The sequence below is a fragment of the Mesorhizobium sp. SARCC-RB16n genome, assembly GCF_008520305.1.
GTDB lineage: Bacteria > Pseudomonadota > Alphaproteobacteria > Rhizobiales > Rhizobiaceae > Mesorhizobium.
On the sequence record NZ_ML703257.1, the window covers coordinates 26,831 to 82,748 of the forward strand.

The window sequence follows — 55,918 nt, forward strand, 5'->3', positions numbered from 1 at the left end:
GCTTACAGCAGGTCGGGCGAATCCTATTCGCCGCGACATGCTGTAGAGTAAGAACCGTCAGTCCTTGGCGAAGTGGATGCTGACGGTTCCGGAACCACCGAAATCGGCGACGATCGTGTCGCCGGGTCGCGCCTCGACGGGCCGCACGAAGGACCCCGAGAGAACAACCTCGCCCGCCGCGATCGATATGCCATAGCGGGCGAGCCGGTCCGCCAGCCAGGCGACGCCCATGGCCGGATGGTTGAGAACGCCGGCACCGAGCCCGGTCTCCTCGACCTCGGCATTGCGCGAGACGATGGCGCCGATCCAGCGCATGTCGGCTTCATCGGGCCGCTGCGGCCGGCCGCCGATGACGATGCCGGCATTGGCGGCATTGTCTGATATCGTATCGAAGAAGGTCCGCGCCTTCTTCGTCTCGGCATTGACCCGCTCGATGCGCGTGTCGAGGATTTCCATCGCCGGGGTGATGTAGTCGGTGGCGTTGAGCACGTCGAAGATTGTCACGCCGGGACCTTTCAGCGGCGCCTTCATGACAAAGGCGATTTCGGCCTCGACGCGCGGCTGGATGAAGCGGCCGGCGGGAATGGTCGCGCCGTCGCTGAAGAACATGTCGTCGAAGAGCACGCCCGAATCCGGCGTGTCGATGGCCAGCGCATATTGCATCGCCTTGGAGGTCAGGCCGATCTTCCAGCCTTTAGGCTTCAGCCCGGAATCGATCTTGCGCGCCACCAGCGCTGCCTGGACGCGATAGGCGTCCTCCATCGTCGCTTCGGGAAAATCGAGGCTGAGCAGCCGAATCTGGCGGCGCGCCCGCTCGGCTTCGAACAGGCGGTTGGCGGCGTCTTCGACTTGCTCCGGTGTCATGGCGTAGCCTCGTCGGCGACGCCATTTCGCAGCACACCGATACCGTCGGCTTCCACTTCGATCACGTCGCCCGGCTTAAGCCAGACCGGCGGCTCGAAACGGGCGCCGGCGCCGGTCGGCGTCCCGGTGACGATGATGTCGCCCGGCACCAGCGTGGTGAAGGTCGAGATGTAGTTGATGATCTTGCGGAAGGAAAATATCATCCGGCTGGTGCGGTCTTGCTGGCGCACCTCGCCGTTGACGCGCGTGGTCAGCGCGATGTCGGCGATCTGCGCCTCGTCTGTGAACGGCACCAGCCAAGGGCCGATCGAGCCGGTACGGTCGAAATTCTTGCCTTGCGTGACGTTGAACTTGGCATGCCGCACCCAGTCGCGGATGGTGCCCTCGTTGCACAGCGACAGCGCCGCGATATGACCGAGCGCATCGGCTTCGGCGATGCGTCGCCCGCCCTTGCCGATGACGATGACGATCTCGCCCTCGTAGTCGAGCTGTGGCGATTCCGGCGGTCGCACCAGCGGCGCGCCATGGCCGACGAAGGAACTGGCAAGGCGGATGAACAGCGAGGGGTTCGAAGGCGCTGCCTGGCCGTCCTTGTACTCCTCATTACGGTCGGGGAAATTGACGCCGACGCAGATGATCTTTCCCGGTGAGGGAATAGGGATGTCGTAGGCAATGGCGTCGAGCGGGAAATCGGCGGCGAGGGTATCCGCCTCTTCCGCCAGCCGCCGCAAGGCGCCGGCCTCGATCACCTCGCGGAGCGTCGGCCATTGGCTGTGGCGGGCGGAGAGGTCGATGACGCCCTTGCCGGTGACCGCGCCGTAGCGCGTCTTGCCGTCGACGGTGAAGGTGGCGAGCCGGGCATTCATGCGGCCACCCCGTCATCTGTGTTGTTCCATGCTGGCCAGGCCGGAGTTCTACGGGCGACACGGAACGCTGACATCAAATCAAAATCCCTAGGGCGCCACAATCGGCGATGCCGCCAGACCCGGCTGGCGCACCTCTGCACCCGCAAAAACACTGCCTTCCTCGAACCAGCTTTTCGGCGCCGGCGCGCCCCACAGTGTCTGGCGCTGCGGGTCCTTGAGGTCCCATTTGATCGGCTCGAGGTCGGGATCGACCGTCTGGTAGTCCGAGCAATAGATCTCGATGCGGTGATTGTCGGGGTCGCGGACATAGAGGAAGAACGCGTTGGAAATGCCGTGCCGGCCGGGTCCGCGCTCGATGTTCGGCAGATACCCGGTCGTCGCCATCAGGTCGAGCAGATCGATGATGTTGAGCGGCGTCGGCACCCAGAAAGCGACGTGGTGCAGGCGCGGGCCGACGCCGTTGGTGAAGGCGATGTCGTGCACGCCGCCCTTGCGGTGTGTCCACGCCGCCCACAACTTTCCGCTGCCGGCATCCTCGGTGTATTCGGTCACGCGGAAGCCGAGCTCGTTGTAGAAGGCGACGGACTCATCGACGTCAGGCGAAAAGCAATTGAAGTGGTCGATGCGCAGCGGCTTCACGCCCTTGTAGAGCGCATATTTCTGGTGGATCGGGGGCAGCCGCTCCATCGTCGCGTAGAACTCCAGCGGAATGCCGTGCGGGTCACGCGTGCGGAAGGTGCGCGACTGGTAGGGCCGTTCGACCCGTTCGACCGGCAGGCCTTTGCCCTTGAAGAAGTGCTCGGCCTTGTCGAGGTCTTCGTCGGAATACACCTTGAAGCCGAGGTCGCGCGCTTCGGCCGTGGCGGCCTTCTTCAGCACGATGCAGTGATGGCCACGCTCCTCCATGGCCCTGAGGTAGATGGCGCCCGATGTCTCGTCGGTGACCTGCAGGCCGAGCGTGTCGACATAGAAGGCGCGGGATTTCGCTAGGTCGGTCACCGCCAGTTCGACATGGCTGAGGCGCACGATGTTGAAGGCCGGGTAGAGGTTGGGCTTGGGCAAGGGCATCTGGTTTCCTCCGGTCAGCCGCCGAGTTTCTGGATCGCGTGCGCTGACGTGGCAAAGGCGATGTTCTTCGTCTCCATGTAGAAATCGAAGGAATGGTCGCCGCCATCGCGGCCGATGCCGGAGTTCTTGACGCCGCCGAACGGCGTCGGCAGATGGCGTACATTCTCCGAGTTGACCCAGATCATGCCGGCATCCAGCGCATCGGTGAAGCGGAAGGCGCGGGTGACGTCCGATGTCCAGAGATAACCGGTCAGGCCGTATTGCGTGTCGTTGGCCAGCGCCAGCGCTTCCCCCTCGTCCTCGAAGGCGATCGCGGTCAGCACCGGCCCGAAAATCTCTTCCTGGGCGATGCGCATCCTGTTGGTGGCGCCGATGAACAGCGTCGGGCTGACATAGCAGCCGCCGCCCGGGCCGGCGAACTTGCCGCCGCCGGCGGCGACCACGGCACCTTCCGATTTGCCGATCTCGATATAGGACAGCACCTTTTCCTCATGCACCGGATGGATCAGCGGCCCGACCACGGTTCTCGGATCGAGCGGATGGCCTATTCTGATGCTCTTGGCCTTCTCCGCCACCAGCTCGGTGAACCGGTCATAGACCGAGGCTTCCACCAGCAGCCGCGACGATGAGGTGCAGCGTTCGCCGTTGAGCGAGTAGATCATGAACACCGCCGCATCCGCCGCGCGTTCCAGGTCGGCGTCGGCGAAGACGATCACCGGGTTCTTGCCGCCGAGCTCGAAATGCACGCGCTTCAGTGTGTCGGCGCCCTGTTTCATGATCATCGAGCCGGTGCGGCTTTCGCCGACGAAGCCGATCGCCTTGATATCGGGATGCTCGGTCAGCGCCTTGCCGGCATGTTCGCCCAAGCCGTTGACCAGGTTCCACACACCCTTCGGCAGGCCGGCCTCCTCGGCGATCTCGACCAGCAGCCGCGCGCTCAGCGGCGAGAATTCAGCCGGCTTATGAACCACGGTGCAGCCCGCGGCCAGCGCCGGCGCGATCTTCCAGGTCGACAGCATGAACGGCGTGTTCCAGGGCGTGATGATGCCGACTGGCCCGATCGGCACACGCGTCGTCATGTTGACCTGGCTCGTGGTCCGCAGCGTCTCGCCGTCGCGCGCTTCCGGCGCGCGGTCGGCGAAGAAGCGGAAGTTTTCGGCGCCGCGCAATGCGGCCTTGGCCATGAACTTCAGCGCCTGGCCGGTGTCCATGCACTCGACGAAGGCGATCTCCTCGGCGCGCGCCTCGATCGCATCGGCGATTTTGTGCAGCAGCTTCCTGCGCGCCTCGCCCGGCATGGCGGCCCAGGCCGGGAATGCCGCCTTGGCCGCCTTGGCCGCTCGGTCGATGTCGGCGGTGCTGCCGCGCGCGACCCTGGCCAGCGGCTGCAGATCGACCGGTGACAGCGTCTCGAAAGTCGAGCCGTCGGCGGCAAGCACCGCTTCGCCGCCAATCTGGTTCAGCACGCCATCACGCTTGAAGCGGGCGAGGTAGGCTTCCGCCTTTTTCAGATTGCCTTCGAGGTCGGACATGTCGGTCTTCCGTCACTTGCCGCGCAGCCGCGGGTGGATTGCATTCTTCTTCCAGCTCAGCACCGGATCGATCTCCCTGATCTCCAGCGACAGGGCGAAATGCGGGTTCTCGAACAGCGTGGCCAGGTATTGGCTCACCGCAGTGAATACGGCCTCGCCGGTTTGTTTCTTGTCCTCGGCGCTGCGGCCGGTACCGATGCGAAACGACATATCGAGAAAGGCGTTTTCCGGCAGGCGATCGGCAATGGCGTAGGCGTCAGCGCGAAAAGCCCGCACCCGCACCGCGCCGGTTTCGAACAGCCCGGTGTCGAGCACCGTGCGCAACACCAGCGCGCACAATTCATTCATGTCGACCTTGGCATCGAGATTGGCCGAATACTCGATGGAGAAGTGCGGCACCGCGTTTCGTTCCTGTTTATCGCATTGTTGTAGTTAACGCGTTAATTACACGACGTACCCCCAAAGTCAAGTCTTGCATTGGGCTGGAGGCGACGATACGGGATGGAAAGGTCGGGTTTTGACATTGGCCCATGTGGGGTCAAGACTCGCTGACCACCGCATTATTGGGGGCGCTGCTTCTTGCTGCCGGAAAACACTCGTCGCTCCTTGCCGATGGCGCTGCTTCATGCCCGTGAAGCGGTAATGGGACGGTTTCGCCCGATGCTTGCCGCGCATGATGTGACCGAACAGCAATGGCGCGTGCTGCGCGTGCTGAGCGAAGCCGGCCCGGTCGAGGCGACCGAGCTTGCCGATCGCGCCTCGGTGCTGCCGCCCAGCCTGACCCGCATCATCAAGGCGCTCGAGGGGCGGAAGTTCATCACCCGCAACAAGGCGGAAGGCGACGGCCGCCGCGTCGTGCTGACCATCGCGCCGGCGGGCTCCGCGTTGATCGATGCGCTGTCGCCCGAGAGGCGTGTCATCTACGACGACATCGAGAAGCGCTTCGGCCACGAGCGGCTGGAGCAATTGCTCGATCTCCTGGAGAGCCTGATCGACGGCGAGAGCTGAGCACTCGGCGGCCAGGGCCGTTCGCTACGGCTCAGCCGCCAAAACTGCCTAGCCGCGTTGGCTGCGTATAATTGCGGTCGACATAGAGCAGCGCCGAGCCGCCGCTGCCGTGCCGCACATCGATGACGCGGCCGATCATGACATTGTGCGTGCCGACGAGGTGCACGGTCTCGATCTCGCAATCGAAGTTGACGATCGCGTCCGACAATGCCGGCGTGCCCGAGGCCAGTGTCTGCCAGCGCGCAGCCTCGTAACGGGCTTCCATGTCCCTGGTCGCGCCGGCGAACTTTCCGGCCAGATGCAGGTGGTCATGCGTCAGCACGTTGACGCAAAAGCGGCGGTTGGCGAGGAACATCGCCGCCTGCGTCGAACGCCCGTTCATGCACACCAGCAGCGTCGGCGGCTCGTCTGAGACGCTGCACATGGCGGTGGCGGTGAAGCCGCCGCGTCCCGCCGGCCCATCGGTGGTGATGATGTTGACCGGCGCGCAGACCCTTGCCATGGCGTCGCGGAAATCGGTCTTCGAAATCTGCGCGGCCATGGCCGTCACCCAGCCGTCGAGCCGAGTGGCGGCAGCCACGTGTCGCCTGTCCAGCCATGCTCGTCATAGTCGGCCATGCAGGTGTCGACCAACTCTTCCATCGCCTTCAGCCTGCCGCCGCGCTCGGCGCCCTTCAGCACCTGCAGCCGCACCTCTTCCGGCGCGCCGGCATAGTTGAGCTCATAGAGCGCGTGGCGGCCGCCGAACTCGGTGCCGGTCGCGTCCCACAACAGCTTCATGATCTTGATGCGCTCGATATGGCCCATGTCGTTGGAGCCGCGCACATATTGGGCGAGGTATTTGTCGATCTCGGGGTTGTTGAAGTCGCGCACCGAAGACGGCAGATAGATCAGCCCCGAGGCGATCACCCGGCGCACCGTATCGATGACGCGCGGATAGGCCTCCGACATGAAGGTGCGGTAGGCCAGTGCCGCGTCGAGATTGGGCAGCACCGCGCCGTTCGCCCACGGGATCGGGTTGTAGGCCATGGCATTGGAGAAACTCCAGAACATGTGCCTGAGCGCGATCACTTCGCCCAGTGCCGCCTGGTTGCCGCGAAAGGCGTCGCCACCGGTGGCGCGCAGCGCCTTGGCCAGCAGCCCGGCAAGGAAGTCGAGCTTGACGGCGAAGCGCGTGCAGCCCTGGAAACAATAGCCATGCATGAATCCCGATGCCGGATGGAAGGACAGGATTTTCTGCGCGTCGCGCAGCACCAGCACGTCCTCCCAGGGGATGAAGACGTTGTCGAGCACCAGGATCGCGTCGTTCTCGTCGAAGCGCGACGACAAGGGATAGTCGAAGGGTGCCGCCACCGTATTGGCCGTCTGCTCATAGGAGACGCGGCAGAACATCTTTATCCCTGGCGCGTTCATCGGCACGATGAACATCACCGACAGCGATGGATCCTCGGTGACCGTCGCGGAGCCCTGTGCCAGGAAATTGTAATGCGTCAACGCTGAGGACGTCGCCACCACCTTGGCGCCGGACACGAAGATGCCGGCATCCGTCTCCTTGGTGATGTGGACGAAGACGTCCTTCACCTGTTCGGCCGGCTTGTGGCGGTCGATCGGCGGGTTGACGATGGCGTGGTTCATGAACAGCACCGCTTCTTGGGCACGTTTGTGCCAGGCCAGCGCATTGTCCTTGAACGGTCCGTACCAGTCGGCATTGGCGCCAAGCGTGTTCATCAGCGCCGCCTTGTAGTCGGGCGTGCGCCCCATCCAGCCGTAGGACATGCGCGACCACTCGGCGATCGCCGTCTGCTGGGCCGCGAGTTCGCCGGAGGATTTGGCGACGCGGAAATATTTGTGGGTGTAGCCGCCCGACCCGGTGTCGGTCGGCGATGTCAGCGTCTCACGACGCTTGCCGTCATGCAGCGCATCGTACAGCCGCGCCAGCGACCGCGCCGAATTGCGCATGGCGGGGTGCGCGGTGACGTCGACTATGCGTTCGCCGTTGATATAGACCTCGCGTCCGTCGCGTAGGCTCTCCAGATATTCGGCCCCGGTAAACGGGCGCGCTTTGTCCGCGCGAAAATCTTCTGACCGCATGATGCTCCTCCACTGGTACCGCGACACTAGCGCCTCCGCAGGGGATCGGGTATGGACGGAACGGCAAAACCGATTGGACTTTTTCCGGCACCATGAGCCAGAATTCCATTCCCGATTTCTTCGTCTACGGCGAACCCGTTCGGCCGCTCGATGTCGGCTTCCTGCATGTCGAGACAGTGCTTGCACGCAGCAACATTCACCTTGGCCAGGTTGCCGCGCACAAACATCCGCAGATGGGTCAGATCACCTACTGGACCGGCGGCTCCGGCACCTATCGCATCGAGGACAGATCCTGGGACTTTTCGGCGCCTGCCGTCAGTTTCGTGCCGAGCACTATCGTGCATGGTTTTTCGATCGGGCCAGGCACCGACGCCATCGTGGTCTCGGTCGCCGACGATGCGCTCGCCACGCTTGCCGGCCACAGCCTGCTGCCGCTGGACCGGCCTGTCTTCGCCGACGGCCTCCCGCAACACGCCGCATGGCGGAGACTGGCAACGGTGCTGGACATGATCGCCGCCGAATACGCCGAGGCGCAGGCGGGCAGCGACAGGGTCCTGCCGGCGCTGATCGCCGTCGCACTTTCCCACATCGCGCGTCTCGCGCCTGCAAGAGTTGCCGCCACAGCGTCTTCCGATGCGACGCTGGCCTTTGGCTTGCGCCGGCTTGTCGATGCCCATTTCCGCGAAAACTGGCCGGTCGACCGCTACGTCGAAGCCCTCGCCACGACGCCGCATTTGCTCGACAAGGCCGCCCACGCGGTGTTGGGCAGCGGCGTCAAGCGGGTGGTCGGCGACCGCCGGCTGCTGGAGGCCAAGCGGCTGCTGCTGTTCACCGTGCGCACGGTCGAGGACATCGCCTACGAAATCGGCTTCGACGACCCGGCCTATTTCTCACGCTTCTTCCGCGAGCGGATAGGCGAGGCCCCAGCCGCCTGGCGGCGGAGGCAGTTGCGGAACGGGTGATCACCGGATGCGGCCTTGCAGCCCGCATCCGGTCGGGTTAGCGCCCCTGCTGCTGGCGCGCTTCCCTTTTCTTGCGCCATGGCGCGTTCGCCTCCCAGTCGCCGGCCATGATGCAGCCATAAGGCAGCACTTCGTCGACGATCTCCGCCAGGCCGAAATGCTCGATCTGGCGGCGCATCGATGCCGCGTTCTTGTAGGCGCTCGGCAGCTCCGAAATATCCGTCACGCCGGAGAAGAAACGGGCATCGATGCCCTTCGTCTCCTGCGCGAAGATATCGGCGACGCTGCGTCCCGCCTGCATGCGCTTGTGCTGGGTGCGCGAGAAATTGCGCCCGGCGCCGTGCGGCGAGAAGCCAAGTCCATGCGCCGCGTTCTTGCCGCGCGCGATCAGCACCGGCTCCGCCATGTTGAGCGGGATCAGCGTCAGATCGGTGGCGTCGTCGGCCCAGTTGTCGAACGCCGGTGTGGCGCCCTTGCCGTGGTAGAACAACCCATCCGAGCGGCGGAAGACGAAGTTGTGCTCGTTCCAGAACCGGTCCGACACCTTCGCCGCCAGACGCTCAGCCGCCATATCGTGGATGAGCATATGGTTGCCCTTGGTCCATTCGCGGATCGTCTGCAGGGCGTCCCAATACTCATCGCCTTCCCGCGTGTCGGCAGGAATCCAGGCGTTCTGCGGCAAGGTTTCCGGCGACAGCGTCTTGCGCACGCCCTCGGCGATCCTCATCCCCTTGCTATAGAGCCGCGCGCCAGGCGAGCGCGAGCCGTGATGGGTGACCAGCGCCGTCTCGCCGCTCGACTTCAGCGTGCCGACATAGGCGAAATGGTTGCCGTCGCCCTGCGTGCCGAAATGCTCGATCGCGGCACTGGTCAGGTCACGCAGCAAGGGGTTGGCCTCGAAACGCTCGAAGACCTCCTTGGCCGGTCGGATCTGCTGGCCGCGCGGACGCCCGCCCGGTCCGAAATGGGTGACCCCATGCACGGCATCGAGCAGCGCTGCCGGCGCTACGCCGGCAAATACCGAGATCGCCATCGAGCAGCAGATGTCGGCCGAATGCATGCCGGGATGGATGCCTTCGGACACGGCGACGCCGCCGACCGGAATGGTGCCCGACGGCCCCGCCGGGCAGGCGTCCGGCATGATGGCGCCGGCACGGACCACCGGCGTGCGCATCAATTCGGTCATGCTGCGCGCGACCGCTTCGACATTGGCAGCCTCATCGGGCGTTTCGGCCTCAATGTTGAGGTGCAGCGGCATTGAGGAAGCCGCATGCCGCGGCATGGCCGGCGGCGGCGCGAAACCGCGCGCGGCCTCCAGCGCATCGCCATGCGACCCGCCGCCCTCCAGCACCGCATTGGCGGCGGCCAGCGCCTTGCCGAACCACTTGCCCTGCGGCATGCCGGCGTCGATCAAATCCTGTCCACTCAAAATCTCGGTCATGTCCTTCACTTTCGATACAGCACTGCACGTTGCGGACGGACGACAAGGGAATGCGAAACATTTTTCCGCCACTTCGCGAGATGCGAAGGAGGGACACGAACCCTCACGCCTTTCGGCACCCGCTCCCTTGCTTGACGCAATTGGAGCGAGCTGCGTCTACCTGTAGTCTCGCAGGCATTCGTCCTTATTCGGTCTGGCGACAAGTGTCGGCAAGACAAACTGAGCTACTTTCCGTCCGGTGGGATGGAAGGGATGGCTTGAACATCCGACCTTCCGCCGCTTTCGCCGCGGATGCTCTATCCTGTAGTCCTGCCTGCATTCGCCATTCATTCTCTTCTCTGCGGCGGGCGACAAGTCGAAGCGAGAAACCGATCGATCAACCGATCGACGGGGCGGATTCGAACCGCCAGTGACCCATGTATTCCCGCAGGCATTCGCCCATTCAATCGGCTGGCGACAAGGATCGGCAAGACGGTGACTGCGCCACCTCGCTCCGAGGAGCGAGAGAGTGATTTGAACACCCGACCTCCCGTCCTTCGACGGGCGCGCTACCTGTAGTCCTGCCTGCATTCGCCATTCTGTTCGCTCGCCGCGGCGACAAGGGATGATGAAACCCGGGAGTCCCGCTCGTGCCAGAGAGCGCCGCCAAGGTGAGGAGTCGAACCTCACGGAGCATCCCATTCTTTGGAGCTGTAGTTCCATCCGGCATTCGCCGCGGCTTTGTTCGGGTGTGACGACAAGATTCTATGAAAACTGCCTTTCTGCTCTGCCGACTGAGCTACGGAGCCGATTGGCAGCCCCGGCGGGACTCGAACCTGCGACCCGAAAGTTAGGATGTAGTTCCACAGGCATTCGTCACGCCGTCTGTTCAGTTCCTTTCCTATTCAGTTGCGGCCGAAACCGCGTAAAGCCCGTCGGGCATGACGACAAGGTTTGATGAAACGTCCCGCTCTATCCGCTGAGCTACGGGTCCATAGTGGCGGACCCGACGGGATTCGAACCCGCGACCTGGAGGTGAACAGCCTGTAGTTCCATCGGCATTCGTCATGCCCCGTTTTTGTTTCGGTAGTCCCGGCGGACGCGCCGCCGGGACCGTTTTCAGAGTTCGATCGCCTCGATCGTGCGCACCCAATGGTCCGGGTCGCCGCTCGAGAACAGCATCGTCCCGACCACGTCGAAGACGCGGTCGGAGAAGCCACCGACATTCAGGATGTCGGCCTGCGACTTGGCCTGCCCTTGGGCCTGCGTCGTCGTGTACGGCTGGATGTCGATGCAGACCAGCTTGGCTGCCGGGTTCAACCCCTTCAACTTCTGCCATTCCTGCATCGTCCCCGTCCCCTGATGCGCATGCGCCGAGGCATCCACCCAGGACTGGTTGTCCGACACGAACACGACAAGGTCGACCTTGGCCTTCTCGCGCACCAGCTGTGCCAGCGGAGCCGAACAGTTGGTTCCGCCACCACCGATGGCGGCAAGCTTGGCGGCGTTGGTCATCACTGTATCGCGAGCGTTGAGGCGGATATCCACCACATTGTTCTCGAACGGCAGCACCCTGGCCGTCGCGTTGCGCCGCAGCATCGCGGCGGCCACCAGGGCAGCCACATCGATGCAGCGCACGGCCGACGTCGCGCCCTTGCGGTAGCCGGTGACGGGCGAGCTCATCGAGCCCGAAACGTCTGGACACACCACCACGTTGCCCTTGACCTCGGGCACGTTGCCGAGCGCGATTTCCATCGCATCCTGCAGCGCGTCCCGAACCACGCCAGGCACTTTCGCATCGGCCACAGTGAACGCCACCATGAGCTGATACGGGAACACCCGGGCGCGCCGGATTGCCTCCGGGTCACGCAGACGCGCCGCCAGTGTTTCCGCGAACCCATCCACTTCGAACACGCCATTGCGAGCAAAAGTGTTCAGGTTCTGCCGCAGCATCTGCCATCCGGCCGTCCCGGCGATCTGCACCCAATGCTGGCGCGAAAGCGGCATCGAGGTCAGCATCTGGAACGGCACTTCGGGTACAGGCAGCGACGGATCGCGCTTGAACGCCTCGAAGGCTTTCACCACCTCCGGCAAGGCCGCGACATCATGCGGCTTGCCAAGGAGGTAGCCGTAAAGCGCCTCACGCGAGGCCGACTTCGGCTTCGGGTGAACCATCTTGACGACATCGGCCAGCGACGGATCGTTGCCGACCGCGGCCCGCATGATCTCGAAGTCGGCTGCCTGCTCGAGCCACGCCTGGACAAGGCGCTTCGGCCGCGTGCCGAGCGACTTGCGCCCGGTGGCGCCCGAACGCATGACCTGCACGAAATTGCGCAGCATCTTGCCATTCCGCACGATCCGCCCGAAAGCCCGGTTGAACTCGTCGCCCTGCATCGAGGAGAGAACGGCCAGCAACAGCGCCGGCATGTCCTTCATGTAGCCCTGCTCGAAAGCGCGGACGGCGGTGCGGGCCAGGAACCCCGGCTCGACCTGCCAGGCGAGCTTCAGCACCTCGTCCAGCTGTTCGCGCGGCTCGGTATAGAAGGTCGCATTGAACGTTCCCGTCGCCGCCAGCTGCGCCAGGGCCTGTTCGGGCGACAGGCGGTAGGCCCGGGCGCCCTCATGGTTCCTGGCATCAGCCGGCGGGAGCAGCTTTCCTGCAATCGTCGCAAACACGGATTTGTTCGCCATTGATCTCATCCTTCATTTCACACCGGTAGCATTACAAGCGGCGTGCCAGTTTGGACGGCAAGCAGGTGGAAGTTCGCAGCGCTCCGGTTAACACATTGATTTATTTATGAAAGAAAAATGCCGCTGAAAATCATTGCCTCTGGCATCGCGCAAGCCGGTGCCTGTATAGTGATCCAAAAATCTCGTTTCTTATAGAATTGGATAAAATGAGAAGACGTGTCGCCATAGGAATCCTCGGCACCACGCTTGATGCCGACGGCAGGGCCGACCGCTGGAAGAAGTGGCGGCCGACGGTGGCGCTGTGCCAGCAGCCGGGCCTGTTCATCGACAGGCTCGAACTCATTCACGACGCGCATTCGCAGCGACTGGCCACGCAGATCATCACTGACATAGAGCAAGTCTCGCCGGCAACCGAGGTCAGGCCGCACATCATCGGCATGAAGGATCCATGGGACTTCAGCGAGGTCTATACCGGCCTGCGCGATTTCGCCCGTGGCTATATGTTCGATCCCGAGAAGGAAGACTATCTCGTCAACATCACCACAGGCACGCACGTTGCGCAGATTTGCTGGTTCCTGCTCACCGAGGCGCATTTCATCCCGGCGCGCCTGCTGCAGCTTTCGCCACGCAAACACGGGACCGATGCCGATGTGTCGGGCAGCCACTCGATCATCGATCTCGACCTGTCCCGCTATGACGCGATCGCCACGCGCTTCGCCGCCGAACGCGACGAGGCGACGTCGTTCCTGAAATCGGGCATCGCCACCCGCAATCCGGCTTTCAACCAGATGATCGACCAGATCGAGAAGGTGACGATCCGCTCACGCGCGCCTGTCCTGCTCACCGGCCCGACAGGAGCGGGCAAGTCGCAGCTCGCGCGCCGCATCTACGAACTCAAGAAGGCGCAGCGGCAGGTTTCCGGCGCCTTCATCGAGGTCAATTGCGCGACATTGCGCGGCGACCAGGCGATGTCGACCCTATTCGGCCACGTCAAAGGCGCTTTCACCGGCGCCCAGAACGAGCGTGCCGGACTGATGAAGTCGGCAAACAAAGGGGTGCTGTTCCTCGACGAGATCGGCGAGCTTGGTCTCGATGAACAAGCCATGTGCCTGCGCGCCATCGAGGAAAAGCGCTTCCTGCCAGTCGGCGCCGACCAGGACGTGATGTCGGATTTCCAGCTTCTCGCCGGCACCAATCGCGATCTGTCGATCGGCGTGAAGGAGGGCAAGTTCCGCGAGGATTTGTTCGCACGGCTGAACCTGTGGACCTTTCAGCTGCCGGCGCTGCGCGACCGCAAGGAAGATATCGAGCCTAACCTAGACTTCGAGCTGCGCCGCTTCAGTGAACGCGAGGGCCAGAACGTCACTTTCAACAAGGAGGCGCGGGATCTCTACCTGAAATTCGCCATCGCGCCGGAGGCGATGTGGCGTGCCAATTTCCGCGATCTGTCGGCATCCATCACCCGCATGGCGACGTTGGCGCCGCTCGGCCGCATCAACGAGGAGACGGTGCGCGACGAGATCGACCGGCTGACTTTACTCTGGCGTGCTGGGGATGCCGGCGATCGCGATGCCATCCTGGTGGAGGTTTTGGGTGTCGAACGGCAACGCCGGATCGATATGTTCGATCGGCCACAGCTTGCCACCGTGCTCGAGGTCTGCCGCGACAGCAATTCGATCAGCGCCGCCGGGCGAAAACTGTTCGCCGTTTCGCGACTGCAAAAGACCAGCGGCAACGATGCCGACCGGCTGCGCAAATATCTCAAGCGGTTCGACTTGAGCTTCGAGGACATCGTCCGGAAATGATGGACGTCCTCGTCGGCTGCCGACGGGTTCATCCATGGCGAATGGAAGTCACAAGGTCCGGTGGCTTGCCTTGGCCACCTTTTCGTGAAGATGCGCGGGTTGATCCGAGGGCCTGCTTGCCTAGGTAGAGAGGGCGGCCGGGCGCCACGCAATCTCAACAATCGGTATGACATTTTCCAGTATTCGAAAGCTTGCCCTTTCTGGCCTCATCGTCGTCGTCCAGTCCTCCTGCGTCGTTCCCGACGACACGTCGCGCATCGCCGAGGTTGATCCCACGGCGGCGGCGGCTCGCAAGGAGATGGTCGGCCTCAGCGAAGCCGACGTTCGAATGTGCGCGGGGTTTCCGACCGCCACCGCGGATGTCGGCCAGTCCGGGCAGATCTGGACCTATAAGCGCATCGTCCAGCGCGGCAATCTCAGCGTCGTCGTTCCTGCCTTGGCCTTGGGGGCGATCCCCACGGTCGGCGGTTCCGTCAATGTCGCTCCCGGCGGTTACTGCGACACGCAGGTTCGCATGGTCGATGGCCGCGTTGCCGAAGTTGCCTATGCCGGCGACAACAATCTGCCGAACAGGCGCGACGCGCTTTGTGTCAGCACCGTGGATGCTTGCGTGGCCTATGCCCGCCAACACAGGCCGGCGGCCAAATAGCGGGCGGCGGTGGCCGGGACGAGCGAACCCGCGCCATCCCTATACCAAACGGCTGATCGAGGCCGTGCCGGTGCCGGATCCCGCGCAGCGCAGAAGCCGTTTCGCCCGCCTCGATCAGGAAATCCCCAGCGCCACCCGCCGGATCGGCGAGGCGCCGCTGAAACTGGCGTTGAGCGATGTGGGCAACGGCCATCTCGTCGCCGCCGAGGGCTGAGGCTGCCCGGGACGTAGCTCAAACAAGCTCGGCGTGCGGCCGGCCGCGCTTCACATGTTCATGTCCCGTCCTGAGTCTCCTCTGGCGTCAGGCCCTGGAATCGGCCTTGCCGCCATGAAATCCGCGGCCGCCTCTTGCCCTTCCGCCTCATTTTCCTAATGTGCTTGCGGATGACGATCGTAGGGGGCGGCCGGATTCATCCACACTGGGAGGAAGTAAACTCATGAAGCTATGCTATGTCGTTTCCGCCGCGCTGCTCGCGGCCACCGCAATTCCCGCCTCGGCCGCCGGGATTTCCGATGGCAAGGTCAAGATCGGCATCCTCAACGACCAGTCCGGCGTCTATGCCGATTTCGGCGGCAAATGGTCGGTCGAGGCCGCCAAGATGGCGGTCGAGGATTTCGGCGGCAAGGTGCAGGGCGCGCCGATCGAGATCATCAGCGCCGACCACCAGAACAAGCCCGATATCGCCTCCAACATCGCACGCCAGTGGTACGATACCGAACAGGTCGATGCCATCATGGAGCTGACGACCTCTTCGGTCGCGCTCGCCGTGCAAGGGATTTCCAAGGAAAAGAAGAAGATCGACATCGTCACCGGTGCGGCGACCACCGAGCTCACCGGCAAGCAGTGCTCGCCCTACGGCTTCCACTGGGCCTATGACACCCACTCACAGGCGGTGGGCACCGGCGGCTCCCTCGTGCAGCAGGGCGGCGACAGCTGGTTCTTCGTCACCGTCGACTATGCGTTCGGCTATTCGCTGAAGGAGCAGACCGCCAAATTCGTCGAGAGCCATGGTGGCAAGGTGCTGGGCGAGGTGCGTTATCCCCTCGGCGCGACCGATTTTTCGTCCTTCCTGCTGCAGGCGCAATCGTCCGGCGCCAAGGTCATCGGACTGGCCAATGCCGGCCTCGACACTTCCAATTCCATCAAGCAGGCGGCCGAATTCGGCATCGTGCAGGGCGGCCAGCGTCTGGCGGCGCTGCTGTTCACGCTGTCCGAAGTGCATGGGCTCGGCCTGCAGGCGGCGCAAGGCGTCGTGCTGACCGAGGGCTATTACTGGGACCGCGACGACAAGAGCCGCGCATTCGGGCAGCGCTTCTTCAAGCGCACCAACCGCATGCCGAACATGGTCCAGGCCGCGACCTATTCGGCGGTGACGCAGTATTTGAAGGCCATCGACAAGGCCGGCACGGACGAGACCGAAGCGGTCGCCAAGCAACTTCACTCGCTGCCCGTCGACGATGCCGTCACAACGGGCGGCAAGGTCCAGGCCGACGGCAACATGGTCCACGACATGTATCTCTACCAGGTCAAGGCGCCTAGCGAGAGCAGCAAGGATTGGGACTACTACAAATACCTGGCCACCATTCCCGGCAAGGAGGCTTTCCTGAGCGAGAAGGACAGCGGCTGCCCGACGGCCGCACAGTGACCGGCGCGGCCATGGTGCCGCCTGACCTGAACGCGGAAGAGCCGCGGGTGGTGCTTTCCGCCCGCGGCCTGCGGCGTGACTTTGCCGGCTTCGTCGCCGTCAAAAATGTCGACCTCGATGTCCGCCATGGCAACATCCATGCGCTGATCGGACCCAACGGCGCCGGCAAGACCACCGTTTTCAACCTGCTGACCAAATTCCTGGCGCCGACCAGCGGCAGGATCGAGTTGCTCGGGCACGACATCACCCGCACGCCGCCCGCCAGGGTGGCGCGGATGGGTCTGGTGCGCTCGTTCCAGATATCGGCGATCTTTCCGCATCTCAGCGTGCTCGACAATGTGCGCGTCGCGCTGCAGCGGCCGGCCGGGCTCGGCGTCCAGTTCTGGCGCTCGCTGGCGGCACTCGACCGGCTGACGCCGCGCGCCATGGAACTGCTGCGTTCCGTCGGCCTCGACGATGCCACGAACAGGCTGGCCGGCGATCTCTCCTATGGCAGGAAACGCGTGCTCGAGATCGCCACGACGCTGGCGCTCGATCCCAAAGTGCTGCTGCTGGACGAGCCGATGGCCGGCATGGGCCATGAGGACGTGGCCACGGTTTCCGCCCTCATCCGCTCGGTGGCGAGCGACCGCGCGGTATTGATGGTCGAGCACAATCTGACCGTGGTGGCCGATCTCTGCGACTGGATAACGGTGATCCAGCGCGGCGAGGTGCTCGCGGCCGGCGACTACGCCACCGTCAGCCGCGATGAACGCGTCAAGGTCGCCTATATGGGCACCGCCGATGACTAGCGCCGCGCCCCTGCTTGCGGTCAGCGGCCTCAACGCCTGGTATGGCGAGGGCCATGCGCTGCACGGCGTCGATCTCGAAGTTTTTGCCGGCGAAACGGTCACATTGCTCGGCCGCAACGGCATCGGCAAGACGACGACGCTGCGCGCCATCATGGGCCTGATCCGCCGGCGGACGGGACAGGTCGTTTTCGACGGCGCCGACCTGATGCGGCTGCCGCTGCACCGCACCGCGCACCAGGGCATCGGCTTCGTGCCGGAGGAGCGTGGCATCTTCTCGACGCTGACAGTCGACGAAAACCTGGTCCTGCCGCCTGTCGTCGCCCCGGGCGGCATGAGTGTCGAGGAAATCTTCGATCTCTTCCCTAACCTGAAGGAGCGGCGCAACAGCCCCGGCACCAGGCTGTCGGGCGGCGAACAGCAGATGCTGGCGATCGCGCGCATGCTGCGCACCGGCGTCAAGATGCTGCTCCTGGACGAACCGACCGAGGGCCTCGCGCCTGTCATCGTGCAGCGCATCGGCGAGCTGCTGGCGACGCTGAAGCAGCGTGGCATGACCATCCTGCTGGTCGAGCAGAATTTCCGCTTCGCCAGCCGTGTCGCCGACCGTTTCTACCTGATGGAGCACGGCAAGGTCGTGGCCGGATTCCCGACCGGGGAACTGGCGGACCGCATGACGCTGCTCCACGAAATTCTGGGTGTATGATGGCGCCATGACGATGATCTTCGGCATCCCCGTCCAGGCATTGCTCGGCCAGTTGCTGGTCGGCCTGATCAACGGCTCCTTCTACGCCATGCTCAGCCTGGGGCTGGCCGTAATCTTCGGCCTGCTGCGCGTCATCAACTTCGCCCATGGCGCCCAATATATGCTCGGCGCCTTCGTCGGTTATCTCCTGCTCACCCATCTCGGCATCGGCTATTGGCCGGCGCTGATCCTGGCGCCGCTGGTCGTCGGCCTGTTCGGCGTCGTGGTCGAACGCCTGGCGCTGTCGCGGCTCTACGACACCGATCCGCTCTACGGCCTGCTCTTCACCTTCGGTCTCGCGCTCGTGCTCGAAGGCATATTCCGTTACTATTACGGCGTGTCGGGAAACCCCTACGCCGTGCCGACGCTGCTGGCCGGCGGCACCAATCTCGGCTTCATGTTCCTGCCCAACTATCGCGGCTGGGTCGTGGTCGCCTCGCTGATCGTCTGCTTCGGCACCTGGGCGCTGATCGAGAAGACCAGGCTCGGTTCCTACCTGCGCGCCGCGACCGAAAATCCTCGTCTCGTCCAGGCCTTCGGCGTCAACGTGCCGTTGCTTTTGACCCTCACCTACGGCCTCGGCTCGGCGCTCGCCGGGCTCGCCGGCATCCTGGCCGCACCCATCTATCAGGTGAGCCCGCTAATGGGGTCGGATCTCATCATCGTCGTCTTCGCGGTCGTCGTGGTCGGCGGCATGGGCTCGATCCTCGGCGCCATCGTCACCGGCTACATGCTCGGCCTGGCCGAAGGCCTGACCAAGGTCTTCTACCCCGAGGCCTCCAACCTGGTGGTCTTCGTCATCATGGCGATCGTGCTTTTGGTCCGGCCCGCCGGCCTGTTCGGAAGGGACGCCTGACATGGCGGAAGGAACATCCGAGATGGCCGAGCTGGCGCTTCGTGAGGCATCGGCCAAACCCTCGGCAAGGCTTGAATGGGCGCTGGTCGGGCTCGGCATACTGGCGCTGCTGGCGGCCCCCTTCTTCGTCTACCCGATCTTCCTGATGAAGATGCTGTGCTTCGCGCTGTTTGCCTGCGCCTTCAATCTCCTGCTCGGCTATACCGGCCTGCTGTCGTTCGGCCACGCCACCTTCTTCGGCGGCGCGGCCTACTTCACCGCGCACGCCGTCAAGGTGTGGGGCTGGCCGCCGGAAGCCGGCATCCTGCTCGGCATGGCGGGCGCCGCACTGCTCGGCCTCGTCATGGGTTTCTTCGCCATTCGTCGGCAAGGCATCTATTTCGCCATGATCACGCTGTCGCTGTCGCAGATGTTCTTCTTCTTCTGCGTGCAGGCGCCGTTCACGCAAGGCGAGGACGGCATCCAGGGCGTGCCGCGCGGCGTCCTGTTCGGCATCCTCGACCTCAACGCCCCGATGAACATCTACTACTTCGTGCTTGTCGTGGTCCTGCTCGGCATCTTCGCCATCTGGCGCATCGTCAATTCGCCCTTCGGCATGATCCTGCGCTCGATCCGCGAAAACGAGAACCGCGCCATTTCGCTCGGCTATTCCGTAGCCAGCTACAAACTCGGCGCCTTCGTCATGTCGGCGGCGTTGGCGGGGCTCGCGGGCTCGCTCAAGGCGATCGTCTTCCAGTTCGCCACGCTCACCGACGTCACCTGGCAGATGTCGGGCGAAGTGATCCTGATGACGCTCCTCGGCGGCATCGGTACCATGGTCGGCCCCATCATCGGCGCCAGCCTAGTCGTCGGCCTGGAAAACACGCTGGCCACCTCCGGTTTCCCCGTGACCATCGCCACCGGGCTGATCTTCATGGTCTGCGTACTGGTGTTTCGGCGCGGGATTGTCGGGGAGCTTTATGCGCGGGTGATTGGGCGGACGGGGAAGGGGTGACCGAGAATGTTCTTTTTGCACCGCTACCGGTGATCCGGCATTTGCGTGGTAAGTGACCGGGTTGGGGCCGACTGCAGACGGACAGCTTCGGGCTCGTATGTTAAAGAGCGGACCTTCAGGTCGGTATCTGCCTGACCCAATTCCTGCCCCACTTAGGCATTTCGTGCCCACCTATATCGGCCTTGCCCAAGCCAGGAAAAGAACGCCTGCCGAAAGGCGCATTTCCGAAACTTATTCCGTCCGATCCGCCTCGTTCGCGGGGATCTCCTCGCAATCGGATTCAGGCCGCGTGCTGGAGCCAAATGACTGGCGAGACTGTTTAGCGATAACTTTGATAGAACGCTGTCGGCCCGGCCGGCGGCGGGGTAAAACGGCGATATTGAGGAGCTCGTGAGCCGCATGCCATCTACTTCGAACTGATGATGACAAAGTAAGAAAACAAGAGATAGCCTCTACGCCTCATTCGGTCTCGGCCTTGCCGACGGTGCTTCATTAGCATTGTGGTAGGGCGTCCAGCGCCGCGGCGTGCAGTAAGCGGAGAATACAATAGCGGTGAGGGCCGCGGTCGTTGAGGTTCTGTGATGAATCATCTGCAGAGTACCAGGTCGGCATCTCCCCGCTTTGATTTCATGTTAATTAAACGAGGGCCTTTGATTTTGCGTCAAGGGATAGACGGCAGTGGATGTAACACCATGCTGCCCTTTGTTTCGTTATGCCTCGTTCTGCTATTGGCATGTCCGGCAAATAGTCAGTCGGTGCCAGAAGCGTCGGCGGCTGCCGCAGCCAACGACACCTCGTCGGTCTTGGCGCCGGATCTCACGGTTATCAAGAAAGAACCGGGCAAGGCGCAACCGAGCGCGTCCCATATGTCTGGAGAGCCGGTGCTCAGCGAAGCGCAGGCACTCGAGGAGGGCGCACAAACGCCGCCCGGCGAGCATGAGGAGGCTCTACGCCGTGAATTGGCCGAAGCACGCGCGGAGTTGGACGTCATGCAGCGCGACGCACGTGACGCAAGGGCCCAGGCAGCTAAGCAAGCGCAGGCTCTAAAGGAGCAGCGACGAACAGACGAAGCGCTCGAGCTCGATCTGCAGACGGCGCAGCGCGTTATCGAAAGCTTCAGGACCGAAGCCAGTCGCTGGGACAACGAGACGGCCGCCATTGGAGCGCCCCCCGCTGTGGAAGCCTCTGTGGATGCTGCGAAGCAAGCGCTTGATGACGAGCGGCACAAGGTTGAACTCCTGGAACAAGAACTCACCACGGCTCGCCAAACTATTGATGCTCTTAAGAAAGACGCATACCTGGCTACGGTCGATCAGGCCAACGCCATAAAGGACCGACAGGTGGCCGAGGCGGCTCTAAAGCAAGCTGGAGAAGCACGCAAACTGGAACGGGAGCGAGCAGATTCAGCCCTTCGTGAACTCGACATTGTTGGCAAGGAACGCGAGGCTTTAGAGCAGAGCTCGATAGAATTGAGTGCTGCGCTGGACGAAGAGCGTGAAAGGGCCACCGGTCTAGCCCGCAGCCTCAGTGCCGCGCGCGACGCAATTGACATCGGCAAGGTTAAGCCTCGCGCTGCTGATGTAGAGCGCGCGCCGAAAGCACCTGTCCCCGCAGGTGCACCTGCAAGCACGTTGTCGCGTGCTGGCGCCCAACCAACCCGAAAACCGAGCTTGCCGGAAAAACAGAAAGCGAAGGCCCAAAGGTCACCGCAACCTGTTCTGCTGACAACCATCGATCTTCCCGCCGCATTGCTCCCAACGCGACCACCGAAAAAGCTCAACCGGCGCCAGTGAGGACCAGCGAACGAAATGTATGCCGCAGGGGAATATGATAGTGAAAAAATACGTTGCAGCCGTGCTGACAATCGGGATCACAATCGGGCCTGCCTCGGCTCTTGACGCAAGCATAGGCGGTAATTCCGGCGGTATCGGGATCGGCGGCGGATTGAACGTCGGTTCCAAAGGCGCATCTGTAGGGGTGGGCGCGAGCGTCGGTGGTGTAGACGGAGCAAACGTTGGAGCTTCGGTCGGCGCGGGCAACGGAACAATCGACGGAGGCGTTAGTGCCGGCGCCAACGTCGGCGACACAAGCGGAGGCGTTTCGACAGGTATCGGTGTGGGCGACGATCCAGCCGCCGGAAACGAATCGACGACTGCTCCCGGTAATGCGACCGCAGTCACGACAGCGACCCCCTCTGCCAAGACCGCCAAGCAATCGATCGTCCTGCCACCCGCCCTCATGCCCCCTCGAGCTGGTGGCGATGGGTCCGCGCAAGCCACCAAAGGCTATCCTTTTGGCTCTCTGGCACCACTGAAAGGGAAACCCGGTACGCCAGCCGCCGTGGTGCGCGCCTGCCGCGCGGCGATCATGTCCGCTGCGACGCCGCTTGGCGCCATCCGTGTCAACGCGGCAAGCGCAGGTACCTTGCGTCAACGTCGAGGCGCACTCACGGCGCCGATCGAGGTGCGAATAGACTACACAAGAGAAGGTGGCATCGAAGTCCGGCAGGCGCGCGTCGGTTGTCGCCTCGATGCGGCGGGCAGGGTCACTGCAATAATATAGCACCAGGCTTGTAAGCGGAGACACGGCGCTCTGCCGAAGGGGCGCTCGGCTCGGGCCTGGGCCTGGTAAATGTCACCGTCATCTGCCACACGGCCGACTACCGCAGCGATGTCTGCTCTTCAGGCAGAAGGCAGAATTGACTTCTACTGCCGACATGAGGCCCAAAACTGCCGTCGCTTCGCAATCCAGCCGCCATGAGCCGTGCGACTGGCAGGACATGTCATGGTTACGGCCTGTGGCGCGATCTCAGCAACGATGAGGAATACCCATTGATGGTCCGGGCCCTCGCGAAGAAGGAATGAGCATTCCCCTCAACCCAGCGAACTCCACGATGGACGCAGCTCGATAGCGCCAGCTATCCGCAACACACATAGACGATGCCTGAACCTTTTGACGACGGCAGCGGCGGCAATCAGTGGCGTTCGCCATCATCCGATCGCGTCTTCGCCGGGAATGTCTGCTTTCGGGTGGCGGCAAAGACTTCCTTAGTGACCGCAATGAGGACGCAAAGCGGCCGTCCAACGGTAGAGTTATGGACATCTCACTCGGGTCACTCGGGGACGGCAGGCACTAACCGATGCCGGTCCCCGTGTCACCCATAACCCCCCCGCTCCACCGCCAGCCTCCTGACCAGCGCCAGCACCCCATCGATCGCCGGAGTCGGCTTGCCCGTCAGCCGCCCCAGCTCCTGCACGGCCCCCACCAGCGCGTCGATCTCCATCGGGCGGCCGCGTTCCAGGTCTTGTAGCATCGAGGTCTTGTGTTCGCCGACGTCGCCGGCGCCCATGATGCGGCGGTCGACGTCTATGGGGAAGCGCACGCCGAGGCTTTCACCGATCGCTTGCGCTTCCAGCATCATGCTGCGGGCGAGTTGGCGGGTGCCCTCGTCGGCGACGATTGCGGCCAGCGTGCTGCCGGTCAGCGCCGAGATCGGGTTGAAGGAGAGGTTGCCCCACAGTTTTACCCAGATCTCGCCGCGTATGTCGTCGCGCACCGGCGCCTGCAGCCCGGCCTTGACCATCTCCCCGGCCAGAAGCGTGACCCGTTCGCTCTTCTCGCCCGAGGGTTCGCCAAGCGAGAAGCGCCTGCCTTCGACATGGCGGATCAGGCCTGGCGCATCGACCTCGACGGCGGGGTAGACCACCGAGCCGATGACGCGCTGCGGTCCGAGCCGGCCCCAGATCGTGCCGCCGGGGTCGACCTGATGCAGCCTGGTGCCTTCGAGCGCGCCGCCGGCCTTGTAGAAATACCACCAGGGCACGCCGTTCTGCATGGTGACGACCGATGTGTGGTCGCCAAGCAGCGGGGCGATCTGGTCGAGCGCTGGCGCGACGGAATGCGCCTTCAGCGCCAGCACGACATAATCCTGCGCGCCAAGCTCTTCCGCCTTGGCGGCGGCGCGGACGGAGGCGGTCGTTTCCTTGCCATCCTCGATCAGGATCAGGCCATTTGCCTTGATCGCTTCCAGATGCGCGCCGCGTGCGACGATCGACAGGTCAGTGCGCCCGGCGATCGCCAGCTTGGCGGCGAGATAGCCGCCGATGGCGCCGGCGCCGAAGATGGTGATCTTCATCATGGTGAGCCTTTGATACTATGCATGTCGTTATCTCGGAACCGAGGACACTTCCAAGCGACATGCATTAGAGCCCGAGCTTGGCGGCAAGCCCGATGCGCTGCAGCTTGCCGGTCGCGCCCTTGGGGATCTCGTCCAGGATCAGCACCTTGCGCGGCACCTTGAAGTCGGCGAGCCGTGTCGCGGCGTGGGCGCGGATGTCGCCCTCGGTGGCGCTCATGCCTTCGCGCAGCACCACGGCCGCCGCCACCTCCTCGCCGAGCTTGTCATGCGGCATGGCGAAGGTGACGACCTGCGCCACCGCCGGATGGTCCATCAGCACGTCGTCGACCTCAAGCGGCGAGATCTTCTCGCCGCCGCGATTGATGATCTCCTTCAGCCGGCCGGTGACCCTGAGGTAACCGTCACTGTCGAGCACGCCCTGGTCGCCGGTGTGGAACCAGCCATGCGCGAAGGCCGTCGCGTTGGCGTCCGGGTTCTTCTCGTAGCCTGACGTGACATTGGGTCCGCGAATGACGATCTCGCCAGTCTCGCCTGGTTCGAGCAGCCGCCCGTCCGGTGCCATGACAGCCACCTCCGGCCCGCCGGCGGCGCCGACGCTGCCCGGCTTGCGCAGACCCGGCGGCAGCCGGTTCGACGCCATCTGGTGCGCGGCCTCGGTCATGCCGTAGGACTCGATGACAGGACATCCGAAGGTCGCTTCGAGTTCCGTCATCACCTGCGCCGGAAGCGACGCCGAGGATGAGCGGATGAAGCGCAGGCGTGCCGCCGCCAGCGCTTCGGCATTGCGCGCCGCGCGCGCCAGTATCGCCTGGTGCATGGTCGGCACGGCGGTGTACCAACTCGGCCTGGCGTCGCCCAGCCACTGGAAGAAGCGCAGCGCGTTGAAGCCCGGCGTGCAATGGATGCTGCCGCCCGATGCCAGCGACGACAGCACCGCCGCGATCAGCCCATGGATGTGGAACAGCGGCATGATGTTGAGGCAGCGGTCGCTGGCCGTCAGGCCGAGCGTCGTGCCGATATGGCGGGCGGAGGCCGCGACATTGGCATGGCTGAGCGGCACCAGCTTGGGCCGCGACGTCGTGCCGGACGTGTGCAGCAAAAGCGCGATGTCGTCATCCCCCGCCATGGCGGACGCCGCCTGCGGTCCCACCGCCGCGCCTTCGATGGTGAAGCTGCCGGCCGGCGCGTCTGGCGGCACGATGAGCCGCAGCACGCCGATGCCGAGACGCTCGGCCACCGTCACCGCCGGGCCGGTCTCGTTCTCCGCGACGAGGATCGCCTTCGCGCCGATGTCGGTCAGGTAGAAGTCGAGTTCGTCGGCCCGGTAGGCGGGATTGAGCGGCGCCGTGGAGGCAGTGGTAGCGACCGCGATGAAGGCCGTCGCCATCTCAGGCCCGTTCGGCAGTACGATCGCTACCCGATCGCCCCGACCGACGCCGAGGGCGTGCAGTTGCCTGGCGATCGTCGTGATCAGCGCGCGCAGGCCGCCATGGGTGAGTGCGGGCCTGTCGGGTGCCAGGATGGCTGGCGCGGCATCGGCGCCGGCGACGAGGCGGCGGGAGAGGTCTGGATGATTTTGGGTCATGATCACCGGCTATGTTTCATGTGACTGCTTGTGAAAGTCCAGCGCGCCAATTTTTCTATGTTGGCGCTGCCCCCACTCCGTCTCGGCTTCGCCGAGCCACCTCTCCCCACGTTGTGGGGGAGAGGAAAACCCCGGCCTTCAAAGGTTGCGACCTCGGCGTTTGGCATTTCCTCTTCCCCCATGAAATGGGGGAGAGGTGGCCGCGGAGCGGCCGGAGTGGGGGCCTGCGCTGCCATGCGATTAGTCGTGCCGTAAACCTCAATACCCCAGTGCCATCCCGTCCTTGCGCGGGTCCGATGCCCCCGTCAGCGTCCCCTTCTCCCAGTCGATCAGGACCGCCTGCCCGCCCCCAAGCGGATGGTGCGGCTCGGTGATGGCATGGCCGCGCCGGCGCAGGCCTTCGATCGCCTCGGTGGGTACGTTGCGCTCAGCCTCCACCATGCCGTCATTGTAGAACACCCTTGGCGCATCGAGCGCCTGCTGCGGGTCCATGCCGAAATCGATCATGTTGGTCAGAAGATGGACATGACCGAACGGCTGGTAGCCGCCGCCCATGACGCCGAACGGCATCACCACGCGGCCGTTTTTCGTCGCCATGCCAGGCATGATCGTATGCATCGGCCGCTTGCCGGGCGCGATGGTGTTGGGGTGGCCCGGATCCAGGGTGAAGCTCGAACCGCGGTTCTGCAGCACCACGCCGGTCTTCGGGCTGACGACGCCGCTGCCGAAGGAATAATAGGTCGAGTTGATGAAGGAGACCGCATTGCGGTCGCGGTCGACGACCGAGATATAGACCGTATCGCTGCCGGGCAGCTGCACGTCAGGCAGGTGGGTCATGGCGCGCTCGCGGTCGATCTCGGCGCGCAGCCGGTCGGCATAGGCGGCCGACAGAAGCTCTCCCACCGGCACCGGAACATGGTCCTGGTCGCCGACGTAGCGGTCGCGGTCGCGGTAGGCTAGCCGCCCGGCCTCGATCTCCAGATGCAGGCGCTCGGCCCCGTTGGGGTCGAGTTCGCCGAGCTTGAAGCCCGACAGCACGTTGAGCATCAAAAGCGCCGTCAGCCCCTGGTTGTTCGGCGGCATCTGGTGGATTTCATGGCCGCCATAGCTGACGCTCACCGGCGCCACATAGTCGCCCTGGGTCGCGGCGAAATCCTCATGCGAATGCAGCCCGCCCAACTCCTTGAGCCGGCGCACCATGTCGTCGGCGACCGCGCCTTCATAGAATCCGGCGCGGCCGTGCTTCGCGATTATCCGCAAAGTGGCGGCAAGTTCCGGCTGCCGGTGCACGTCGCCGGCCTTCGGCACGGTGCCGCCCGGCAGGAAGATGCGCGCGCAATGTTCGTCGGCGGAAAGATCGATTTCCGGGTCGGCCCAGTCGAAGGCGACTCGGTCGTGCACGACATAGCCGTTCTCGGCATAGTGGATCGCCGGCGCCAGCACTTCCGCCAGGCCCTTGCTGCCATGATCCTCCAGCAGCCGGCACCAGGCGTCGATGGCGCCTGGCACGGTGACGGGATGCGGCCCTTGGAGCGGGATGCAGTCGAAACCCTTTTCCAGATACCAGTCGATGGTCGCGGCTGCCGGCGCCCGGCCGGAACCGTTGAAGGCGAGAACCTCGCTTTGTCCCTTGGGGCAATAGAGGACAAAGCAGTCGCCGCCTATGCCGGTCGATTGCGGCTCGACCACGCCCTGCACGGCAGCCGCGCAGATCGCGGCGTCCATGGCATTGCCGCCGGCGCGCAGCATCTCGATGGCCGCAAGCGTCGAGAGCGGATGCGATGTCGCGGCAATCGCTTCGGTAGCACGGACCGGCGAGCGGCCGGGAAACTGGAAATCACGCATTTTGGTCTGGATATCCTTGAGGCACTTGAAGCGAATGGGGCCGATGAAATCAATGCCGGCGGCCGAAGATCTGCGCCAGCGACAGCAGCAGGACCGACAACACGATCAGGCAGGTCGAGATGGCGGCGATTGTCGGATCGATCTGGTCGCGCAGCGCGTTGAACATACGGCGCGTCAGGGTCGTGGTCTCGCCGCCCGAAATGAACAGCGAAACGACAACTTCGTCGAAGGAGGTGATGAAGGCAAACAGCGCGCCCGAGACGATCGAGAAGCGGATCTGTGGCATCGTCACCTGCCAGAATGCCGCGATGCGTCCCGCCCCCAGGCTGCGCGCCACGCGCTCCTGGTTCATGTCGTAGGAGCGCAGGCCCGAAAGCACCGTCAGCACCACCAGCGGCAGCGCCTGCACGGTATGCGCGATGACCAGGCCGGTCAGCGTGTTGTTGAGGCCGATGCGTGCATAGAGGAAGAAGGTGCCGATGCCGACCAGGATCACCGGGATGATCAGCGACGCCGTGAGCAGCGCGTTGATGGTGCCGTTGAAGCGCAGCGTGCCCCTGTTGATGGCGTAGGCGGCCGCGGTGCCGAGCGGCGTCGCCACCAGCGCGGTCATGATCGCGACCTTCACCGACACGATCGTGGCGTCGCGCCATTCCAGCGACTGGAAGTAGCTTTGGTACCAGCGCAGCGACCATTGCTGCGGCGGGAACTGCAGCAGCGTCGAATCCGAAAACGACATGATGACGATGATGATCGACGGCGCGATCAGGAACAACAGCACGAGGCCGCCGAGGCCGTAGAGCCACAGGCGTTGCCGGTGCGAGATCGGCAGGCCGATATCGCCACTCATCGCGAACTCCATACGCCGGTGGCGCGCGCGCCGAGCAACCACTGGAACAGGCCCAGAAGCGCCAGCGTGACCACCAGCAGCACCACGCCGAGTGCAGCACCCGCACCCCAGTTGGAATAGAGGCTGGTGGTCTGTTCCATCCGCATCGCCCACATCACCACCTTGCCGCCGCCCATCAGCGCCGGCGTGACGAAGAAACCGAGGCACAGCACGAAGACGATGACCACGCCCGAGGCAAGGCCAGGCAGCGACAGCGGAAAGAAGATCTGCCGGAAGGTCGCGGCCGGGCCGGCGCCGAGATTCATACCGGCGCGCAGGCAGTCGGTGTCGATGGTCTTCATCGAGGCGTAGAGCGGCAAAACGAGAAACGGCAGCAATATGTGCGTCATGCCGATGACCACGCCCGAAAAATTGTTGGCGAGCGACAGCGGCTGGCTGATCACGCCGAGATCGATCAGCCAGCTGTTGATCAGGCCCTTGCGCTGCAGGATCACCAGCCAGGCATAGGTGCGCACCAAGACCGATGTCCAGAACGGCAGGATGACGAAGATCAGGCAGATCGAGGCCGCCCGGCGCGGCAGCTGCGACAGCATGTAGGCCAAGGGATAACCCAAAAGCACGCAGGCGCCGGTGACGATGAAGGCCACCTTGAAGGTGGTGATGAAGGTCTTGATGTAGGAGGCCTGCTCGAAGAAGCGTGCGTAGTTGGCGGCGCTGAAGGCGCCGGTCTCGTCGAACAGCGACAGCCAGAACAGCCAGCCGATCGGCACGATGATGATGGCGCAGACAAGGAACAGGCTCGGCGCCAGCAGCGCCAGCAGCCGCAACGATTCGCGCCGCGCATCGGCGCGCAGGGCCTGCGCGTTGAGGTCCTGCCCCGGGCCGGCAGCCTCTTTCAGGAGGAGGGATTGCGCGCTCATCCCTCGGCCGCCACCAGGATCGTGTCCTTCGCATCGAGACCGAGCATGATCGGCTGGCCGGGAGCAGGCAGCCTTGCCAGCACGTCGCTGCGGCAATAGTCGCGCAGCGTCAGCTGGCGGCCGTCGCTCAGGCTGGCGTAGCAGACGAAACTGTCGCCCTGGTAGATGATGTCGCTGACCGTCGCATCGAGCACATTGGTGCCGGTCGACGGTTCGGTTGCCGTGACCAGCCGCAGCTTCTCCGGTCGCACTACCATCAGATGCGGACCCGCCGGCGGCGTCTGTGCGCCGGTCTGGATCAGCCTGTCCTGATACCAGACCGACCCGTTGCGGCTTTCGACCGGGATGAAATTCGATTCGCCGATGAAGCCGGCTACGAATTGCGTCTTCGGCGCGGCATAGAGGGTTTCGGGCCGGTCGAGCTGTTCGATGCGTCCGCCGTTCATCACCGCGATGCGGTCCGACATGGTGATGGCTTCGCGCTGGTCGTGCGTGACATAGACCGTAGTCATGCCAAGACGGCGATGAAGCGCGCGCAATTCGATCTGCATATGCTCGCGCAGGCCCTTGTCGAGCGCCGACAGGGGTTCGTCCATCAAGACGATGCGCGGTTCGAAGACGATGGCGCGCGCCAGGGCGACACGCTGGCGCTGGCCGCCGGAAAGCTGGTCGACGCGGCGCTCGCCCAGCCCCTGCAGCTTCACCAGCTCCAGCGCCTTCTCCACGCGCTGCGCCGTCTCGGCGGCCGCGACGCCGCGTTGCTTCAGCGGGAAGGCGATGTTGTGGAAGACGTTCATATGCGGAAACAGCGCATAGTTCTGGAACACCATGCCGATATTGCGCCTGTGCGGCGGCGTGGTGATGATCTCGTCGCCGCCGACCTTGATGCTCCCGCCATTGGCCCGGACGAAACCGGCCAGGATCATCAGCAGCGTCGTCTTTCCCGATCCGGAAGGGCCGAGCAGCGTCAGGAACTCGCCGGCTTCGACATCGAGGTTCAGGTCGCGCAGCACCGGCACGCTGCCAAATCTCTTCTCGATCCGGCGCATGCTGATCGGCAGCGCGGATGGTGCAATGGACAAGATCGTTTTCTCCCGGGCAGAGACTGAAGGAGCGGGGCGGCGTTTTGCGCCGCCCCGCATGTCAGGGTTCCGTGCCTATTGCTGGATCAGATTGTTGAACTTCTCCGTCGCCTCGACGAGATTGTCGCGCCAGAACTCGGCGTCCTGCAACACCTGCTTCTTGACGTTCTCCGGCGCCGAGTTGATGTCCTTGATCCGCTCGGCGGGGATCTTGCCGGTCTCGAAGGCCTTCTCGTTCACCGGCCCATTGTCGACATAGAGCGGAAGATTGGCCTGCAGCTGCGGGCTGACGAACATGGCCAACGCCTTCATCGCCGCTTCTTTGTTCTTGGCGCCCTTGGGGATGACCATGCAGTCGGCGGTGAGCACGCCTTGGTCGAAGGAGAAGCTGACCGGCGCGCCTGCCTTCTTCAAGGTGCCGGCGCGTCCGTTCCAGATGCTCGCCATGTCGACTTCGCCATCCTTCACCAACTGCATGGCCTGGGCGCCGGAGGTCCACCAGGCGTCGACATGGCCGCGGATCTTGTCGACCGATTTCAGCGCGCCATCGATGTCGACGGGATAGACCTTGTCGATCGGCAGGCCCGAGGCGAGCGCCGCGACGCTCAATGTCTCCGTCGCCTGGCTGCTGCTCAACGCACGCCGTCCCGGAAATTTTTCCACGTTCCAGAAGTCGGCCCATGTCTTCGGACCTTTGTCGCCGAAGACGTCGGTCCGGTAGATCAGCACGACGGAGGTGTAGGAAATGCCGACCCAGTCGTCATGCACCAGCTTCGGGTTGATGCCGCTCTTGTCGATGACGCCGTAATCCAGCTTCTCGAACAGCCCTTCCTTCGAACCGCGCGCGCATTCGTCGGCGCCAAGCTCGGTGATATCCCACTTGACGGCATTGCCGGTCACCTGCAGCCGCACGTCGTCCAGGCCGTTGGTGGTGTCTTCCTTGATGGTGATGCCGAGCGCATCGGCGGTCGGCTTGAAGAAGGCCTTGGTCTCAGCCTCCTGATAGGTGCCGCCCCACGAGGCGACGGTGATCGTGTCTGCGGCGACGGCGGGCGCTGCCACGGAGGCAAAGAGGCCGGCTATCGCGAGAGTTCTAAAGCTGGTGGTCCTGTTCATTTCGGTTCTCCGACCGGTGTTCCCATTTGTTTTTGATTTGGCATGCGATTTTGTATACAATTTTGAGTGTAGCTTCGGAAGCGGCGATGTCAACACCGCTTGCCGCGGCCTGCATTGGCGACGGGTTAACGGGAAGGGGGCGTGGCAAAGAGCGCCGACTTTGACTACAGCTACGCCTGAGAACACATCGACTTCCGGTGCAAGGACCGGAGAACTGGGAACGGAATTTGGCCAAGGAAACCAAGAACACGCTGCGCGACTCGGTCTATTCCGCGCTCAAGGCGATGATCGTGACCGGGCAGATCCCGCCGGGCTCGCGCGTCACCGAAAGCGACATCGCGGCGAAACTCAATGTGAGCCGCACGCCGGTGCGCGAAGCCTTCAACCGATTGGAGCGCGACGGCCTGGTCACCGGCCGGCCGCGCCAGGGCTATGCCGTCACCGAGTTCGACATCAACATGTTCCGGGAGGCTTTCGACATCCGCGAACTGCTCGACGGCCATGCGACCGAACTGGCGGCCGCGGCCGCGACCGAGGAGGACAAGGCGCGGCTGCGTGCCATGCTGGCCGAATGCGAACGGCTGGCCGCCATTCCCGATCGCACGACGCGCGAAAAATTCCAGGAACTGGAGGTCGGCATCAACCTGCACCGCGTCATCGCCGAAATCAGCGGCAACGCGATGCTGCACGGCATGCTGTGCGGCATCCTCGACAAGTGCCAGCATTATGTCTGGACCGAACTCTTGTGGCTCGATGAATGGAAGATCGCCCGCGACGAGCATGCCGAGATCGTCGGGGCGATCTGCGCCGGCGATGCCGTCAAGGCCGGCGCCCTGGCCCGCGCGCATGTGAGGGGATCGCGCGAGAATGTGTTGCGCCTGCTGCAGGCGAAATCGGACTACCAGAGTTTTCTGGCCAAGGCGTCCTGAGCGGGACGGCCCTCGCCCCTACCAGGTCCAGCCGCCCTTTCCGAGCGTGGTCACCGCGTCGACGATCCGGGTGAAGCTCGCGCGGGCGCGGCCGACGCTATGCCTGGCCCTGAGGTAGCCATGCACCAGGCCGGGCTCTTCGAACCAGGTGGCGCGCCCGCCTGCCGCGACGATGCGGTCGCGGTAAGCCTCGCCATCGGATGACAGCGGGTCGCACTCGGCGGTAATCAGCACGGTCGGCGGCAGGTTGGCGAAATCGGCATCGGCCAGCGGCGACAGGGCGATGTCACCGGTCTGGTCAACGCCGCCGGTGCGGATGTGCTTGTAGAATTCGAGGTCGCGCACCGTCAGCATCGGCGCTTCGGCGTGCGTCACATAGGAGCCGCGCGAGCGATCGCCGCCGAGGCCGGGATAAATCAGCACCTGGCCGATCGGCCCCTTCGCATGGCCGCGCGTCGCGTGGGCAACCGCGGCGCAAAGGTTGCCGCCGGCGCTGTCGCCGCACAGCACGACCGGACGGTCGTAGCTCCCCGCGGCCCATTCGAAGGCGTTCATCGCATCGTCGAAAGCGACTGGATGCAGATGTTCCGGCGCCAGTCGGTAGTCGACCGAGACCACCTCATAACCGGTGCGGCCGCAAAGCTCGGCGCAGACATCGTCATGGCTGTCCAGTCCGCCGAGAATGAAGCCACCGCCATGGACATAGACCACCATGGCGGCCTCGTCCGGCGTCGCGTTGCGATAGATGCGGATCGGGATGTTGTTGGCAGCTGTGGTGATTGCGGTCGTCTCGGCCGTCACGCCTTTCGGATAGCCGGCAAAGAACTCGCGGCACATGCGGTCATATATTTCCCGCTGCTGGGCGATCGTGTAATCGATCGTGTCGGGCGGATAATAGGAATTGGTCCGCTCGATGAAGGCCCAGGTCTCAGCGTCGATGAGTTTGGTGTAGTCGGTCATGGGTTCTGCCTGGCGCCATCATCTCCGCAGTGTCACTTCCCCTTCCACACCGGCTCGCGCTTCTCCGCAAAAGCCCGGAAACCTTCCATACCGTCTTCCGACCCATAGAGTGCGTCGACCGTCGGCAACTGCCGGCGCGTCACCTTGTTCATCGCTTCTTGGAAGGTGAGCGATTCTGCTACCCGCGCCGTCTCCTTGATCGCGGCGAAGACCAGCGGCGGCCCGCTAGCGAGCAGGCGGGCGATCTCCCAGACACGGTCCTCGAGCTTTTCCTTGGGCAGCACCTCGTTGACCAGGCCCCAGCGGTGCGCCTCGGCGACATCCATCCAGCGGCCGGTGAGCAGAAGGTCCATGGCGACATGATAGGGAATGCGCTTCGGCAGCTTGATCGTCGCGGCGTCGGCCAACGTGCCGGCGCGGATTTCGGGCAGTGCGAAGGAGGAATGATCGGAGGCGTAGATGAGATCGCAGGACAGCGCCAGCTCGAAGCCGCCGCCCACCGCCATGCCGTTGACGCAAGCGATGACCGGCTTGTTCAGGTCGCGCAATTCCTGCAGGCCGGCAAAGCCGCCGACGCCATAGTCGCCGTCGACCGCGTCGCCGCCGGCCGCGGCCTTCAGGTCCCAGCCGGCGCAGAAGAACTTGTCGCCCGCGGTCTTGACGATGGCGACGCGCAGTTCAGGGTCGTCGCGGAAGGCCTTGAAGGTCTCGCCCATCAGCCGCGAGGTCTTCAGGTCGATCGCATTGGCCTTGGGGCGGTCGAGCGTGACCTCGAGGATGGTGCCTTCGCGGCGGGTCGAAATGACGTCAGACATTCTTGTTCTCTCCCAGTACCAGCAGCGCGTCGGCGATCCAGGCGCCTTTGCCTTCCGTGCAGACGATCAGCGGATTGATATCGAGTTCCTCGATCTCGCCGGCATTCTCCTGCACGAAACCGGCAATACCCGCGATGGCGTCGATGGCGGCCTGCACATCGGCCTTCGGCCGGCCGCGATAGCCTTCGAGCAACGGGAACAGTTTGAGGCCGCGCAACGCGGCTTCGATATCGTCGCGGGTCGCCGGCAGCATCAGCGTGACGCTGTCGCGCAGCAATTCGACCAGCACACCGCCGGTGCCGAGCGTCATGACAGCCCCGAACATCGGGTCGCGGGTGAAGCCGACGATCAGTTCGGCGACGCCGTCGCGCACCATGCGCTCGACATAGAGCCCGGTGCCGAGCGGCAAGAGGTCATGCGCCGCCGTGCTGACCGATTCGGCGTCCTTCAGGTTGAGCCTGACGGCGCCGACCTCGGACTTGTGGGTGACGCCAAGGGCTTTCAAAGCGACAGGGAAGCCGAGCGCCATCGACGAGATCACCGCCTCGACCGCATTGCCGGCCCGCTCGCCCTTGGGGACGGGAAGCCCAGCCTTGATCAGCCGCGCCTTGGCTTCGGCCTCGTCAGGCGTAACGCGCGGCGCATCGGATGCCCCGGCAGCTCTTGTATCCACCGGCCGCGCTTGCGGCTCGCGCCAGGCCCAGCCGATGAAGGCCGCTGCCTGGGCGGCGTCCATCGCCTCGGAAATGCCGAACAGCGGCACCATGCCCCGCGCCATCAGCTCGGCGGTGTATTCCTCCGGCAGGTTCTCGGGCAGCGAGGAGACGATGGCGCCATGCGCCTTGTTGGTCTTCAGCGCCGATTCGAAGGCGCGTAGCGTCGCCCACCAGTCGGTCACCGAGCAGCGGTCGGGGCGCGGGAAGTCGAGCACCAGCATGTTGAGATCGAAGCCGCCCGACACCATGGCGGTGAAGGTGGCGGTCATCGCCGGCTCGTTGTTCCAGATGAAGGTGTGGTAGTCCAACGGATTGGCCACCGCGACCAGCGGCCCGAGCGTCGATTTGACATGGGCGCGATGGGTGTCCGTCAGCACCGGGAAGTTGACCCAGCGTCCTTCGGCGCTGTCGGCCATGACCGACGCCTCGCCGCCCGAACAACTCATCGATGACAGACGATAGCCAGGTAGCGGACCGGTGATGTGCAGCAGCTTCAGCGCCTCGATGAAGGCGGGGATGGAATCGACGCGCGCGATGCCGAGCCGCCTCAGGAAGGCGCCCGAGGCCGCGTCCGAGCCGGCAAGCGAGGCGGTGTGCGAGACCGTCGCCTGCCGCGCCTGTTCGGAGCGGCCGACCTTCATGGCGATGATCGGCTTTTTGAGCTCTCTCGCCCTGGCCGCGAGTCGCTCGAAGCCGGCTACCGAATCGAAGGCCTCGATGTGCAGGCCGAGCGACGTCACACGTTCGTCCTCGATCAGCCCAAGCGCCATTTCCGACAGGCCGGTCTGCGCCTGGTTGCCGGCGGTCATCAGGAAGGCGATCGGCAGGCCGCGCTTCTGCATCGTCATGTTGATGGCGATGTTGGAGGACTGGGTGATGATGGCGACGCCCTTGCCGCCCTCATCCAGCCTGATGCCGCCATGCTGGTCGGGCCACAGCAGCGCGCCGTCGGCATAGTTGATCAGGCCGTAGCAGTTCGGCCCGATGATCGGCATCTGGCCGGCGGCGGCGACCAGTTCGGCCTGCAGCCGTTCGCCATCCTCGTCATAGGCTTCGGTTTCGAGGAAGCCGGCGGCAAAGCAGACGGCGCCGCCGGCGCCGCGCTCGGCCAGTGCCTTGATCACCTCGATGGTCAGGTGCCGGTTGACGCCGACAAAGGCCGCGTCGGGCGCGCCAGGCAGATCCGCGACCGAGCGGTAGGCCTTGCGCCCGGCAACCTCGTCCTTGGTCGGGTGCACCGGCCAGATCTCGCCGGCAAAGCCCATCTTGATCGATTGCGCCACGACGGCGGCGGCCTGCACGCCACCGAACACGGCGATCGATTTCGGGCGCAGGAGACGTTCGAGTTTATGCATGGTCATCTTTTCGTTTGAGCGCGATCTCAGGACAAACGATCTCGTTTGCCCGACAAAACCGAATCCCGGCTTTGCGCGATCATGCTCTAAGCCCCGAAGGGACGCAGCAGCGCCCGCGAAATAATATGTCGCTGAATCTCCGATGTGCCTTCCCATATGCGCTCGACGCGGGCGTCGCGCCAGATGCGCTCCAGCGGCAGGTCGTCCATCAGCCCCATGCCGCCATGGATCTGGATTGCCTCGTCGGCGACGAAGGCGAGCATTTCGGTGGCCTTCAGCTTGGCCATGGCCATGTCCTGGTCGGTGACGGTGCCCTGATCGTACTTCCAGCCGGCTTCGAACACCATCAGGTCGGCGGCTTTCAGCTCCGTCGCCATGTCGGCGAGCTTGAACGACACGCCCTGGAACTTGCCGATCTGCTGGCCGAACTGCTGGCGCTGCGCGGCGTATTCGACGGCATGGCCAAGCGCCCGCTCGGCACGGCCGAGGCAGGTGGCGCCGACCTGCAGGCGGGTGGCGCCGAGCCAGGAATTGGCGACGTCGAAACCTTTGTGCACTTCGCCCAGAACCTGGCTTGCCGGTAGCCGGCAGTCGTCGAATTCGAGAATGGCGTTGGTGTAGCCGCGATGCGAGACGTTGCGATAGCCGTCGCGTACCGTGAAACCTTTGGTGCCCTTGTCGACGAAGAAGGCGGTGATCTTCTTGCGTTTGCCGCGCGGCGAATCCTCTTCACCCGACGCCATGAAGACGATGGCGAAATCGGCGAGATCGGCGTGCGAGATAAAATGCTTGGTGCCGTTCAGCACCCAGTCGTCGCCGTCCTGCACGGCGGTTGCCTTCATGCCGCGCAGGTCGGAGCCGGCGCCGGGCTCCGTCATCGCCAGGCAATCCCATTTCTCGCCACGGATGCAGGGGAAAAGATACTTTTCGCGCTGCTCCGGCGTGCCGGCGAGCAGGATGTTGGAGGGCCGCGCCACGCAGGTCCAGTGCAGCGCGTAATTGGCGCGGCCGAGTTCCTTCTCGTAGAGCAGCCAGGTCACCGTATCGAGGCCCGCGCCGCCGACATCGGCCGGCATGTTGGCGGCATAGAGCCCGGCCTCGATCGCCTTGGCCTTCAACTCCTCGATCAACTCGCGGCGCAGCACACCGGTGCGCTCGACCTCGCGTTCATGCGGATAAAGCTCGTTCTCGACGAAGGCGCGCGTCGTCTCGACAATGAGCTTTTGCTCTTCCGAAAGACCAAAATCCATGCTCTCAGCCCTTCTTCTTTCTCTTCGGCTTTTCGGCTTTCTTCACCGGCTTGGCGGCCCTGGCCTTTTCCGCCGCCTTTGAAGCCACGGGCTTCTTCGCCGCCAGCTTGGCGAGTTGCTTCGTATAGTCCTTGTGCAGCGCGCCGGCGCCCCAGCCCTTGCCTTTGTTCTGCTTCGACAGCGCATCCATGATCGCGACCAGATTGTCGTCGCGGATCTTTTCCAGCTCGCGGATCGACAAGCCGTGCGCCTGGTCGTCCGACTGGGTGGCGATCAGGTCGACCAGCTCGTCGTTGAACTCCGGCACGTCCATCAGCTTGGTCCACGGCCATTTCAGGCAGGGTCCGAACTGCGCCATGAAGTGGCGCATGCCGGCCTCGCCGCCGGCGACGCGGTAGACCTGGAACATGCCCATCTGCGCCCAGCGCAGGCCGAAGCCGTAGCGCATGATGTCGTCCAGTTCCTCGACCGTGCAGATGCCGTCCTTGATCAGCCACAAGGCCTCGCGCCAGGCGGCTTCGAGCAGGCGGTCACCGACAAAGGCCTCGATCTCCTTGCGGATGACGACCGGCTTCATGCCGATCGAGGCGTAGATTTCCTTGGCGACCTCGATGGCCTCCGGGAAAGTCTGCTCGCCGCCGACGATCTCGACCAGCGGCAGCAGATAGACCGGATTGAACGGATGGCCGACGACCAACCGCTCGGGATGCTTCTTCATCGCCACCTGCATGTCGGTCGGCTTGATGCCGGAGGTCGACGAGCCGACGATGGCGTTGGCGGGGGCATGGGTGTCGATCTCGGCCAGCACGCGATGCTTGAGGTCGAGCCGTTCCGGCACGCTTTCCTGGATGAAATCGGCATCGGCGACGGCCTCGGCAATCGTCTTGGCGAAGGTCAGCTTGCCCTCTTTCGGCAAGCCGCCGGGCACCATCTGCTTGTAGGCGCGACGCGCGCCCTTCATCACTTCCGAGACCTTGCGCGAGGCCTCCGGATCGGGATCGAAGATCGAGACGTCGATGCCATTGAGCAAGAGCCGCGCGACCCAGCCGGCGCCGATGACGCCGCCGCCAATGGCGGCCGCCTTGTTGATGATGCTCATTGAGAGGCTCCGGTTCTTGTCTTGGCGGTTTCGGGATCGGTGAGGGGCACGCGCTCGCCGGCGCGGATCACTGATGGGTCGTAGGCCTTGCGCGCGAAGACTTCGAGCACGAAGGGCCGGAAGAATTCGATCGGCAGCGTCACATAGTCGGGGTCGAAGCTCGACTGGTCCCAGCGCTCGCAAAACGCATCGCAATCGTCGAAATAGGCATGGCCGGCGAAGCGGTCGCGCGCATGGCGATTGCCGCCGAGATGGTGGGCGTAATAGAGACGCTGGAAATCGCCGTGCTTCTCCACCACCCACGTGCATTGCTCGCGCACGAAGGGCTTCAGGATCGAGGCGGCGTATTCGTCGTGATTGTAGGGCGCGTAGATATCGCCGATGTCGTGCAGCAGCGCGCAGGCGATCCAGTCGGTGTCGGCGCCGTCGCGCCAGGCGCGTGTCGCCGCCTGCAGCGAATGGCCGAGCCGGGTGATCTTGTAGCCGGACAGGCCCTCGTCGAGCTGGACGAGCGCATCGAGCAGCCGGTCGCCCGTCCTGGCCGCATAGTCGATTTCATGCGCGGTCAGGAACTCGTAGTCGTCCCTGTCGCCATCCTTCATCGCGGTGAATTTTACGGTAGCCATATCGACCCTCCCCACGAATAATTTATGCGGCTATCGGCGCTCGCTTGGTCAGGTTGAGCTTCTGGCGCACTTCTTCCGGTCCAAGGATCCTGGCGCCGAGATTGGTGACGATGGAGGCGGCGCGCTCGACCAATTGGGCATTGGTCGCCAGCACGCCCTTGTCGAGCCACAGATTGTCTTCCAGGCCGACGCGGACATTGCCGCCGGCGAGCACCGCCGCCGCGGCATAGGCCATCTGGTTGCGGCCGATGGCGAAGGCCGACCAGTTCCACGTCGATGGCACGTTGTTGACCATCGCCATGAAGGTGTTGAGGTCGTCAGACGCCCCCCACGGCACGCCCATGCAGAGCTGCACCAGCGCGTCGGGGTTCAGCACCTTTTCCTCGACCAGCTGCTTGGCGAACCACAGATGCCCGGTATCGAAGGCCTCGATCTCCGGCTTGACGCCGAGCGCCGTCATCATGCCGCCCATGGCGCGCAACATGCCAGGCGTGTTGGTCATGACATAGTCGGCCTCGGCGAAGTTCATGGTGCCGCAGTCGAGCGTGCAGATTTCCGGCAGGCACTGACGCACATGTTCCATGCGGTTGGTGGCGCCGCCCATGTCGGTGCCTTTTTCGTTGAGCGGCAGCGGCGCTTCTGGCGAGCCGAACACCATGTCGCCGCCCATGCCGGCGGTCAGGTTCAGGATGACGTCGACGTCTGCCGCGCGGATGCGCTCGGTCACCTCGCGGTAGAGATGCACGTCGCGCCTGGGCTTGCCGGTTTCGGGGTCACGCACATGGCAGTGGACGATGGCAGCACCCGCCTTGGCCGCGTCGATCGCCGAATCAGCGATCTGCTTGGGCGAGCGTGGCACATGCGGGCTGCGGTCCTGCGAGCCGCCGGACCCGGTCACGGCACAGGTAATGAAAACCTCACGGTTCATCGCAAGCGGCATGGAATTTTCCTCCCAATCAACAGAGAGCGTAGCATTGCGCGACTTGCCGGAGACTGCTTTGCGCTTTACGAAGACGGCATGATAAAAAACGAAAAAACGACAATCTTTCGCGCCGAGCAGTCGCCGCTCAAGGTTACGCTACTGGTGTTTTCCGGAGCATCCATCATGTGCGTGGCATGCGCCGTCGATCCGCTGCGTGCCGCCAACCGTATCGCCGGCGAAACCCTGTTCGACTTCAAACTGGTTTCGGTGACCGGTGAGGCGCCGGTCACAACATGCGGCTTGCCCGTGGCGGTCAGCGGCCGGTTCGATGCGACGGAATCAACCGATGTGCTTGTCGTGGTCGCGGGCTTCGGTACGCAGAACTATGCCACGTCAGCCTTGCTTGCCGGCCTGCGCCGCGCGGCCCGGTCGGCCCGCGCTTGCGGCGGCGTCGAGGCGGGCACGTGGCTGGTGGCGCGTGCCGGCTTGCTGGAAGGACGCAGCGCCACCACCCATTGGGAGGACATGGAGGATTTTTCGTCCGCCTTTCCAGGCGTCGACGTGCGCCCCGATCGATACATCATCGATGGGCCGGTGTTCACCACGGGCGGTGCATCGCCGACCCTGGACCTGATGTTGCATCTGATTCGCACCCGACTCGGCATGGCGGTGGCGCTGGATGTGGCAAGTGCGTTCATCTACGATCAGGCGCGCGTGGCGACCGACGCACAGCCGCTGGTCTCGCTTGGCCGGCTCGATGGCTACGATCCACGGTTGGCACAAGCCATCCGGCTGATGGAAGCGCATGTTGACCAGCCGCTGACCATAGAGGCCATTGCAAAGCGTGCAGGCGTGACGGCGCGAACGCTGGAGAGCATATTTCGCAAATCGATCGGCGAGACGCCAGGCGCCTATTATCTCAGGCTCCGCCTGGGCGCAGCGCGCCGGCTCGTGGTCGACACGCGGATCGCCATGGCCGATATTGCCGGGCGGACGGGATTCTCGTCTGCCGCGGCCTTTTCCAGAGCGTTTTCACGAGCTTTTGGCGAAGCCCCTGTCAGGCTTCGCCGGGGTTAGTGCAGGTCGCCCAAAAGTGTGTAGCCGTTTTGGGGCAACGACATGCACAGATAAGAGGCCTATGCCGCATTCTGGCGGTCGCTGCCGCCATCGATCTGCGAGCGCATCTGCCGCGCGAGATGGGTCTCGAAGCGGCTGGCAACGGCGCGGTCCCATTCATTGGTGCTGCGGGCGCCCTGCTTTGGATGCGGCATTGCCATCAGCCGGTCGATGATCGATCCGGCCTCGCCAGGTGAGAGCAGGGCGTCGATTTCATGTTCGTTCTGCATATCGGTTCGCCTCCTTCTTCCTCTCCCGCCACGGGCAACACTTATACGAGATTCGTGACGGCAGTTTGAAGGCAAGAGCTGGGCGATTGAGGGGCGCTTGGGGGCAAAACCTTGTCGTCGATTTCAGCATGGCGCGCAAAAGGTTTCCGCGCGCCAAGCTTTCGAATCGCATAGTGCGCCGGCCTGGATTGCCGGCTAACAGCGTCAGACGTAGCGGTTGACGATGTTTTCGAGCAGTTCCTGCCGGCCGGAGCGCGGCTGCGGCTCGATCTTCTTTTTCACCACGCGCTCGGCGATCTCCTCCAGCGTCCGCTTGCCCGAGAGCATCGCCTTGGCCTCGGCGCTGTTCCAGCCGGCATAGCGCTCGGCGAGCGGAGCCGACAGCGCCTTGTCCTCGACCATGCGGGCTGCCGCCTTCAGGCCGCGCGCACAAGAATCCATGCCGCCGATATGACCGATCAGCAGGTCCTGCGGGTCGAGCGACTGGCGGCGCAGCTTGGCGTCGAAATTGGTGCCGCCGGTCTTGAAGCCGCCGGCCTGGAGGACCTGGTAATAGGCGAGCGCCATCTCCGGCACGTTGTTGGGGAACTGGTCGGTGTCCCAGCCCGACTGGTAGTCGTTGCGGTTCATGTCGATCGAGCCGAAGACGCCGAGGGCGTTGGCCAGCGCCAGTTCGTGCTCGAAGGAGTGGCCGGCCAGGATGGCGTGGCCCTGCTCGATGTTGAGCTTGACCTCCTTCTCCAAGCCGAATCGCTTGAGGAAGCCGTAGACGGTCGCGACGTCGTAGTCGTACTGGTGTTTTGTCGGCTCCTGCGGCTTCGGCTCGATCAGGATCGTGCCCTTGAAGCCGATCTTGTGCTTGTAATCGACGACAAGGTTCAGGAAACGGCCGGCCTGTTCCTGCTCGCGGGCAAGGTCGGTGTTGAGCAGCGTCTCATAGCCCTCGCGCCCGCCCCACAGCACGTAGTTCTCACCCTTCAGCCGCTTGGTCACGTCGATACAGCTCTTCACCGTCGCAGCGGCGTAAGCGAACACATCCGGATCGGGATTGGTCGCTGCACCCGACATGAAACGGCGGTTGGAAAACAGGTTCGCCGTACCCCAGAGAAGCTTAACGCCGGTCTGCTTCATCTTTCCGGCGAAATAGTCGGCGATTTCGTCGAGCCGGGCCGCGCTTTCGGAGAAATCCTTGCCCTCGGGTCGCACATCGGCGTCGTGGAAGCAGAAATAAGGAGCGCCGAGCAGCGAGAACATCTCGAAGGCTACATCCGCTTTCAGCTTCGCCAGTTCCATCGTATCCACGCCGCCGGCCTTGGGGAACCAGGGACGGTCGAAGGTCTGGCCGCCGAACGGATCGCCGCCCGGCCAGGCGAAGGAATGCCAGTAGGCGACGGCAAAGCGCAGATGGTCTTCCAGTCGCTTGCCGGCCACCACTTCGTCGGGATTGTAGAAGCGATAGGCCAGCGGATTGGTCGAATCCGGTCCCTCATATTTGATTTTCTGGATGTCGCCGAAAAAGCCGCTGCTCATGGTTCTCTTCCTCTCCGAGATAGGTTTGCCTGATTACCTCAGGCGTAATTGGTTTCACGCCGGCGCTGATCGAAAACGGTCATGTCAAAACCGTCAAACGAAGGACACAGATCATGACCGACCTCAACACCATCGCCCAAAACTACATCACCGCCTGGAACGAGAGCGATGCCGGCCGCCGGGCAGCCTTGCTCAAGGCTGTTTTCACCGACGACGTCAGCTATCGCGATCCGCTCATGCAGGGCGACGGCCATGAAGGCATCGCGGCGCTGATCGACGGCGTGCAGCAGCGCTTTGCCGGCTTCCGTTTCTCGCTGAAGGGCACGCCGGACGGCTTTGCCGACAAAATCCGCTTCTCCTGGAATCTCGGGCCTGACGGCACCCCGTCCGTCATCGAAGGCACCGATATCGGCGTCATCGAGAACGGCCGCCTGAAGAGCGTCACCGGCTTCCTCGACAAGGTGCCGGCGCAGTGAGTTGCCGGGCGGCGTGGGCGAGAAATCGCTCACGCCGTGGCGCTCTTGATCGCGGGATACAGCGCCCGGTAGCGGCTATACGCATCCGCGTAGGCGCCGGCCAGACCGGCGTCCGGTTCGATCGTGGCATCCGTGCGCGGCGCGGAGCATACATCCAGCGGATCAGCGCCCGTCGCGGCAATCAGGCCGAGCCGGGCGGCACCAAAGGCGGCGCCGAAATCGCCGTCGGCCGGAATATCCACCGGCAGTTGCAACGCGGTGGCGATCGCCTTCAGCCAGTAGCGCGAGCGCGAGCCGCCGCCGATCGCCGTCACGCGCGTCAAGGCCGTGCCGGCTGTTTTCAACGCCTCCAGGCTGTCTCGGAAGGCGAAGGCGACGCCTTCGAGCACGGCCTGGGTCAGCACGGCGCGGCCCGATTCATGCGCAAGCCCGGTGAAGGAACCGCGAATGGCGGAATCATTGTGCGGCGTGCGCTCGCCCGAGAGATAAGGCAGGAACGACACGCCGGTCGGCGCCTTCAGCGTCTCGCCGAGCTCCGATGTCAGCTCGCCGGCGCCCTTGCCCGTGATCCCCGACAGCCAGTTGAGCGAATCGGTCGCCGACAGGATGACGCCCATCTGGTGCCAGGTGTTGGGCAGCGCATGGCAGAAAGTGTGCACAGCACTTGCGGGGTTCGGCAGATAGGAAGCGTTGGCGGCAAACAGCACGCCTGACGTGCCGAGCGAAACAAAAGCGTGGCCGGCGCCGACCGTGCCCATGCCACAGGCGGAAGCCGCATTGTCGCCGGCGCCGCCGGCTATCGGAACGCCGGCCGCAATGCCCCATTTCGATGCGAGTTCGGCGCGCAGGCCGCCAGCCTTCGCGGTGCCCTCGACCAGCGCTGGCATATGGTTCTCGTCAAGCGACGTCGCGGCGAGCAGGTCCGCGGACCAGCGGCGCTTGCCGACATCGAGCCAGGATGTACCGGCCGAGTCGGACATCTCCGAAATATGTTCGCCGGTCAGCCAAAGCCGCAGGAAATCCTTGGGCAAAAGCACCTTTGCCACCTTGGCGAAGATAGCGGGCTCGTTGTTCTTGACCCAGGCGAGCTTGGGCGCGGTGAAGCCGGGAAAGACGATGTTGCCGGTGAGCGCGCGGAAGCGCGGATCGGCGTCCAGTGCTGCCGCCTCGACATGGCTGCGGGTGTCGTTCCAAAGAATGCAGGGGCGCAGCACCTGATCGGCCGCATCCAGCAAGGTCGCGCCATGCATCTGGCCCGACAGGCCGATGCCTTTGATCGCCGCGAACTGTCCGGGATGCGACGCCCTCAGTTCGGAGATCGCCTCTTCGCAGGCGCGTATCCAGTGCAACGAATCCTGTTCGGACCAGCCAGGGTGCGGCCGGGAAACATCAAGCGTGCCATGGCCGGAGCCGATGACGCCCTGTCCGGCGTCGATCAGCAGCGCCTTGACGCCCGACGTGCCCAGGTCGAGGCCGAGATACATGGTTTCCTCCCACGTCTATTTTTTTCGGATCCCGAAAAATATCCTTGAGCAGTTTTTACGGCAAGATCCGCTCCGGGTCAATTCTCTGACAAATCGGCGGCGCGTCGCGAAAACAGCGCCGACAGCGGACTGTCCGGGCGTACCGCCGAGCGCTCCGTCGTCAGCGCCTTGGCGAGCGCGCTGTCACCGGCACGCAGGGCCGCCTCGATCAGCGTGAGATCGATGACATCGCGCTGTGCGTGGCTGCCGCCAAAGCGATGGGCGATCGCCCGGATCGGCCTGATCAGCCGGATCGTTTCGGCGTAATTGCCCTCCCCGAACGCCTTGATAGCAAGCGTCAGGGGATGGCCGACATCCCGCGTGAAAGCAACGTTGTCGTCATTGCCCCGCATCGCGTCGCGCTGGGCCTCGAGCAAGATCCTGGCCGGTGCGTCGAGCCCGGCGCCGACAAAGGCCATCATCGCGTGCGCGTCGTTGAAGGCATAGTTGCCGGCACCGGCCTTGTGCCAGTTGTCGGCGAGCTTCGCCCAGCGCTCGCCGACATCGACGCCACCGAGGTGAAGCCGCCACAGGATCGCCGATGCATCGACCATGTTGAGCGCAAGCGTCGATCTGGTGCCGTAGATCGGGCCGTCAAAGAGCGCCAGCACCTCGCCGGTCTCGCCGAGGTCGTAATGGAACAGCGCCAGGTGCCACCAATTGTGCACCTGAAGGAAGCTCTCCTTCGTCCAGGCCTCGGGGTCGGCACGCATCCAGGCAATGCCGTCCCTTTGCCGGCTTTGCATTTCCATCACATGCGCCACCGCATGTTGCGCCCAGCCGTCCCGCGGTTCGATCTCGACCGCTGAGCGACCCAGTCTTTCGGCCTGTGCGTACTCACCCATCTCTTCGAGGCCGAAGGCCTGCATACCGAGCATGGCGTGGTAACCAGGCATGTCCGTCTGCCATGACGGCAGGGCCCGGGCGATGCGGTCGCGCAGCATGCGGGCGTTGCCGGTGAAGAAATCGACCTGGTGTCCGACCTGGAGCGCCACGGCATCGAGGGGGAAATCGATCGCTATGTCCTGCAGGATGCCGGAGGCCTGATGCCAGCGCCCGTTGGCGAGGTGGCCGAGGGCCGAGACATGCGCCCGCTCGCGCGGTGTCGCGGCAAGCGGCAGCGCCGCCTCGTGGCAGGTCCTGGCCACGGCCGTCGCCTCCGCTTCGGTGGCAAGGCCGAAAAGGTAGCCCTTGAAGACATGCCCCATGACGAAACCGGGATCCTGCGCGATGGCGCGATCGACGGAGTTGACCGGATCACCGATGAAACACTGCAATTCGCGCACGGCCTGGCCGTAGGAAGAGAGCCCGCCCTGTGTCGCGCCTGACAATGATAGGCCGAAGTCGTCCTTGATCATCATGCCTCGTCCCTGGATCGCCGCTCCCGCGCCGATCCTAGAGCATCAACTGCTGGCGCGCCAAGCGACCAGAGAACCCGGCTACAGCATGTCTATAGGATTCGCCCGACCTGCTGTAGGCTTCTGATTTATGCATGTCGTTATCCCGGAACCGAGGACACTTCCCGGCGACATGCATTAGTTGCCCGACCGCATCGCCACCGTGGCGATGCCGGCGCCGACCAGCAGCGTGCCGCCGGTGCGGTTGAAGATGCGGATCGCCTTGGGATTGCGCACCACGTTGCGGGCGCGTGCCGCGATCAGCGCATAACCGAAGGCGTTGGCGAAGGCGAGCGCCAGGAAGGTCGTCTCGAAGACCAGCATCTGCGTCCAGAAATTGGCATGCCGGTCGAGAAACTGCGGCAGGAAGGCGACGAAGAAGGTGATGCTCTTCGGGTTGAGCGCGGTGACCAGCCAGGCATGCGCCATCATCCTGGCCAACGACACCGCGTCGGTGCGCGGTTCGGCCTTCAGCGTGCCGCCGGCGCGGAACAGTTTCACGCCGAGATAGATCAGATAGCCGGCGCCGATCAGCTTGAGCACGGTGAAGACGGTGGCGGACGCCGCCAGCAGTGCGCCGATGCCCAGCATCGACAAGGTCATGGCGGTGAAGTCGCCGAGCGCCACGCCGACGGCCATCGGCAGGGCGGTGCGCCAGCCCTGGCCCAGCGCATAGGACACGACCAGAAGGATGGTCGGGCCCGGGATGACAAGGAGGATGGTCGACGCGGCGGCGAAGGCGGCCCAGCTTTCGAAGGACATGTCTGTCTCCCTTGGGTTAAAGAAAAGGATAAATCCTGAGCCCTGGGAGAATGTAAAGAGGCTTGATTTTTGTTTTCGCGTAATTTCGGATCGCGGCGCAGGTTTCCCCGAATTGCCGTGATATCAATTGCGCCAGCGGCAGCTCGGCGTCAGTTCGCGCCACTCAGCGTGCTCACGATATCGGCCAGGCTGACATTGGCACCGAGAACCGTGGCGGCCGCGACAATGGCAGCGGCAAAAAGCTTGATGTCGGTTTTTAACGTCTTGCACATGAAGGCCCCTCGCTGGTCGCCCGGAGAGGTAGGAGACACCGGTGCCGGGATTATGACCTGGCCGGGGTGATTTTGTGCAGCGACACTGGATGGCGATCACCGGGCAGGGCGGAACGGCGCCTCGGCGATGCGCAAACGCAAGCAGCGCAAGGCGTTCACGCTTTATCAACCATGAATGATGAAAATGCCCGCTATCCGGCCGGACCGTGCTTCCCGCCGAAAGCGTAGGGTTGGGTATATGCGTGAGTTGCCGCAAGGTCCGACGCCGCCACGAAACGGCGACGCAATCGAAACCGATCTTCTTCTCTCCCGCCGCGCTGTCCTGTCCGGGGCCGGCGCTTTGGCGCTGCTCGGCGTCGCCGGCTGCTCGACTTCGGGTGGTGGCGACCTGCCGGCACTCCAGTTCGACGATACGGTTACGGGTTCGGTGCCGATTCGGCCCTCGATCAGCGTCGACAAGAACATTACCAGCCCCGACGTCATGTATGCCGCCTTGACGGACAACGGCTTCAACGTGCCCGAGGTGCCCTATCTCAAGGTCAAGCCGGAATTCCGCCGCCAGATCGTCGTCGACACCACCGGCGAAGCGCCCGGCACCATCGTCGTGCATCTCAAGGAACGCATGCTCTATCTCGTCCAGCCGGGTGGCGACGCCATCCGCTACGGCGTCGGCATCGGCAAGGACGGGTTCCGCTGGTCAGGCCGCGCCAACATCCAGTACGGCAGGGAATGGCCGACCTGGACACCGCCGCCCGAAATGATCCAGCGCAAGCCGGAACTGGTGAAGTGGCAGGGCGGGCAGCCCGGCGGCCTCACCAATCCGCTCGGCGCCCGTGCGCTCTACATCTACCAGGACGGCAAGGACACCGGTTACCGCATCCATGGCTCGCCCGAATGGTGGAGCATCGGCCAGGCGATGTCGTCGGGCTGCGTGCGCCTGATCAACCAGGACATCATCGACCTCTACAGCCGGGTATCGAAGAAAAACCCCGTCGTCGTCATGTGATCGTGGCCGCGGTTCGCGACCGCCAGACTCTCCCGTTGCGCGATAGCCAAAGACAGGCCAAGGTGACTTGAAGACCATCGCCTAGAGCCGGATGATTTCAGGTCCGTTCGACCTGAAATCTGCATCCGTCTCTAAATCAAAGAATTAGAGCATGATGTCGTCCGAAAACCGCTTCACACTTTTCGGCATCATGCTTTAGGGAGAAACCAAGCATGGCCGGAACCTTCGTCATCGCACAGGGCGGCGGCCCGACCGCCGTCATCAACCAGACGGTGGTGGGCGCCACGCTGGAGATCCGCAAGCGCCACCCCGGCGCCAAGGTGCTGGGCTCCATCCATGGCGTGCGCGGCATCCGTGACGGCAACTACGTCGACCTCTCCGCCATCCCGGAGGACCGGCTGCGGCTGATCGCCGGAACGCCGAGCGCCGCGCTCGGCTCGACGCGCGACAAGCCGGATGCCGCCTATTGCGAGGTCATCCTGAAGGGCCTGCAGAAAGCGGGCGCCGACGCCTTCATCTATATTGGCGGCAACGACACCTCGGGCACGCAGCAAATCCTGACCGATGCCGCCGGTGGCAAGATCGCCTTCGTCCATGCGCCGAAGACCATCGACAACGATCTCGAGGAAAACGACCACACGCCGGGCTTCATTTCGGCGGCCGAATTCGTCGCCGGCGCCTTCCTGTCCGTTGATCTCGATTTTCGCGCGCTGCCCGGCATCTATGTCGGCATCGTCATGGGCCGGCATGCCGGCTTCCTGACTGCGGCCGCCGCTGCCTGGCAGCTCGACCCCGACAGCGGCCCGCATCTCGTCTATGTGCCGGAGCGGCCGTTCTCCGCCGCCGGTTTCATCGATGATGTGCGCGCCACGCTCGACCGTCACAAGCGCTGCATCGTTGCCGTGTCGGAAGGCGTCAGCACCGCCGACGGCAAGGCGCTGGTCGAAAGCCTGGTGCCGGCGGACAAGCTCGAACGCGACCAGCATGGCAACGTCAAACTGTCGGGCAGCGACCTGCCGGCGGCGCTCGAACGGGCATTGGCCGAAGGGCTGCCGGGCAAGCGGGCCCGCGTCGATGCACTCGGCTACATGCCGCGCGGCTATGTCGGCGCCATCAGCGCCGTCGACGCGCAGGAGGCCTTCGATGCCGGCGCCTTCGCCGTCGGTGTCGCCGAACAGGGCGGCGGCTCGGTGGCGCTGCAGTATGATGGCAGCAAGACCGTGCTGAAGAAGGTGCCGCTGAAAAACGTCGCCGGCAAGACCCGCCACATGCCCGACGATTTCATGAAGCCCGATGCCAACCAGCTGTCCGATGCCGGCATGGCCTATCTCAAGCGGCTGGTGCCGGAAAAATACAAGGTCGGAAAGCCGTTCGTCTGATGTCCGGGCCCGTATTTGATGCCAAGCCCATACCTGATGCCAGGCTCCAGTCCGATGGATAACTGGTTCAGCAAGCGCATCGTCGACGACAGGACGACGATGCTGACCGAGCCGTTCGTGCACGGCTATGTGCGCGCCAACATCTGGCATTTCACCGGCCGCGACGCCGACCTTCTGGTCGACACCGGCATGGGCATCTGTCCGCTGGCGCCGCAGATTAGAACGACCGAAGGCAAGCCGCTTCTGGTCGTCGCCACCCATATCCACCTCGACCATGTAGGCTCGCTGCACGAATTTCCGCTGCGGGCCGGTCCAAGGATGAGCGCGGCGCAGTTCGAGAGCATGGATGAGGCCGCGACCTACGCCTACATGTTCCACGATCTAGAGGGCGCGGTCTCGAGATTGCCGGCGCCGGGCTGGAAATCGGCCGACTATACGATAGCGCCGGCCCCATTGACGCGCACGCTCGACGAAGGCGACGTGGTCGATCTCGGCGACCGCCGGTTTCGGGTGCTCCATCTGCCCGGGCACTCGCCGGATTCGATCGCGCTGTTCGACGAGGCCGATGGTGTGTTCTTCAGCGGCGACGCCATCTATGACGACACGCTGATCGACGACTTGCCGGATTCCGACAGGGCCGCCTATGCCAGCACGATGCGGCGCCTGCTCGACTTGCCGATCCGCATCGGCCATGGCGGCCACGGTCCGAGTTTCGACGGCAATCGCATGCGTGAAATCGCGTCGGCCTATCTGCGATCCGTAAGCGCGCTCTGAATTAAATCTTCGTAAGGTAGGGCAAAAACCCTAATTCAGGCCATTCCGGACCCTAGATACCTGATTGTCGATCCGGCCGGCCGCCATGTACGGCGAGACAGGCCACCCCGGTCGTCGACACGCTGACGGGTGCTTTCCCCCAGGAGCTGCCCGCGGCGCCGGATCAACTCTCGCCCGGACAGAACGACCATGTCACCCTTTGGTATTCTTCGTAGGCATCGCGTCGCCGCCCTGCTGGGCGCGGCGCTCATAATCTCCCCTGTCGTCGTCTCATTTGCTCAAAATGCCAGCAATCCCGGCTTGAGCAAAGTCGTTGCGACGACACAGACTCCTGTCGCCGGAACAACGGCTCCGAACGGATCGTTCGCGCCTATCGTAGCGTCGACCAAGCCCGCTGTCGTTACCGTCACGACGGTCATGAGGGCGCAGCCGCGAATCATGAGCGAAGGTTCGCCCGACGGTTCACCCTTCGGCGGCAATTCACCCTTCGATGACTATTTCCGTCAGTTCTTCGGCGATCAGGGCATGCCTGCTCCCAAGACGCCTCCGCAGCAACAGGGGCCGCGCGCCGAGGCGCTTGGTTCGGGCTTCATCGTCAGCGCCGACGGCACCATCGTCACCAACAATCACGTCGTCGACGGCGCCTCCTCGATCAAGGTCACGCTCGACGACGGCACGGAGCTTCCGGCCAAGCTGGTCGGTCACGACGCCAAGAACGATCTGGCCGTGCTCAAGATCACGGCCAGCAAGCCCTTGCCGACCATCAAGTGGGGCGACTCCGACAAACTGATGACAGGCGACCAGGTGCTGGCGATCGGCAATCCGTTCGGCATCGGCACCACGGTAACGGCCGGTATCGTCTCGGCGCGCGGCCGCGACCTGCATAGCGGGCCGTTCGACGACTTCATCCAGATCGACGCCCCAATCAACCACGGCAATTCCGGCGGCCCGCTGGTGGATGTCAGCGGCAATGTCGTCGGCATCAACACGGCGATCTATTCCCCTAATGGCGGCAGCGTCGGTGTCGGCTTCGCCATTCCGTCGGACCAGGCCCAGAAGGTGGTCGCCAAGCTGATGAAGGGCGGTAACATCGAATACGGCTATCTCGGCGTCGAGATCCAGCCGGTGACGCCGGACGTGGCCAGCGCCATCGGGCTCGATCATCCCGGCGGTGCCTTGGTATCTCAGGTCAATGACGGTTCGCCCGCGGCCAAGGCCGGTGTGGAGACCGGCGATGTCATCACCGGCTTCGCCGGGCAGGACGTCAAGGATCCCAAGGATCTTTCGCGGGCCGTCGCCGACGTCGCGCCGGGTGCCAAGGAAACACTGGCTGTCTGGCGCAAGGGCAAGGCCATGCAGATTTCCGTCGATGTCGGCCGCAACAGCGACGATGTGAAAACGGCATCGACCAGCGATTCCAGCGCGCCGAGCGCAGAACAGGGCTTGCGCGCGCCGGCCATCGGCCTCGGCCTGATGGACATCACACCCGATATTCGCCAGCAGATGAACCTGGCCGACAACGAGCACGGCGCGGTGGTCGCCAGCGTCAACCCGGACAAGGCCGCGGCAACCGCCGGCATCCAGCCCGGCGACATCATCGTCGCAGTCAACCAGGCGCCGGTGAAGAACGCCAGGCAGGTCACGCAAGCTATCGCGCAGGCCGGCAAGTCAGGCCGCAAGTCGGTGCTCCTGCTGGTCGAACGCGACGGCAACCAGATCTACGTCGCCGTGCCGTTCGCCAATGGCTGAGACCTGGTGCTGATTTAGATTCCAGTGTGACGGGCTTGCCAGCGACAGGCCCGCCACCGCGCCTACAGCTTGCGCAGCGCCACTTCCTCGATCAGGTGGTCGGCGCCCTTGCGCAGGATCAAGTCGGCGCGGGCGCGCGTCGGCAGGATGTTTTCGCGCAGGTTCTTCAAGTTGATGTTGGTCCACAAGCCCTCGGCGATGGCTCGGGCCGAATCCTCCGACAACTGCGAATAGCGGTGGAAGAAGGAGCCCGGATCGCGGAAGGCGGTCTCGCGTAGCCGCATGAAGCGGGAAATATACCACTGGTGGATCAGCTTCTCGTCGGCATCGATATAGATGGCGAAGTCGAAGAAGTCCGACAGGAAAGGCACGATCTTGCCGTCCTGCGGCAGCTTGCCCGGCTGCAGCACGTTGATGCCTTCGAAGATCAGGATGTCGGGCCGGTCGATGGTGACGAACTCGCCGGGGATGACGTCGTAGGTGAGGTGCGAATAGACCGGCGCGCGGACGTCGGGCAGCGCCGACTTGATGCCCGATAGGAAACGCAGCAGCGCGCCGACATCGTAGCTGTCGGGAAACCCCTTGCGTTCCATCAGGTTTTCGCGGCGCAGGACCTCGTTGGGTAGCAGGAAGCCGTCCGTGGTGATGAGGTCGACCTTGGGGCTCGACGGCCATCGCGCCAGCAATTCCTTCAGCACGCGCGCCGTGGTCGATTTGCCGACCGCGACCGAACCGGCGATGCCGATGATGAACGGCGTCTTGACGACATCGACGGCGTTGAAAAAGGCCTGGCGCTGCCGGAACAGAAGCTGGCTCGCCTCGACATGCGCCGACAAAAGCCGCGACAGCGACAGATAGATTCGCTTGACCTCTTCGAGGTCGACCGGGTCGTTGAGCGACCGCAGGCGGCGGAACTCGTCCTCGCTCAGCGTCAGCGGCGTGTCGGCGCGGAATTGTGACCATTGCTCGGCCGAGAAGAAGCGAAAGGGGGAATATTTCTCGGTTGGCGCGAGCTGATCCATCGAGATACCTGCCCTCCCTCGCGCTCAGCCCTTGGGCCGTGACGCCTTCTCGGCGATGCCCGAACGTCCGGTGCGGCTTTCGAGCTCCTTGAGCACGTCGTTCAGCGGAACGCCCGCTATGCTGAGAACGACGAGCCAATGATACATAAGATCGGCACTTTCCGAAACGAGGCCCTGTTTGTCGCCCTTGACGGCGGCAATCACGGTCTCGACCGCCTCCTCGCCGAGCTTCTGCGCCGCCTTGTCCATGCCGCGCGCGAACAGCTTGGCCGTCCACGAGTCCGGGTCGCCGGAATGGGCGCGGTCGCTGACGATTTTTTCCAGGTCGGAGAGCGAAAAGTCGGCCATGCCAGTCTATCTTCTTGTTTAAGCCTGCTCTTTTCCAAAAGCCGGTTCAAGGACCATGCTCTATGACCTGTTGCCCAGCGAGTCCAGCCGCATCGGCAGCCCGGCCTTGGCCATATGCGCCTTGGCTTCGGCGATCGTGTAGGTGCCGAAATGGAAGATGGAGGCGGCCAGAACCGCGCCGGCATGGCCGTCACGAATACCTTCGACCATGTGATCCAGCGTGCCGACGCCCCCCGATGCGATGACCGGCGCGCGCACCGCGTCCGATACCGCCCGCGTCAGCGCGATGTCGTAGCCGGCCTTGGTGCCGTCGCGGTCCATCGAGGTCAACAGGATCTCGCCGGCGCCGCGATGGACCATCTGGCGCGCGAATTCGACGGCGTCGATGCCGGTCTTCTCGCGCCCGCCATGAGTGAAGATCTCCCAGCGGTCGGCCTCGCCGGGGCCGGACACTTTCTTGGCGTCGATGGCGACGACGATGCATTGGTTGCCGAACTTGTCGGCGGCTTCGGCGACGAAATCCGGGTTCTTCACCGCGGCCGTGTTGATCGACACCTTGTCGGCGCCGGCCAGCAGCAATTTCCTGATGTCTGCAACCTGGCGCACGCCGCCGCCGACAGTCAGCGGCATGAAACAGTGTTCGGCGGTGCGGGCGATGACGTCGAAGATGGTCTCGCGATTCTCCGACGAAGCGGTGATGTCGAGAAAGCAAAGCTCGTCGGCACCGGCGGCATCATAGGCCTTGGCTGCCTCCACCGGATCGCCGGCGTCGATGAGATCGACGAAATTGACGCCCTTGACGACACGACCGTCCTTGACGTCCAGGCAAGGGATGACGCGGGCTTTGAGCATCAGCGCCCCTCTATCGTCGCAAGCAGGTCGTTGAGCAGCTGGCCGACCAGCGGCGGCACATCGGCCTGGGCATCGAAGGCTGGATCGTAAGCGGAAACGGTGATGCCGACGACCGGCACAGCAAGCACCATGGCGCAGGCCGCGTCGCGCAGCTGCTCCGGGTTTGGTCCGCCTGGGGTGACGTAGCGGTTGGCCTGCAGCTCGTCGGGATCATGCACGTCGAGGTCGAGATGCAGGTGCACGCTGTTGGCACCGGCGGCCTTCAGTTTTTCCGTTGCTTGCGCCACGCCGGGACATTCCGTCCGGATGACCGGCAATGTTTCGAGAAGTTTTTCCTCCGCAGGATCGAGATCGCGGGCGTTGACGAGCACGCAGCGCGCGGGATCGATCGGCTTGAAGCCGGGAATGGCCGCAGCCATCGGTCGCCAGCACAGGCCGAGCACCGCCGCCAGCGCCATGCCGTCGAGAAAGCCGTATACGGACGTCTCGGGCGTGTTGAGATCGCCATGCTGGTCGGCCCAGATGATGGCATCGGCGCCTTCGCCGGCGACCGCTCCGGCTGACGTCAGGCAGTTTCCGGCCAGCACGATGGGAAACCGCCCCCTGTCGCGGGCAATGCGGACCTCGCCCGAGACGGCGTTGCAGACGGCAAAACCGGTGGCGATCTCTCGTTCCTGGTCGTCGCCGACCCTGCCGATATCCTCGACCGTGACGTCATGGCCGGCAAGGGTCAGCGCATCGACGAGCCCGCCTGATATCAGCGCGTCGGGCCCCTGGCCCATGCCGCCGTGATAGTGGCCGCTGTCATAGGAGGCCAGGATGAGCGAGACTTTCACGACCGCGCCTCCGCCACCGGCCGGCCCTGCAGGATCGCCAGGGCCTCGGCGGGATCGATGCGGCCGTCATAGAGGGCGCGGCCCGAAATCGCGCCTTCGAGCTTTTGCGCATCGGGCATGGTCATGCGCACGATGTCGGCGATCGAGGCGAGGCCACCCGAAGCGATGACCGGGATCGACACGGCGTCGGCGAGGTCGATGGTGGCATCCCAGTTGATGCCGGTCAGCACGCCGTCGCGGTCGATGTCGGTGTAGATGATGGCGGCCACGCCGGCGCCTTCGAATTTCTTCGCCAGTTCGATGACGCCGAGGCTCGAGGCCTCGGCCCAGCCCTCGACCGCCACCTTGCCGCCCTTGGCGTCGATGCCGACGGCCACTTTGCCCGGAAACGCCTTGCAGGCCTGCCTGACCAGATCGGGATCGCGCACCGCCACCGTGCCGAGGATGACGCGG

The 55,918-nt window shown here is 64.1% G+C and carries 52 protein-coding genes and 1 pseudogene (1 of these 53 only partly in view); 19 read left to right on the forward strand and 34 right to left on the reverse strand.

Annotated elements, in window-relative coordinates; translation table 11 throughout:
* Positions 1–57: 57 nt before the first annotated feature.
* From hpaH to C7I87_RS05165, 5 genes are all read right to left on the reverse strand, one after another.
* Positions 58–864 carry a 2-oxo-hept-4-ene-1,7-dioate hydratase gene (hpaH, locus tag C7I87_RS05145; protein ID WP_149903194.1) on the reverse strand — a complete coding sequence of 269 codons (807 nt, stop codon included), beginning with the start codon at positions 862–864 and terminating at the stop codon, positions 58–60.
* Positions 861–1,730, reverse strand: a complete 870-nt coding sequence (locus C7I87_RS05150; RefSeq protein WP_149903195.1) for a fumarylacetoacetate hydrolase family protein — start codon at positions 1,728–1,730, stop codon at positions 861–863. Before C7I87_RS05150 ends, hpaH begins: the two co-directional genes overlap by 4 nt.
* Positions 1,731–1,817: 87 nt before the next feature.
* Positions 1,818–2,798, reverse strand: a complete 981-nt coding sequence (gene hpaD, locus C7I87_RS05155; RefSeq protein WP_149903196.1) for a 3,4-dihydroxyphenylacetate 2,3-dioxygenase — start codon at positions 2,796–2,798, stop codon at positions 1,818–1,820.
* A 14-nt stretch (positions 2,799–2,812) separates the two neighbouring features.
* On the reverse strand, positions 2,813–4,330 hold the full coding sequence (gene hpaE, locus C7I87_RS05160) for a 5-carboxymethyl-2-hydroxymuconate semialdehyde dehydrogenase (protein WP_149903197.1): 1,518 nt from the start codon (positions 4,328–4,330) through the stop codon (positions 2,813–2,815).
* 12 nt (positions 4,331–4,342) lie between these two features.
* The gene (locus tag C7I87_RS05165; RefSeq protein WP_149903198.1) at positions 4,343–4,729 is read right to left on the reverse strand and encodes a 5-carboxymethyl-2-hydroxymuconate Delta-isomerase; all 387 of its coding nucleotides are present in this window, start codon (positions 4,727–4,729) and stop codon (positions 4,343–4,345) included.
* A 213-nt stretch (positions 4,730–4,942) separates the two neighbouring features.
* Between C7I87_RS05165 and hpaR the strand changes: the two genes are divergently transcribed.
* The gene (gene hpaR, locus C7I87_RS05170) at positions 4,943–5,338 is read left to right on the forward strand and encodes a homoprotocatechuate degradation operon regulator HpaR (protein ID WP_246696191.1); all 396 of its coding nucleotides are present in this window, start codon (positions 4,943–4,945) and stop codon (positions 5,336–5,338) included.
* A 31-nt stretch (positions 5,339–5,369) separates the two neighbouring features.
* On the opposite strand, the gene C7I87_RS05175 is transcribed toward hpaR, so the two are convergent.
* Positions 5,370–5,879, reverse strand: a complete 510-nt coding sequence (locus C7I87_RS05175) for a flavin reductase (RefSeq protein ID WP_149903250.1) — start codon at positions 5,877–5,879, stop codon at positions 5,370–5,372.
* A gap of 5 nt (positions 5,880–5,884) precedes the next feature.
* Positions 5,885–7,429, reverse strand: a complete 1,545-nt coding sequence (locus tag C7I87_RS05180; protein ID WP_149903200.1) for a 4-hydroxyphenylacetate 3-hydroxylase N-terminal domain-containing protein — start codon at positions 7,427–7,429, stop codon at positions 5,885–5,887.
* Positions 7,430–7,521: 92 nt separating this feature from the next.
* On the opposite strand from C7I87_RS05180, the gene C7I87_RS05185 reads away from it, so the two are divergent.
* A complete protein-coding gene (locus C7I87_RS05185; protein WP_149903201.1) occupies positions 7,522–8,391 on the forward strand; it encodes a helix-turn-helix domain-containing protein in 870 nt (289 codons plus the stop codon).
* A 37-nt stretch (positions 8,392–8,428) separates the two neighbouring features.
* Here the strand turns inward: C7I87_RS05185 and C7I87_RS05190 are convergent, their stop codons facing one another.
* Both C7I87_RS05190 and C7I87_RS05195 read right to left on the reverse strand, forming a co-directional pair.
* Entirely contained in the window at positions 8,429–9,832 is a 1,404-nt protein-coding gene (locus C7I87_RS05190; protein ID WP_188393733.1) for an RtcB family protein, read from the reverse strand.
* 1,098 nt (positions 9,833–10,930) lie between these two features.
* A complete protein-coding gene (locus C7I87_RS05195) occupies positions 10,931–12,502 on the reverse strand; it encodes a vWA domain-containing protein (protein WP_149903202.1) in 1,572 nt (523 codons plus the stop codon).
* A 206-nt stretch (positions 12,503–12,708) separates the two neighbouring features.
* Here C7I87_RS05195 and rtcR point away from each other — a divergent pair, with 206 nt between their 5' ends.
* The 10 genes and pseudogenes from rtcR (at position 12,709) to C7I87_RS05245 (ending at position 22,547) form a co-directional block, all read left to right on the forward strand.
* Complete coding sequence (gene rtcR / locus C7I87_RS05200; RefSeq protein ID WP_149903203.1) at positions 12,709–14,307, forward strand: RNA repair transcriptional activator RtcR; 1,599 nt, start codon at positions 12,709–12,711, stop codon at positions 14,305–14,307.
* A gap of 166 nt (positions 14,308–14,473) precedes the next feature.
* Complete coding sequence (locus C7I87_RS05205; RefSeq protein ID WP_149903204.1) at positions 14,474–14,956, forward strand: hypothetical protein; 483 nt, start codon at positions 14,474–14,476, stop codon at positions 14,954–14,956.
* A 22-nt stretch (positions 14,957–14,978) separates the two neighbouring features.
* Positions 14,979–15,170 (forward strand): annotated as a pseudogene (locus tag C7I87_RS05210) (ABC transporter ATP-binding protein); the annotation flags it as partial.
* A gap of 223 nt (positions 15,171–15,393) precedes the next feature.
* Complete coding sequence (locus C7I87_RS05215; RefSeq protein WP_149903205.1) at positions 15,394–16,602, forward strand: ABC transporter substrate-binding protein; 1,209 nt, start codon at positions 15,394–15,396, stop codon at positions 16,600–16,602.
* Between the two features lie 11 nt (positions 16,603–16,613).
* A complete protein-coding gene (locus C7I87_RS05220; RefSeq protein WP_149903206.1) occupies positions 16,614–17,393 on the forward strand; it encodes an ABC transporter ATP-binding protein in 780 nt (259 codons plus the stop codon).
* The gene (locus C7I87_RS05225; RefSeq protein ID WP_149903207.1) at positions 17,386–18,096 is read left to right on the forward strand and encodes an ABC transporter ATP-binding protein; all 711 of its coding nucleotides are present in this window, start codon (positions 17,386–17,388) and stop codon (positions 18,094–18,096) included. Before C7I87_RS05220 ends, C7I87_RS05225 begins: the two co-directional genes overlap by 8 nt.
* A 7-nt stretch (positions 18,097–18,103) precedes the next feature.
* The gene (locus C7I87_RS05230) at positions 18,104–18,991 is read left to right on the forward strand and encodes a branched-chain amino acid ABC transporter permease (RefSeq protein WP_149903208.1); all 888 of its coding nucleotides are present in this window, start codon (positions 18,104–18,106) and stop codon (positions 18,989–18,991) included.
* A gap of 22 nt (positions 18,992–19,013) precedes the next feature.
* The gene (locus tag C7I87_RS05235; protein WP_149903252.1) at positions 19,014–19,985 is read left to right on the forward strand and encodes a branched-chain amino acid ABC transporter permease; all 972 of its coding nucleotides are present in this window, start codon (positions 19,014–19,016) and stop codon (positions 19,983–19,985) included.
* A 581-nt stretch (positions 19,986–20,566) separates the two neighbouring features.
* The gene (locus C7I87_RS05240; protein ID WP_149903209.1) at positions 20,567–21,778 is read left to right on the forward strand and encodes a hypothetical protein; all 1,212 of its coding nucleotides are present in this window, start codon (positions 20,567–20,569) and stop codon (positions 21,776–21,778) included.
* A 34-nt stretch (positions 21,779–21,812) separates the two neighbouring features.
* On the forward strand, positions 21,813–22,547 hold the full coding sequence (locus C7I87_RS05245) for a hypothetical protein (RefSeq protein WP_188393734.1): 735 nt from the start codon (positions 21,813–21,815) through the stop codon (positions 22,545–22,547).
* Between the two features lie 592 nt (positions 22,548–23,139).
* Here C7I87_RS05245 and C7I87_RS05255 read toward each other — a convergent pair.
* From C7I87_RS05255 to C7I87_RS05285, 7 genes are all read right to left on the reverse strand, one after another.
* Positions 23,140–24,120, reverse strand: a complete 981-nt coding sequence (locus C7I87_RS05255; RefSeq protein WP_149903211.1) for a 2-dehydropantoate 2-reductase — start codon at positions 24,118–24,120, stop codon at positions 23,140–23,142.
* A gap of 67 nt (positions 24,121–24,187) precedes the next feature.
* Positions 24,188–25,708, reverse strand: a complete 1,521-nt coding sequence (locus tag C7I87_RS05260) for an acyl--CoA ligase (protein ID WP_188393737.1) — start codon at positions 25,706–25,708, stop codon at positions 24,188–24,190.
* Positions 25,709–25,966: 258 nt separating this feature from the next.
* Entirely contained in the window at positions 25,967–27,553 is a 1,587-nt protein-coding gene (gene ggt / locus C7I87_RS05265) for a gamma-glutamyltransferase (protein WP_149903213.1), read from the reverse strand.
* A gap of 49 nt (positions 27,554–27,602) precedes the next feature.
* Positions 27,603–28,403: an ABC transporter permease gene (locus tag C7I87_RS05270; RefSeq protein ID WP_149903214.1), complete on the reverse strand. Its 801-nt coding sequence runs from the start codon at positions 28,401–28,403 to the stop codon at positions 27,603–27,605.
* A complete protein-coding gene (locus tag C7I87_RS05275; protein WP_149903215.1) occupies positions 28,400–29,323 on the reverse strand; it encodes an ABC transporter permease in 924 nt (307 codons plus the stop codon). Before C7I87_RS05275 ends, C7I87_RS05270 begins: the two co-directional genes overlap by 4 nt.
* Positions 29,320–30,405, reverse strand: a complete 1,086-nt coding sequence (locus C7I87_RS05280; RefSeq protein ID WP_149903216.1) for an ABC transporter ATP-binding protein — start codon at positions 30,403–30,405, stop codon at positions 29,320–29,322. Before C7I87_RS05280 ends, C7I87_RS05275 begins: the two co-directional genes overlap by 4 nt.
* Positions 30,406–30,480: 75 nt before the next feature.
* Positions 30,481–31,521 (reverse strand): ABC transporter substrate-binding protein, encoded by a 1,041-nt coding sequence (locus C7I87_RS05285; protein WP_149903217.1) that lies wholly within the window; start codon positions 31,519–31,521, stop codon positions 30,481–30,483.
* 227 nt (positions 31,522–31,748) lie between these two features.
* On the opposite strand from C7I87_RS05285, the gene C7I87_RS05290 reads away from it, so the two are divergent.
* Positions 31,749–32,450, forward strand: coding sequence for a GntR family transcriptional regulator (locus tag C7I87_RS05290; protein ID WP_188393735.1), 702 nt, complete (start codon positions 31,749–31,751; stop codon positions 32,448–32,450).
* Between the two features lie 18 nt (positions 32,451–32,468).
* On the opposite strand, the gene C7I87_RS05295 is transcribed toward C7I87_RS05290, so the two are convergent.
* The 7 genes from C7I87_RS05295 to C7I87_RS05325 form a co-directional block, all read right to left on the reverse strand.
* The gene (locus C7I87_RS05295; protein ID WP_149903219.1) at positions 32,469–33,410 is read right to left on the reverse strand and encodes an alpha/beta hydrolase; all 942 of its coding nucleotides are present in this window, start codon (positions 33,408–33,410) and stop codon (positions 32,469–32,471) included.
* 32 nt (positions 33,411–33,442) lie between these two features.
* The gene (locus tag C7I87_RS05300; RefSeq protein WP_149903220.1) at positions 33,443–34,225 is read right to left on the reverse strand and encodes a carnitinyl-CoA dehydratase; all 783 of its coding nucleotides are present in this window, start codon (positions 34,223–34,225) and stop codon (positions 33,443–33,445) included.
* Complete coding sequence (locus C7I87_RS05305) at positions 34,218–36,296, reverse strand: acetate--CoA ligase family protein (RefSeq protein ID WP_149903221.1); 2,079 nt, start codon at positions 36,294–36,296, stop codon at positions 34,218–34,220. The genes C7I87_RS05300 and C7I87_RS05305 overlap by 8 nt, the downstream gene beginning before the upstream one ends.
* A gap of 86 nt (positions 36,297–36,382) precedes the next feature.
* Positions 36,383–37,546: an acyl-CoA dehydrogenase family protein gene (locus C7I87_RS05310; protein ID WP_140583042.1), complete on the reverse strand. Its 1,164-nt coding sequence runs from the start codon at positions 37,544–37,546 to the stop codon at positions 36,383–36,385.
* A 4-nt stretch (positions 37,547–37,550) separates the two neighbouring features.
* Entirely contained in the window at positions 37,551–38,645 is a 1,095-nt protein-coding gene (locus C7I87_RS05315) for a carnitine 3-dehydrogenase (protein WP_149903222.1), read from the reverse strand.
* Entirely contained in the window at positions 38,642–39,271 is a 630-nt protein-coding gene (locus tag C7I87_RS05320; protein ID WP_149903223.1) for an HD domain-containing protein, read from the reverse strand. The genes C7I87_RS05315 and C7I87_RS05320 overlap by 4 nt, the downstream gene beginning before the upstream one ends.
* A 22-nt stretch (positions 39,272–39,293) precedes the next feature.
* Positions 39,294–40,211 carry a 3-dehydrocarnitine:acetyl-CoA trimethylamine transferase BcoG gene (locus C7I87_RS05325; protein ID WP_149903224.1) on the reverse strand — a complete coding sequence of 306 codons (918 nt, stop codon included), beginning with the start codon at positions 40,209–40,211 and terminating at the stop codon, positions 39,294–39,296.
* A gap of 78 nt (positions 40,212–40,289) precedes the next feature.
* Here C7I87_RS05325 and C7I87_RS05330 point away from each other — a divergent pair, with 78 nt between their 5' ends.
* Positions 40,290–41,270: a GlxA family transcriptional regulator gene (locus C7I87_RS05330; protein WP_149903225.1), complete on the forward strand. Its 981-nt coding sequence runs from the start codon at positions 40,290–40,292 to the stop codon at positions 41,268–41,270.
* Positions 41,271–41,329: 59 nt separating this feature from the next.
* Here the strand turns inward: C7I87_RS05330 and C7I87_RS05335 are convergent, their stop codons facing one another.
* Positions 41,330–41,539: a hypothetical protein gene (locus tag C7I87_RS05335; RefSeq protein ID WP_149903226.1), complete on the reverse strand. Its 210-nt coding sequence runs from the start codon at positions 41,537–41,539 to the stop codon at positions 41,330–41,332.
* Positions 41,540–41,743: 204 nt separating this feature from the next.
* On the reverse strand, positions 41,744–43,069 hold the full coding sequence (xylA, locus tag C7I87_RS05340; protein WP_149903227.1) for a xylose isomerase: 1,326 nt from the start codon (positions 43,067–43,069) through the stop codon (positions 41,744–41,746).
* Between the two features lie 113 nt (positions 43,070–43,182).
* Here xylA and C7I87_RS05345 point away from each other — a divergent pair, with 113 nt between their 5' ends.
* Complete coding sequence (locus C7I87_RS05345; RefSeq protein WP_149903228.1) at positions 43,183–43,545, forward strand: nuclear transport factor 2 family protein; 363 nt, start codon at positions 43,183–43,185, stop codon at positions 43,543–43,545.
* Between the two features lie 29 nt (positions 43,546–43,574).
* Here C7I87_RS05345 and xylB read toward each other — a convergent pair whose 3' ends face one another.
* From xylB to C7I87_RS36415, 4 genes are all read right to left on the reverse strand, one after another.
* On the reverse strand, positions 43,575–45,029 hold the full coding sequence (gene xylB, locus C7I87_RS05350; protein WP_149903229.1) for a xylulokinase: 1,455 nt from the start codon (positions 45,027–45,029) through the stop codon (positions 43,575–43,577).
* Between the two features lie 77 nt (positions 45,030–45,106).
* Complete coding sequence (locus C7I87_RS05355) at positions 45,107–46,429, reverse strand: tetratricopeptide repeat protein (protein WP_149903230.1); 1,323 nt, start codon at positions 46,427–46,429, stop codon at positions 45,107–45,109.
* A gap of 174 nt (positions 46,430–46,603) precedes the next feature.
* Positions 46,604–47,227 (reverse strand): LysE family translocator, encoded by a 624-nt coding sequence (locus C7I87_RS05360; protein ID WP_149903231.1) that lies wholly within the window; start codon positions 47,225–47,227, stop codon positions 46,604–46,606.
* Positions 47,228–47,376: 149 nt separating this feature from the next.
* Positions 47,377–47,499: a hypothetical protein gene (locus tag C7I87_RS36415; RefSeq protein ID WP_013528283.1), complete on the reverse strand. Its 123-nt coding sequence runs from the start codon at positions 47,497–47,499 to the stop codon at positions 47,377–47,379.
* Between the two features lie 238 nt (positions 47,500–47,737).
* On the opposite strand from C7I87_RS36415, the gene C7I87_RS05370 reads away from it, so the two are divergent.
* The 4 genes from C7I87_RS05370 (at position 47,738) to C7I87_RS05385 (ending at position 52,407) form a co-directional block, all read left to right on the forward strand.
* Complete coding sequence (locus C7I87_RS05370) at positions 47,738–48,505, forward strand: L,D-transpeptidase (RefSeq protein WP_149903232.1); 768 nt, start codon at positions 47,738–47,740, stop codon at positions 48,503–48,505.
* Positions 48,506–48,717: 212 nt separating this feature from the next.
* On the forward strand, positions 48,718–49,884 hold the full coding sequence (locus tag C7I87_RS05375) for a diphosphate--fructose-6-phosphate 1-phosphotransferase (RefSeq protein WP_149903233.1): 1,167 nt from the start codon (positions 48,718–48,720) through the stop codon (positions 49,882–49,884).
* 54 nt (positions 49,885–49,938) lie between these two features.
* Positions 49,939–50,658 (forward strand): MBL fold metallo-hydrolase, encoded by a 720-nt coding sequence (locus C7I87_RS05380; RefSeq protein ID WP_149903234.1) that lies wholly within the window; start codon positions 49,939–49,941, stop codon positions 50,656–50,658.
* 189 nt (positions 50,659–50,847) lie between these two features.
* On the forward strand, positions 50,848–52,407 hold the full coding sequence (locus tag C7I87_RS05385) for a DegQ family serine endoprotease (protein ID WP_149903235.1): 1,560 nt from the start codon (positions 50,848–50,850) through the stop codon (positions 52,405–52,407).
* Positions 52,408–52,469: 62 nt separating this feature from the next.
* Here the strand turns inward: C7I87_RS05385 and coaA are convergent, their stop codons facing one another.
* The 5 genes in view from coaA to hisA are tightly spaced (at most 60 nt apart) and all read right to left on the reverse strand, a layout consistent with a single transcriptional unit that may run on beyond the window.
* Positions 52,470–53,429: a type I pantothenate kinase gene (gene coaA / locus C7I87_RS05390; protein WP_149903236.1), complete on the reverse strand. Its 960-nt coding sequence runs from the start codon at positions 53,427–53,429 to the stop codon at positions 52,470–52,472.
* Positions 53,430–53,453: 24 nt separating this feature from the next.
* Positions 53,454–53,777, reverse strand: coding sequence for a phosphoribosyl-ATP diphosphatase (locus C7I87_RS05395; RefSeq protein WP_149903237.1), 324 nt, complete (start codon positions 53,775–53,777; stop codon positions 53,454–53,456).
* Positions 53,778–53,837: 60 nt separating this feature from the next.
* Positions 53,838–54,629, reverse strand: coding sequence for an imidazole glycerol phosphate synthase subunit HisF (gene hisF / locus C7I87_RS05400; RefSeq protein ID WP_149903238.1), 792 nt, complete (start codon positions 54,627–54,629; stop codon positions 53,838–53,840).
* Positions 54,629–55,465: an arginase family protein gene (locus C7I87_RS05405; protein WP_149903239.1), complete on the reverse strand. Its 837-nt coding sequence runs from the start codon at positions 55,463–55,465 to the stop codon at positions 54,629–54,631. The genes hisF and C7I87_RS05405 overlap by 1 nt, the downstream gene beginning before the upstream one ends.
* On the reverse strand, positions 55,462–55,918 hold the 3' portion of the coding sequence (hisA, locus tag C7I87_RS05410) for a 1-(5-phosphoribosyl)-5-[(5-phosphoribosylamino)methylideneamino]imidazole-4-carboxamide isomerase (RefSeq protein WP_149903240.1). Its footprint extends 293 nt past the window's final position; 457 of the gene's 750 nt are visible here — the last part of the coding sequence; its start codon lies off the right edge, out of view; the stop codon is at positions 55,462–55,464. Before hisA ends, C7I87_RS05405 begins: the two co-directional genes overlap by 4 nt.

What these genes read in the sequence shown, in the direction of transcription:
- C7I87_RS05370 (WP_149903232.1), top strand. Translation starts at nt 47,738, where the DNA reads ATGCGTGAGTTGCCGCAAGGTCCGACGCCGCCACGAAACGGCGACGCA.
- C7I87_RS05320 (WP_149903223.1), bottom strand. Translation starts at nt 39,271, where the DNA reads ATGGCTACCGTAAAATTCACCGCGATGAAGGATGGCGACAGGGACGAC.
- C7I87_RS05300 (WP_149903220.1), bottom strand. Translation starts at nt 34,225, where the DNA reads ATGTCTGACGTCATTTCGACCCGCCGCGAAGGCACCATCCTCGAGGTC.
- C7I87_RS05330 (WP_149903225.1), top strand. Translation starts at nt 40,290, where the DNA reads ATGATAAAAAACGAAAAAACGACAATCTTTCGCGCCGAGCAGTCGCCG.
- C7I87_RS05285 (WP_149903217.1), bottom strand. Translation starts at nt 31,521, where the DNA reads ATGAACAGGACCACCAGCTTTAGAACTCTCGCGATAGCCGGCCTCTTT.
- C7I87_RS05190 (WP_188393733.1), bottom strand. Translation starts at nt 9,832, where the DNA reads ATGACCGAGATTTTGAGTGGACAGGATTTGATCGACGCCGGCATGCCG.
- C7I87_RS05260 (WP_188393737.1), bottom strand. Translation starts at nt 25,708, where the DNA reads ATGACCCAAAATCATCCAGACCTCTCCCGCCGCCTCGTCGCCGGCGCC.
- coaA (WP_149903236.1), bottom strand. Translation starts at nt 53,429, where the DNA reads ATGGATCAGCTCGCGCCAACCGAGAAATATTCCCCCTTTCGCTTCTTC.
- C7I87_RS05150 (WP_149903195.1), bottom strand. Translation starts at nt 1,730, where the DNA reads ATGAATGCCCGGCTCGCCACCTTCACCGTCGACGGCAAGACGCGCTAC.
- C7I87_RS05315 (WP_149903222.1), bottom strand. Translation starts at nt 38,645, where the DNA reads ATGAGCATCATCAACAAGGCGGCCGCCATTGGCGGCGGCGTCATCGGC.
- C7I87_RS05240 (WP_149903209.1), top strand. Translation starts at nt 20,567, where the DNA reads ATGAATCATCTGCAGAGTACCAGGTCGGCATCTCCCCGCTTTGATTTC.
- C7I87_RS05195 (WP_149903202.1), bottom strand. Translation starts at nt 12,502, where the DNA reads ATGGCGAACAAATCCGTGTTTGCGACGATTGCAGGAAAGCTGCTCCCG.
- C7I87_RS05255 (WP_149903211.1), bottom strand. Translation starts at nt 24,120, where the DNA reads ATGAAGATCACCATCTTCGGCGCCGGCGCCATCGGCGGCTATCTCGCC.
- C7I87_RS05205 (WP_149903204.1), top strand. Translation starts at nt 14,474, where the DNA reads ATGACATTTTCCAGTATTCGAAAGCTTGCCCTTTCTGGCCTCATCGTC.
- C7I87_RS05220 (WP_149903206.1), top strand. Translation starts at nt 16,614, where the DNA reads ATGGTGCCGCCTGACCTGAACGCGGAAGAGCCGCGGGTGGTGCTTTCC.
- C7I87_RS05235 (WP_149903252.1), top strand. Translation starts at nt 19,014, where the DNA reads ATGGCCGAGCTGGCGCTTCGTGAGGCATCGGCCAAACCCTCGGCAAGG.
- C7I87_RS05215 (WP_149903205.1), top strand. Translation starts at nt 15,394, where the DNA reads ATGAAGCTATGCTATGTCGTTTCCGCCGCGCTGCTCGCGGCCACCGCA.
- C7I87_RS05175 (WP_149903250.1), bottom strand. Translation starts at nt 5,879, where the DNA reads ATGGCCGCGCAGATTTCGAAGACCGATTTCCGCGACGCCATGGCAAGG.
- C7I87_RS05310 (WP_140583042.1), bottom strand. Translation starts at nt 37,546, where the DNA reads ATGGATTTTGGTCTTTCGGAAGAGCAAAAGCTCATTGTCGAGACGACG.
- rtcR (WP_149903203.1), top strand. Translation starts at nt 12,709, where the DNA reads ATGAGAAGACGTGTCGCCATAGGAATCCTCGGCACCACGCTTGATGCC.
- C7I87_RS05375 (WP_149903233.1), top strand. Translation starts at nt 48,718, where the DNA reads ATGGCCGGAACCTTCGTCATCGCACAGGGCGGCGGCCCGACCGCCGTC.
- C7I87_RS05355 (WP_149903230.1), bottom strand. Translation starts at nt 46,429, where the DNA reads ATGATGATCAAGGACGACTTCGGCCTATCATTGTCAGGCGCGACACAG.
- C7I87_RS05380 (WP_149903234.1), top strand. Translation starts at nt 49,939, where the DNA reads ATGGATAACTGGTTCAGCAAGCGCATCGTCGACGACAGGACGACGATG.
- C7I87_RS05305 (WP_149903221.1), bottom strand. Translation starts at nt 36,296, where the DNA reads ATGCATAAACTCGAACGTCTCCTGCGCCCGAAATCGATCGCCGTGTTC.
- C7I87_RS05275 (WP_149903215.1), bottom strand. Translation starts at nt 29,323, where the DNA reads ATGAGCGCGCAATCCCTCCTCCTGAAAGAGGCTGCCGGCCCGGGGCAG.
- C7I87_RS05230 (WP_149903208.1), top strand. Translation starts at nt 18,104, where the DNA reads ATGACGATGATCTTCGGCATCCCCGTCCAGGCATTGCTCGGCCAGTTG.
- C7I87_RS05385 (WP_149903235.1), top strand. Translation starts at nt 50,848, where the DNA reads ATGTCACCCTTTGGTATTCTTCGTAGGCATCGCGTCGCCGCCCTGCTG.
- hisF (WP_149903238.1), bottom strand. Translation starts at nt 54,629, where the DNA reads ATGCTCAAAGCCCGCGTCATCCCTTGCCTGGACGTCAAGGACGGTCGT.
- hpaE (WP_149903197.1), bottom strand. Translation starts at nt 4,330, where the DNA reads ATGTCCGACCTCGAAGGCAATCTGAAAAAGGCGGAAGCCTACCTCGCC.
- C7I87_RS05360 (WP_149903231.1), bottom strand. Translation starts at nt 47,227, where the DNA reads ATGTCCTTCGAAAGCTGGGCCGCCTTCGCCGCCGCGTCGACCATCCTC.
- C7I87_RS05295 (WP_149903219.1), bottom strand. Translation starts at nt 33,410, where the DNA reads ATGACCGACTACACCAAACTCATCGACGCTGAGACCTGGGCCTTCATC.
- C7I87_RS05245 (WP_188393734.1), top strand. Translation starts at nt 21,813, where the DNA reads ATGATAGTGAAAAAATACGTTGCAGCCGTGCTGACAATCGGGATCACA.
- hpaH (WP_149903194.1), bottom strand. Translation starts at nt 864, where the DNA reads ATGACACCGGAGCAAGTCGAAGACGCCGCCAACCGCCTGTTCGAAGCC.
- C7I87_RS05325 (WP_149903224.1), bottom strand. Translation starts at nt 40,211, where the DNA reads ATGCCGCTTGCGATGAACCGTGAGGTTTTCATTACCTGTGCCGTGACC.
- xylA (WP_149903227.1), bottom strand. Translation starts at nt 43,069, where the DNA reads ATGAGCAGCGGCTTTTTCGGCGACATCCAGAAAATCAAATATGAGGGA.
- C7I87_RS05335 (WP_149903226.1), bottom strand. Translation starts at nt 41,539, where the DNA reads ATGCAGAACGAACATGAAATCGACGCCCTGCTCTCACCTGGCGAGGCC.
- ggt (WP_149903213.1), bottom strand. Translation starts at nt 27,553, where the DNA reads ATGCGTGATTTCCAGTTTCCCGGCCGCTCGCCGGTCCGTGCTACCGAA.
- C7I87_RS05395 (WP_149903237.1), bottom strand. Translation starts at nt 53,777, where the DNA reads ATGGCCGACTTTTCGCTCTCCGACCTGGAAAAAATCGTCAGCGACCGC.
- C7I87_RS05345 (WP_149903228.1), top strand. Translation starts at nt 43,183, where the DNA reads ATGACCGACCTCAACACCATCGCCCAAAACTACATCACCGCCTGGAAC.
- C7I87_RS36415 (WP_013528283.1), bottom strand. Translation starts at nt 47,499, where the DNA reads ATGTGCAAGACGTTAAAAACCGACATCAAGCTTTTTGCCGCTGCCATT.
- C7I87_RS05225 (WP_149903207.1), top strand. Translation starts at nt 17,386, where the DNA reads ATGACTAGCGCCGCGCCCCTGCTTGCGGTCAGCGGCCTCAACGCCTGG.
- hpaD (WP_149903196.1), bottom strand. Translation starts at nt 2,798, where the DNA reads ATGCCCTTGCCCAAGCCCAACCTCTACCCGGCCTTCAACATCGTGCGC.
- hpaR (WP_246696191.1), top strand. Translation starts at nt 4,943, where the DNA reads ATGGCGCTGCTTCATGCCCGTGAAGCGGTAATGGGACGGTTTCGCCCG.
- C7I87_RS05270 (WP_149903214.1), bottom strand. Translation starts at nt 28,403, where the DNA reads ATGAGTGGCGATATCGGCCTGCCGATCTCGCACCGGCAACGCCTGTGG.
- C7I87_RS05185 (WP_149903201.1), top strand. Translation starts at nt 7,522, where the DNA reads ATGAGCCAGAATTCCATTCCCGATTTCTTCGTCTACGGCGAACCCGTT.
- C7I87_RS05180 (WP_149903200.1), bottom strand. Translation starts at nt 7,429, where the DNA reads ATGCGGTCAGAAGATTTTCGCGCGGACAAAGCGCGCCCGTTTACCGGG.
- xylB (WP_149903229.1), bottom strand. Translation starts at nt 45,029, where the DNA reads ATGTATCTCGGCCTCGACCTGGGCACGTCGGGCGTCAAGGCGCTGCTG.